Source organism: Arcobacter sp. F155 (genome assembly GCF_004116455.1).
Lineage (GTDB): Bacteria > Campylobacterota > Campylobacteria > Campylobacterales > Arcobacteraceae > Halarcobacter.
Genome location: NZ_PDJU01000012.1, coordinates 57672 through 102285 on the forward strand (window position 1 = coordinate 57672; position 44614 = coordinate 102285).

The window sequence follows — 44614 nt, forward strand, 5'->3', positions numbered from 1 at the left end:
TACTTTCTATTAAACCCATCAAGCGTCCTTTTTTATAAAATCAGTAAAAATTATAATATTCAAGCGTAGCATTAAAATAGCATTACCCTGGCTAAAGTGAAAAAGTTTTATACATATTTATTATGTGTGTATAAAAGTAGTACATATCTTTTACATAAGGATAAATTTTTGTGTATTTTTTAGTAGGTGGTTAGAAAGTGGTTAGTAAAAGCATTACGCTTTTACTAAGTTATATGTGTCTTGTGCGATTACTAATTCTTCATTTGTTGGAATAACGAAGATCTTAGTTTTTGATCTATCTTTATTGATTTCTTTAATATCACATGATGTTCTATCTTTGTTTTTATCAGTATCAACTTCAATACCCATAAACTCTAATCCAGAACATACTTTTTCACGGATTAAATCAGCATTTTCACCAATACCTGCTGTGAAGCAAATAGCATCAACACCTTCAAGCATTCCTGCATATGAACAGATATACTTTTTGATTCTATTACATTTCATATCAATAGTTGTTTTTGCTCTTTCATCACCATTTTCACAAGCTTCAATTACTTCTCTTAAATCAGAACTAATTCCAGATACTCCAAGAAGACCTGATTTTTTATTTAAGTAGTTTGTTACTTCTTCTGCTGACATATTTTTCTTTTCCATTAAGTATGCCATAACACCTGGGTCAATATCACCTGATCTTGTTCCCATCATTAAACCTTCTAAAGGAGTAAGCCCCATAGATGTATCAATTGATTTTCCATCTCTTACTGCACATACAGAAGAACCATTACCTAAGTGACATACAATGATTTTTGAGTCATCTTTATTTAAAGCCTCTTTTGCTTTATTTGAAACATAATAGTGAGAAGTTCCATGGAATCCATATTTTCTTACACCGTGGTCTTTGTAATCTTCATATGGAACAGCATACATATAGTTAGATGCAGGCATAGTTTGATGAAATGCCGTATCAAATACCGCTACATTTGGTTTTGTAGGTAAAATCTCTTTAGCAATCTCCATACCCATAATATTTGCAGGGTTATGTAATGGAGCTAAAGGAATTAACTCTTTTAATTTAGAGATAACATCATCATCAACAATAACAGAAGAGTTAAAATATTCTCCACCATGAACTACTCTATGACCGATAGCCTCAATTTCATCAATAGAGTCAATAACTTTTGTTTCCCCCGAAGTTAAAGTCTCTAATACAACTTCAATTGCCTCTTTATGAGTAGGCATATCTATCTCTTTTTTACTCTTTTTGCCTAAAGATTCATGTACAAGTTTTCCGTCTATTCCAATTCTTTCACATAGACCAGAAGCAAGCACTTCACCAGACTCAGGTTTCATAAGTTGATATTTAAGTGAAGAGCTACCTGCGTTTAATACAAGAACTAACATTAGCACACCTTTTTTTTGAATTTGGAGCATTATATCAAAAAGATGTGTCAATGATATGTAGTTACTTTACTTTCACTTTTGCTTGATTTTTTAGTTTTAGAAACATCATTGCTGTCATAATGGCGTCATTATAGGCATCATGCTTTCCTAAAGGAGGAATTTTTAGCTCTTTTAAAATAGTGTCAAATCTTAGGTCTATGTTACTTTGTGGAATAGCCTCAATCTTCCAGTCGTGATAAATAGCAGAAACTTCATAGGCTTTATTAGGAAGTTTTATTCCTAATTTTGGTTTTAGATACTTATTTATCATAGCAATATCAAATTCTAAGTAGTAACCCACAAGTTTTCTGCTTCCAATAAACTCTAAAAACTCTTCAATTACAGTATCAATATTTCCAGCTTCTAGTAAATCACACTCTCTTATATGATGTACTTTGATAGCTTCTACTTGAAGTTTTGTTTCTGGTTTTACAAATCTAACAAACTTTTTACTTGAAACAATAGTATTGTTTTTTATAATAACAGCTCCAATAGAAATGATATCATCTTCTAAAGGATTTAATCCCGTAGTTTCACAATCAAAACAGACAAACTCATCATCTACTGGTCTTTCAAAAAGGTATGAAAACTTTTCATCTTTTAGATTTTTTCTATTAAAATAGTTTTTTAGTTTATTAAACATAGTTCAACTTATAGTGATTTTCTAGTTTTTTCTTTAACTTGTTTACAATTTTAAAACTATCTTTTAATAAATCTTTTTCCATAGTAGTTAAAGTGTCAGGGTCTATGTAGTTATCAATTACTTGTCCTGAATCTAGTTTTTCAATATTTGATTTTAGTTTTAAAGTACATAGATAGTTAAAGGCTTCAGTTAACTCATCGGCAAACTCTTCAGTGAATACTTTTTTATCTGTTAACTCTTTTATTCTTTTAAGAGTATTTGCACGCATTAGTTTATTTTCTAAAGAAAGGGCTCTAACTCCTTGAACAACAATAAAGATACCACCTCTTTTTATATCAAGTTCATGTTCGTGCTCTTTATTTTTTGAATCAAAAACAAAGCCATCAAAGAAACCTAAAGGAACATCAAAGTCCATAACAATTTTGGCAAAATGCATATAGAAACTTTTTGAGTCAGAACAAACTTTAAACATATATTGTTTTAAATCATCTAAAAGTTTTCTATCTCCTGAAGCACAAATTGCATCATAAAAAATCGCTAAATTCATATAGCTATCTTGTTCTGGTTTATTAATCCAGTCATAGATTAAGTCTTTAAACTCTTGTTTTGTTCTACACCAATAAGGATTTGAAAGCATGATATTCCCTTCACATCTAGGAAAACCAAAGTCAACTAAAGTTTCAGTATATAAAGATGTAAATTTTTGTAACTCTTCTTTTGAGATTGTACACTCATCAGATACAATAAGTGCATTATCTTGGTCTGTTTTTAAAACCTGTTCCCCTCTACCTTCACTTCCCATTACTATTAATGAAGATTTTCCAATTAATTCTTCAGGTGCTAACATAATGAAAAGTTTATTCATTACTTTTCTATTTAGTTGATTGATTAATTTAGAAATAAATGAAACTTTTACACCTTTTGCATATAAAGATTTAATGATTTTTAGTAACGACTGACTAGCAACTTTTAATTCTTCAACTGTATTTGCCCTTGTAATTTCATTTGATACAGAGAAAGTGTGAGTTGCAAAGAAAGAAGATAAAGAGATTTGGTCTAAAATACCAACTATTTTATCACCATCATTTTTTACTACTAATCTTTTTAATCCATGTTTTGTCATTAGAAGTTGAGCATTAAATAAAAAGTCATTTTCATTTACATATCTTAAGCCAGAGTTAGAGATTTTTCCAACACTTTCATCAAAACTCATTCTATTTAAAATCACTTTTTCCCTAAAATCTGAGTCTGTAACAATGTGTATCTCTTTATTTTCATCTTCAAGTAATAAAGTAGGCACTTTTACTTCTTTTAGTTTTGTAACCGCATCAAAAATAGAAGTTTCAAAAGGTAAGATAAGTGCTTCATGTACTCTTGCATCTTTCACTTTTGCAATCATTAAGTTTGCAAGCTCTTTATTTTTTTCGTGGTGAACATTTCCATTTAGTTTTTGTGAAATAGATTGAAAGAAAAAACTTTCTAAAGTAGGGTTCTCGTGTAAGACTTTAATAAATATTTCCCTTGGTAGGGTATAACAAATAGTCTCTTCTTTTGTGACAAACTTATGTTTAGAAAAGTTTTCTATAAGTGAAACAGAATCAAAAAACTCTTGATTTGAATAAAAAGATAAAACCTCTTTCTCTTCATTTTTTTCTTGTACAATACCTTTTATAATAAAGTATAAAAACTCTGGCTCTTGTGAAACATTTTGAATGATTTCGTCTTTTTTTAAGTAGACAATATCAAGGTTGTCTGCGAAGTACTCTAATTGAGATTTTGTAAGTTTATCAAAAGGATGAATTGCTTTTAAAAAGTTTACTTGTTCTTGTATGCTCATATTTAAGTCTCTATTATTAATTTATTAATTCATTATATTGAAATTAATAATAAAAACCTTTAAAACCAAAGAGAAAATCTCTTTGATTTTAAGTATTAGTGGTCAACTGCTCCTGCTGCACCAATACCTGTATTTGCTCTAATGTTTTGAGCTCTAAATAATTCTTTTTCTGCTTTTCCTCTTTCTGAGCTATCTACTTTAGAGAAGAACCAGATTGAAATAAATGCAACTGTTACTGAGAATAATGCTGGGTGTTTATAAGGGAATAAAGCTTCTTCATTTCCTAAAATTTGTACCCATACAATTGGTCCAACAATTACTAAAGTAACCGCTGAAATAAGACCACATAAACCACCTAAGAATGCACCTCTAGTAGTTAATCCTCTCCAGTAAATTGATAAGAAAAGAATTGGGAAGTTTGCAGATGCTGCAATACCAAATGCTAATCCAACCATATATGCAATATTTTGTTGTTCAAATGCAATACCTAAGATTACACCAACAATACCAACAACAACAACTGTAACTTTTGAAATTTTAACAACTTGCTCATCTGTAGCATTTGGATTAATTACATTTGAGTAAAGGTCGTGTGAAATAGCCGATGCTCCTGATAATGTAAGTCCAGATACAACTGCTAAAATTGTAGCAAATGCAACTGCTGAAATAAATCCTAAGAATGCATTTCCACCTAACATATGTGATAAGTGAATAGATGCCATGTTATTTCCACCAAATAGTTTACCATCTACAAAATATTGTGCTCCTGCATCTGTATTTAAGAATGCAATTGCTCCAAATCCAACGATAGTAATAATAACCCAGAAGTAACCAACAAAACCAGTTGCATAAACAACAGATTTTCTAGCTTCTTTTGCATTACCAACAGTAAAGAATCTCATAAGTACGTGAGGAAGACCTGCAGTACCAAGCATTAAAGCCATACCTAAAGAAATAGCTGAAATTGGGTCAGAAATAAATCCACCTGGTGCAAGAATTGATTCACCATCTTTGTGGTTTTCAGTAGCTGCTACAGCTAAACTTTCAAAGTTGAAGTCAAACTGCCATAAAACCATGATTGCCATAAATGAAACACCAGAAAGAAGTAAACAAGCTTTGATAATTTGTACCCAAGTAGTTGCTAACATACCACCAAAAGTAACATAAATAATCATCATAACCCCAACTAAGATTACTGCAAATTCATACTCCATACCAAAAAGTACTTGAATAAGTTTTCCTGCACCAACCATTTGTGCAATAAGATATAAAACTACAACTGAAAGTGTCCCGAATGCAGCTAGTGTTCTAATCTCTTTTTGACTTAATCTATAAGCAGCGATATCAGCAAAAGTAAATTTACCTAGGTTTCTTAATTTTTCAGCCATAAAGAAAAGAATAATTGGCCAACCAACTAAGAATGATACTGCATAGATAACACCATCATAACCTTTTAAGTAAATAAGTCCAGATACACCAAGAAATGCAGCAGCAGACATATAGTCACCTGCAATTGCTAAACCATTTTGGAAACCAGTGATTCCCCCACCTGCAGTATAAAAGTCACTTGCAGATTTTGTTCTTCTTGCAGCCCATACAGTAAGACCTAAAGTACCAGCAATAAAAACAAAGAACATAATAATCGCTGGGATATTAAGATCTCTTTTTGTTGCTTCAAAACTTGCATCACCTGCAGCAAAAGCAGTTAATGCAAAAACAGAAATTAGTGCTAATATTTTAAACATTACATTAAATCCTTTACATCATCTTTAATATCGTTAGTTAAATCTTCAAACTCACCATTTGCTCTTTTCACATAAACAAGTGTAGTTAAGAAACTTATTACTAAGATAGCTAATGCAATAGGAAATGCAATTGTAGTCATTCCTTCACCAATTTTAGTAGCTAATACCTCTTTGTTAAATGCAATTGTTAAAATATATGCATAAAACATTACAAGTACAAAGATACCAAGTTTGATACCTAAACCAGTTCTTTTAGAAACTAGTTCTTGATATTTAGGATTGTTTTCAATCCTTTCAACTAATTCGTCCTTCATCTTTTCCCCTTCTATCAATCTACCCTTATTTACTAACAAATAAGATAAACTAATATTTATAATTTGTTTAGTAATAAGCTACGCTAATGGGTAGCATCAACATAGCATAACAAACAAATTAAATTATACATGGAAAAAAATTAATTTAAACAAAAATTGTACATTAAAAGTAAAAAAAATTAGAAGTTTGTAAAAAGGTAGCAAAGAAATAGCAGTGCAAAATGGCTAAGTATTGGGCTTTATGATAGTTTTTTGTTCAAAGAGAGTATTTAAACTCTCTTTGATGTACTAAAACTGTACAAAGTGTACTTTTAGTGATCAACTGCTCCTGCAGCTCCGAAACCAGTTTGAGCTCTAATATTTTGAGCTTCAAATGCTTTCTCTTCATCTTTTGCTCTTTGAGACTTATCAGTAATAGAGAAGAACCAAATTGCAATAAATGCTGCAGAAACAGAGAATAGTGCAGGGTGTTTATATGGGAATAAAGCTTCTTTATTTCCTAAAATGTCTACCCAAACAATTGGACCAACAACAACTAGAATAACAGCAGTTGCTAAACCAACAATACCACCGATAAATGCACCTCTAGTAGTTAACTTTCTCCAGTAAATTGATAAGAATAGAATTGGGAAGTTAGCAGATGCTGCAATAGCAAATGCAAGACCAACCATAAATGCAATATTTTGTTGTTCAAATGCAATACCTAATATAACACCAATGAATCCAATTACAATAACAGCAATTTTAGAAACTCTAATCTCTTGCTCTTCTGTAGCATTTGGATTAATAACAGAAGCATAAAGGTCATGTGAAATTGCAGATGCACCAGCAAGAGTAAGTCCTGCAACAACTGCTAAAATTGTAGCAAATGCAACAGCTGAAATAAATCCTAAGAATACATTACCACCAACAATGTGTGATAAGTGAATTGCAGCCATGTTGTTTCCACCAAATAGTTTACCATCAACAAAGTATGCAGCTCCAGCATCAGAGTTTAAGAATACAATTGCTCCAAGACCAATAATAGCAATTACTAAATAGAAGTAACCAATGAAACCAGTTGCGTAAACAACAGACTTTCTAGCTTCTTTAGCATTACCAACTGTAAAGAATCTCATAAGTACGTGAGGAAGTCCTGCAGTACCAAGCATTAAAGCAAGTCCAAGTGAAATAGCAGAAACAGGATCAGAAATAAATCCACCTGGAGCCATAATAGCTTGACCTTTTTCGTGTGATTCAACAGCTTTTGTAGCTAATGCTTCAAAAGAGAATCCAAAATGGCTTAATACCATGAATCCCATAAATGATACACCTGAAAGTAATAAAACAGCTTTAATAATCTGTACCCAAGTAGTTGCAAGCATACCACCAAAAGTTACATAAATAATCATCATAACACCAACTAAGATTACTGCATATTCATACTCTAATCCAAATAATACTTGGATAAGTTTCCCTGAACCAACCATTTGTGCAATAAGATATAGTGTAACAACTGCTAATGAACCAAATGCAGCTAATGTTCTAATCTCTTTTTGACCTAATCTAAATGCAGCGATATCTGTAAAAGTAAATTTACCTAAGTTTCTTAATCTTTCAGCTAATAAGAATAAAATTACAGGCCAACCAACTAAGAACCCAACTGCATAAATTAAACCATCATAACCACTTAAGTAAACAAGTCCAGAAATACCAAGGAATGATGCTGCAGACATATAATCACCTGCAATTGCCATACCATTTTGAAAACCAGAAATACCACCACCAGCAGTATAGAAGTCACTTGCAGATTTAGTTTTTTTAGCTGCCCAATAAGTAATTCCTAAAGTACCACCAACGAAAATAAAGAACATAATGATTGCTGGAATATTAAGTTCTCTCTGTGATGCTTCAAAGTTCGCATCACCTGCTGCAAATACTGCAACAGCAAAGATTGATAAAAGTGCTAATATTCTAAACATTATAACTCATCCTTTACATCTTGTCTTACTTGATCAATTAAGTCCTCAAACTCACCATTTGCTTTTTTTACATAAATTAATGTTGTAAAAAAACTAACTATAATAATAGCTGCCGCTACAGGAAATGCTATTGTCATTACACCTTCTCCAGTTTTAATTCCTAAAACAGATGGTTCAAATGCAATAGTTAAGATGAATGCATAAAAAATTGCAAGTACAAAGATTGCAAGTTTTAATGCTAAACTAGACCTTTTTTTAACTAAGTCTTGGTAACTTGGATTAGCTTTAATTTTAGCTACTAATTCGTCATTCATAGTCGTCCTTTCTAAGATAATATTTCTATGTATTATATTTTGATAATTTATAATCAAAATAATAATTCATAAAAAACATTTGAATATTATACATGAGAATGAAAATAGAATGAAATTTTAGTTGACTATTAAGTCAAGTTTAAGTGAAGAAAGCCCCTAAGTAACGATTTGTTACATCTAAAAATAGCATTAACGTAGCATGCTATTTTGATGCTATGTTAACGCTATTTTAATGCTATGATAAAGCTATTTTATCCAGTATAAAAAGTAGAATTTGCTGGAGATAAATCTCTTAATTTTAAGAAAATCATAGATGTCATAATTGCATCATTTAATGCATCATGTTTTCCAAGTTCTGGAATATCTAATTCCTTTAAAATTGTGTCAAATTTTAAGTCCACAAATTCGTAATCTGAACTCCTTTTTTTTGTTTTAAAATACATTGATGATACTTCAACTTGTCTATTTGGAAGAGATACTCCAATTAGTTCTTTTGTATATTTTGATATCATCGCAATATCAAATTTAATGTAATATCCTACAATAGGTCTATTTCCTATAAATTCTAAAAGTTCAAGGATTGCATCTTTTGGGTCTTGGCCATTTTCTAAATCAATAGGTCTAATTTGATGTATTTTAATTGACTCTTCTGTAATTTTCATTGATGGTTTAACAAAAATATTTAATGTTTTTCTCATTAATACTTTATTCTTTTTTATATGAACTGCCCCAATAGAAAGGATTTCATCTTTTCTAGGATTAAGTCCTGTTGTCTCACAGTCTAAACAAACATACTCATCTTTTGGTGGATCATCAAATAGATACTCATACTTCTTATTTAGAAGTTTTTTCTTTCGCCATGAATTAATAAAGTTCTTAAACATTATGAAATCTTATCAATTTTGAATGTGTAAGTTATAAACTTTTTAAAGTTATTAACAATCTTGAAACTATCTTTTAGTAAATCTCTTTCGATTTTACCTAAACTGTGTGTATCAACTTCATTATCAATCTCTCTTCCATCTTGAAGTTTTTGTAAATGAGCTTTTAGTCTTAAAGTATTTAAAACTTCAAAAGCTTCTAATAACTCACTAGCAGTTTCATCTTCTAAAACTTTCATTTCTCGCAAGATTTGAATTCTTTTAACAGTAGTTGTTTCTCTAATTCTTTCTCTAAGACTTAAACTTCTAATTCCTTGAACAATAGGGAATACACCTGTTTTTTTAACATCAATATTATAGGTTTTAGTCATGAAGTTTGCTACTGTACTTGGGGTATCAAAAGTTAAAGTTGCTTTTGCAAAGTATGCCATAAATACATCTTTATCATGCAGTTTATTAAATAAATCATCTTTTAGATTAATTAATAACTCTTTATCTCCTGCAACTGCAAATGAGTCAAAGAAGATTGCTAAATCCATATAGTTTTGCATATCAGGGGCTTCAATCCATCTTGCAGTCTCTTTTTTATACTCTTCAACTGTTTTACACCAAAATGGATTTGATACCATAATATTACCTTCACAAGGAGGGTATCCAAAGTCAATAAGTGTATCAGTTATCTCTTGCATATATGGTCTATATTGTTCTACATCAATTCCATTTTTAACTACCAATGCATTGTCTTGGTCAGTTTTTATAATTTGTTCATTTCTTCCTTCACTTCCCATAACTATAAGACAAGCATTTTTTTGAAGTTCTTCTGGAACAATAAATTTATAAATCTTTTTATAAACTTTTGTATTTAGTTGTCCAATTAAACTTGAAATATGATTTACTTTTACACCTTTTGCATTAAGTGTTTTTACTGTATCAACTAACTCTTCACTTGCTTCTTTTAAATCTTTTAATGTTTTAGCATTTTTGATTTTTGAATCAACAACATAAGTATGATTTGCAAAATGAGATAATACGTCAATTTGTTCTAAAATACCTAGTATTTCACCTTTTGAGTTTACAACTCCTACTCTTTTTATATTTTTTTTGATTAATAAAGTTAGAGCTTCAAAAAGGTAATCATCTAGATTTACACTTAAAATAGGGAAAATAGCAATCTCTTCAACAGGAATATTTAAATCTCTACCTTCTAATAAAACTTTTATTTTAAGTAAGGAGTCAGTAATAATTCCATGTTCATTGTTTTCACCTCTTACTATAATTGTTGAAGTATTTCTTTGCATTGATTCATCAATTGCATCAATAAGTTTTGTTCCTTTTTCAACAATACAAGGTGGATGTAAAATAGTATCTTCAACTTTTGCAATCATAAATGAAGATAGTTCTGAGGTATACTCTTTATCTTTTAGTGTTTGAAATTTATTAACTAAATTGTTTAAAAAGAAGTTTTTAAAGCCATCATTTTTTTCAATTAGTTCAAGGAATATATCTTTTTCAATTTCATAACAAATCAGGTCTTCATAGACTTTAAAAGAGTTTTTAGTTTTTCCATAGATTAGAGAGTTCGCATCAAATGAGTCTTGATAGTGAAAGTCCATAAGAACTTGGTCTTCATTATATTCATGAACAATACCTTTAATGATTACAAAAAAATGATTAGGTATTTTTTCAGGAGTAATAAGAACTTCACCTTTTGCATAGTATGCAATATCCATATGTCTAATACAATGGTCCATTTGTTCTTCTGTTAACAATTCAAAAGGGTGAATGTTTGAAAGAAAAGCTTTTTGATCTCTAAGACTCATATGAGAATCCTTTATAATATTTTTTTAGATTATTATATTGTATGACACAATCTCTTATAGTAATGTAAAAAAATATTTTATTTTTAAAGTAAAAAAAAAGCCAACCCGAAGGTTGACTTTTGAAGGCTTAGTGATCGTGTGCCTCACCAGCGTTATTTGGAAGTCTAATAGATTCTACTAGATCTTGAATATGCTGTGGTGGCTCAGGAGTCATTCTAGATACTACAAGAGCTACAATTAAGTGTAACACTGTACCAATTGTACCAATACCTGTTGGGTGAATTCCTAAGAAGTAATCTTCTGGATTTCCACCTAAGAATACAAAGTAAATAATGTATCCGAATGTGAAGATTAGACCAGTTAAAATACCAGCAATCGCACCTTCTTTGTTCATTCTCTTATCAAATACCCCAAGGATAATTGTTGGGAAGAATGCTGCTGCAGCTAGACCGAATGCAAATGCAACAACCTGTGCAACGAAACCTGGAGGGTTAATTCCTAAGTACCCTGCAATACAAATTGCAACTACTGCTGAAACTCTCGCCCACATTAATTCTGATTTCTCAGTTAATTTAGATTTTCCAGTTTCTGGATCTCTAAAGATTACTTGACCCATTAAGTCATGTGAAATTGCTGAAGCAATTACAAGTAATAGACCTGCTGCTGTAGATAATGCTGCTGCAAGACCACCAGCTGCGATGAATGCAATTACCCAGTTAGGTAAGTTAGCAATCTCAGGGTTAGCAAGTACCATGATATCTCTATCTACATAAAGCTCATTTTCAATTTTTCCAGTGTTAGCTGCTGGTTTACCGTTAGTAGTAACTCTTTCACCATGCTCACCAACTTTTTCACCATCAAATGAAGGTTTACCTTTTGCTCCATCAAATGCTGCACCTGGTGCATATTGGATTTTTCCATCACCATTTCTATCAGTCCAAGCAATTAATCCACCATTTTCCCAAGTTTTAAACCAGTTACCATTATTTGGAGTTCCATCAGCATGCTTTAATTCTCCGTTTACAAACGCTGAATACTCAACATTTTGAACGTTTTTGATTAAGTTTAATCTTGAGAACGCAGATACAGCTGAAATAGTTGTATACATAATAGCAATGAATACTAATGCCCAACCAGCAGAAATTCTAGCATCTTGTACAGTTGGAACTGTAAAGAATCTAACAATAACGTGTGGAAGACCAGCAGTACCAAGCATTAATGCAGTTGTTAACATGAACATGTTCCATAAGTTACCTGGCTCAGTATACGCTTTGAATCCTAAATCAGTAACAGCAGAATCAAGTGCATGTAACAGATAGGTTCCTTCAGGAATAGCTTTTACACCATCATGGAATTCAAATACAGTTGTTCCAAATACACCTAATTGTGGTAAGAATGTATCAGTTACTTGTAATGATAAGAAAATTGCAGGAATCATATATGCAAAAATCATAACAACATATTGTGCAACTTGTGTATAAGTAATACCTTTCATCCCACCAAGTACTGAGTAGAAGAATACAATTGCCATACCAATAACAACACCTGTATTTACATCAACTTGTAAGAATCTAGAGAATACAATACCAACACCTCTCATTTGTCCAGCAACATATGTGAACGAAACGAAAATAACCGCGATTACCGCAACAGTTCTAGCTACATTTGAATAGTATCTATCACCAACGAAATCAGGTACTGTAAATTTACCAAACTTTCTTAAATAAGGAGCTAGTAACATAGCAAGTAGAACGTATCCACCTGTCCAACCCATTAAATAAGCACCACCATCAGAACCTTTAAATGCAATGATACCTGCTAATGAAATGAATGAAGCAGCTGACATCCAGTCTGCAGCAGTTGCCATACCATTTGCTACTGGGTGAACACCTCCACCAGCTACATAGAAATCTTTAGTAGATCCTGCTTTTGCCCAAAGTGCAATACCAATATAAATTGCAAATGAAATACCTACAAATAGGTAAATTAATGATTGTAATTCCATCTTATAAATCTCCTATTCGTGTACGCCATATTTTTCGTCAATTGCACCCATTTTTGCTACATATACAAAAATTAGGACTACGAAAACATAGATAGACCCTTGTTGGGCAAACCAGAAACCTAATTTAACACCACTGATTTCAATAGTATTAAGTTCATTTATGAATAAAATTCCACAACCGAAAGAAACAACAAACCAAACAACTAATAGTTTAAGGATTGTAGAAATATTTTCTTTCCAATAAGCTTGAGCTTTTTCTGGACTCATAAGTACTCCTTTTTAAGTTTTACTAAAAAGTAAATCCTCTTCAGTAATTCAACATTGTAAGTATAATAACAGTTTGTAGCAAAAGGGTAGCAATTAAAAAAAAATCATAAAAAAATTTATATTTCGTAGGATTAACGTAGCATTTAGGCTCTTAAAGAGCCTAATTAAGGGATTTATTAAACAGAATAATATCTGTCAATTTTGTAGCCTAAACCTCGGATATTTTTGATAAAATCCTCTTTTAGTGCTTTTTTAAGTCTTGAAATTTCTGCTCTTATTGTAGGATTATCAATATTTTCCCCACCCCAGATATCAACTCTGAATCTCTCAAAGTCTACAATCATATTGATGTTAAGTGCCAAAATATGGATAATATCTAGCTGTTTTTTAGTAAGTGTTTGTGGTTCACCATTAAAATAAAGAGTTTTTTCATTCTTTGAATAAGAGTAGTTTTCTGAAAATCTTATATGAGTAGTATTGTTTTGGTCTTTTTTAAGAATTTGGTTTATTTTTATACCTAACTCTTCTAAATGAAAAGGTTTTTTAATGTACTCTCTACAACCTAAATCATATGCTCTTGTAATATCTTCAATATCTAATAAAGCTGATATGTATATTGTAGGAATGTAGATTTTTTTATCATTGAGTTCTTGTAGAATTTCAAAGCCATCTTTTTTGGGTACATTTATATCTAGTATAAGTAAATCATAACTAGTATCAACATTTTCGATAACATCTTCACCATTTGTGAAACTCTCAACCATGTGTCCGATATCTTTTAAATATTCAGATATCGCATTGTTTAACATTATTTCATCTTCAAGAAGTAGTATTTTCATTTATTCTAAACCTATACGTAAATTTTGTATCTTTATCGTTTGAATCAAGATTAATTATAACTAAATTTTTATCACATATTTCTTTTACAATTCTCAGCCCTAAACCAAAGCCACCACGAGAATTGTTCTCTCTATAGAAGTCACTAAATATCTTCTCTTTATTTTCAATCATCTCAGAGTTTGTCTTTACAGAGAACTCCACAATTTCATCATTAAAGTAAGATAGTCTTATATAAATAGGTGATTTCGGTTTTGAGTATTTAATAGAGTTTGAAATATTATTATCAACAATTCTTTGTAATTCTGTATGATTAAATTTTATATATATATCTTCTTCAATATTGTTAATAAAGTATAAATCATTTGCTTTTGCAATTGAATCAAAGAAATTAAGTCTTTCAATTAAATATTCTGAGAAGTTAATGTACTCTTTTGGATATTCAACTCTATCTTTTTTAATTAAGTATGATAAATCATCATAAATGTATTGTATTATTTTTGCTCCACTTTCAATATTTGCAATATATTTATTTGTTGGAGTATGTCTTTTAAGTAAATCAATATTTGTTCTAATAATAGATAAAGGGGTATTTACTTCATGAACTGAATTCTTTAAGAATCTTTTTTGTGACTCTAATAGGTCACTTAATGCTTTTGTTTGTTCATCAACTTTTTCTTCTAGGTGTTTATTTAAACCCTCAAGCATTTGGTTTTTATCTTTTATATTATGCATTGCATCATATGCATAGTTTGCAATAACTTTAAACTCTCCAAAGATAAGTCTGTTTTGACTTATTCTAGTATCTGACTTCTGTGTCTCTTTAAAATATCTTCCTATCTCTTTTACGTCATTTACAATTAAAATTGTGGCATTCTTATATATAAAGATTGAATAAAGAACTAACATAATAGTTAATGATAATATTTGAAGAATATAGTTTGAGATCTTTTCATCATGCTCTTTTTTCTTCTCTTTGATAAGTGCATCAATCTCATCTAGATAGATACCTTTTCCAATAGTCCAGTTCCAAGGTTTATATGATAAGGCATAAGAGATTTTAAGTGCTTCATCTTTTAATTCGGGTTTATACCATATATATTTTACAAAACCACCATTTTTCTTTTGAGAGATATCAACAAGTTCTTTGATTACTCTTTTTCCTGTTGGGTCTGTAAATTCATAAAGGTTTTTACCTATGTTGTTTCTTGAAATAGGGTAGTATACTGATGTTCCTTCAAAGTCATATATAAATACATAGTCATTTATATTTTCAACTTCTCTCATCATCTCTATTGCATGAAGAACATCATTTTTGATTTCTTGTTCTGTTTTAGTATCTTTGTATTTATTGTGATAGTAATCTATAAACTTAGTTGTTTTTCTTATATCAGCTTCTATTAAATCTTTTTGTTTTGAAAAATAGTCATTTTTCATTATTTGAATTTTTTCATTAAAATCATCAAAAGCATTGTCAATAATAATAAAAGTAAATGATGATGTTAAAAAGATAATAAAAATGATACTGTAAAGAATTAGGTGGTATAAAGATTTTGCACGGATCATTATTTAAGTATTCCTTGATTTTAATAACAAAAAAGGATATCTAAAAAATAATAAATAGTTTATAAAAAAATGTAGGAAATATCTAAATAAGAAGTGGCGCGGTTGAAGGGACTCGAACCCTCGACCTCCTGCGTGACAGGCAGGCATTCTAACCAACTAAACTACAACCGCACAACTTAAAAATGGTGGTCGATAGTGGACTCGAACCACTGACATCTACCTTGTAAGGGTAGCGCTCTACCAACTGAGCTAATCGACCAAATGTATGGTGACCCCTAGGAGACTCGAACTCCTGTGACATGGATGAAAACCATGGATCCTAACCGCTAGATGAAGGGGCCATACAAAATAAGATTTAAAATAACTGGTGACCCGTGAAGGATTCGAACCTTCGGCCACCTCCTTAAAAGGGAGATGCTCTACCAGCTGAGCTAACGGGTCAAATAAAATATGAAATGGCGCGGTTGAAGGGACTCGAACCCTCGACCTCCTGCGTGACAGGCAGGCATTCTAACCAACTAAACTACAACCGCAACATTTGATAATGGTGGTCGATAGTGGACTCGAACCACTGACATCTACCTTGTAAGGGTAGCGCTCTACCAACTGAGCTAATCGACCAAATGTATGGTGACCCCTAGGAGACTCGAACTCCTGTGACATGGATGAAAACCATGGATCCTAACCGCTAGATGAAGGGGCCATACAATATATAAAATTTAAAATAACTGGTGACCCGTGAAGGATTCGAACCTTCGGCCACCTCCTTAAAAGGGAGATGCTCTACCAGCTGAGCTAACGGGTCTTTAACCATTTTTGAAGTGCTTCTTCTTAAAATGGACTGGAATTATAATAGGTTTTTTTTTATTTGTCAAGGGTTTTTTGAAAAAATTTCGAAATTTTTTGCAAACTTTTTTCAGCAGCCTTATTTTGAACCTCATTTCTTGCCCCAGAAAAGTGACATATTTCAATATCTTTACCTTCTTGAAGCCCCATTATACCGATAACTACTGTTCCAACTGGCTTGTTTTTTGTTCCACCATCTGGTCCAGCAACTCCACTTACAGCAATTGCATAGTCTGCATTAAATTTTTTTATTGCACCTTCTAACATCTCTTCAACAACTTGAATACTAACAGCACCAAATTTTTCTAGAGTCTCTTTTTTTACATTTAATTCTTGTGATTTTATTTCATTAGAGTATGAAACAATTGCACCATTGAATATATTTGAAGATCCTGCGATTTCTGTGATTTTAGAAGCGATAAGACCACCTGTGCAACTTTCAGCTGTTGTAATAGTCTTTTTGTGAAGTTTAAGCAGGTTTTGTAGTTCCTGCATATCTTGTTGAGTAAACATTGTATTTATATACTATTATATATGTATATATTAAAGATAACTAATAGGAAAAATCCTATTAGTCTTCTTTTTCTGTTAATTCGTCTAAGAACTTATCTTGATCGAATGTTAAATTAAGATATTCTGCAACAATTTTAATATCTCTTTCTGCATTACCTAAACAAGATGTAGCACCTGGAGATGGAGTCATATTAAATAAGATTCCATCACCTGGATTAATAGAAGCTTCACCTAGCATAAGTTTTTGCTCTTTTTTATCAAGTACTTGTGGTCTAACTCCACCAAAGCCTTTTGCATACTCAATATCATCTGTACTTAATGAAGGAACAATTTTTTGTGCATCTTTAACAAAAAGACCTTTATTGATTCCTGGAACTTCAAATAAGAAGTTTCTAAATACATAATTTCTGATTTCTGAATCTTTTAATAAATCCCAGAAAATTTTGATAGTATCTCCACCAATGTTCATAGTTTTTAAACATTCGAAGAAAGATTTACCACCTTTATATCTTTCAAGTACTGCAAGTGCTAATGCAGTTGGTCCAAATCTAGTTTTTCCATCACAAAGAATATCTGGGTCTCCATGAAGGGCTGCAAATGGAAGTTTTGGATTTTGTACCATATAAACTTTACCATTTAGGTATGTATCATTAGTAATATAGAAAGATCCAGCCATAGAAAGTGATCCCATGTGTTTTCCATATCCCATTTTATGTGCAAGGTGTAATGAGTGAGCACCTGCATTTACAACTACGAAGTCAGCAGTATAAACTGAACCACTTGTTGTAGTAATTTTATATTTGTCACCTACTTTTTCAATTTCATCTACTCTAGCGTTGAAATAAACGTCAGTTTCAACACCTTCTTGTTCTTGTCCAGCTTTAACTAATTCTTTAGTCATCTCTCCAAAATCAACAGTAGTATACTCACTTTGAGTACCCATTGCTAAAATTGGTTCTGGTCTATCTTTTGTTCTTTCTTTATCTGCATATACTAATAAAGGTTCTTTTTCTCTTAGGTCTTCTTTATCCCATAACTCTAAGTAAGGGAATAACTCTTTGAACTCTTCATATCTATTTTTAATAAATTCAACTTCTTTTTCACCTACACCTAAAGCCATCTTTTGATGAGCAAACATGATTTTATCTTGAAGCCCATATTGTAAACAGAACTTTTCAATCATTTTTGCAGTTCTTTTTGTAATCTTAGCTTTATCTAAAGTATAGTTAGTTTCAATATCACCTACGTGAATAGTTTGAGAGTTACTAGTTCCTTTAGAGTTTAATGTTGCTAAATCTTCATATTTCTCTAAAATACATACACTTTTAGCATCTGTATATCTAGCGATTTCGTAGAAAAGTGCAGCACCAGAGATTCCACCACCTACAATTGCAACTTGATAATGTTTTGTACTCATATTAATTTATTCCTATCATAGTTTATTTTTGCAAAAAATTTTAACACATTTAACTTCATATTGTATTATAATTTTTAGCAAAGGGACTTTTCTTAAAGAAAATATGCGTAATAGTAACATTTTATTGATTTTTCTTCAATTTTTTCTATACTCAAAATGTGTACAAGTGAAATAAAATATATCTTTTTTGCTTAATAAATTTTTGATATGTACACTTTTTGTACAAAAAAATAACTTTATTATATTTATAAGCCTATGTTATAAGAAAAGTAAGACTTAGTGATTTTTCTAAAGTTTTTAACTTATTCAAAATTAAATATCCTTTAGATATAATCGGCGATTTATATAAAGATAATAGAAATTGAGTTAATAAGGTATTAAAATGGATTATAAAGAGAGTTTACTTTTACCAAAAACAAAGTTTCCTATGAGAGGGAACTTACCGCAAAATGAACCAAAAAAATATAAACTTTGGGATGAAGCTAAAGTTTATGACAGAATGAAGCAGAACAGAAAAGGTGCTCCTTCATTTACACTACATGATGGACCTCCATATGCAAATGGTCACATTCATATTGGACATGCATTAAACAAAGTTCTAAAAGATATTATCGTTAAGTATCACTACTTTGATGGAAAATCAGTTAGATATGTTCCAGGTTGGGATTGTCATGGTCTACCAATTGAGCAAAAAGTTGAAGAAAAAATTGGAAGTACTAAGAAAAAAGAGCTTCCTAAGTCTAAAATTAGAGAACTTTGTAGAGCACATGCTAGTAGATTTATTGATATTCAAAGAGATGAATTTAAAAAACTTGGTGTATTAGGTGATTGGGATAACCCATATTTAACTATGGACTTTAAATTTGAAGCAAATATCTATAGAGAACTTTGCGCAATTGCACAACAAGGTTTATTAGTTCAAAGATCTAAGCCAGTTTATTGGTCATGGGCAGCTCAAACTGCACTAGCAGAAGCAGAAGTTGAGTATGAAGATAAAACTTCACCATCTATTTATGTTGCATTTAAACATGAAAAACTTGATGCTTCAGTTATTATTTGGACAACTACACCATGGACACTTCCTGCAAATACAGGTATTGCATTAAATGGTGAAGAAGAGTATGTTTTAACAAGTGATAAATTTATTGTTGCTAAAAAATTATATAACTCTTTAATTGAAGAAGAAGTTATCAAAGGTGATATTGTAGATTCTATAAATCCAAAAGATTTAGAAAACTCTCATGCTATTAATCCATTAAATGGAAGAGAATCTAAAATTATCCTTGGTGAGCACGTTGAGATGGAAGCTGGTTCTGGTGCAGTTCATACAGCTCCTGGTCATGGTGAGGATGACTACAAAGTAGGTCTTAGATATGGACTTGATGTTATCATGCCAGTTGATGCTTATGGTAAATATGATGAAACAATTGTAAGAGAAAAATTATTCCATGATACAGATAAATATCTTGGACTTCATGTATTTAAAGCAAATGAACTAATTTTAGAAGAGTTAGGTGAGGCTTTACTTAAACATGTAGATATTAGACACTCTTATCCACATTGTTGGAGAACACATAAGCCTATTATCTTTAGAGCAACAAAACAGTGGTTTATTTCTATTGATGATGAATATGGTGAGAAAAATAAAACTCTTAGACAAAATGCACTTGATGTAGTTGAAAATCTTACTTTCTATCCAGAGTGGGGAAGAAATAGATTAAAATCAATGCTTGATGGAAGACCTGATTGGTGTATCTCTAGACAAAGAGATTGGGGTGTGCCTATTGCATTCTTTAGAAATAAAAAAACTGATGAAATCATCTTTGATGAAAAAGTTCTTAACTTCACAGCTATGGTATTTGAACAAAAAGGTTGTGATGCTTGGTATGACTTACCAATTGAAGAGTTATTATATCCTGGAAGTGGATTAAACCCAGAAGATTTAGAAAAAACTATGGATATCTTAGATGTATGGTTTGATTCTGGTTCTACTCAAAATGCAGTACTTAGAAGTAGAAACTATGATGCGGGAACATTCCCTGCTGATATGTATTTAGAAGGAAGTGACCAACATAGAGGTTGGTTCCAATCTTCACTTTTAACTACATTAGCTTCACAAGAAATAGCTCCTTATAAATCAATTTTAACTCACGGGTTTACAGTTGATGAAAAAGGTGAGAAAATGTCTAAATCAAAAGGAAACGTAGTTGCTCCTGATAAAGTTATGAAGCAATATGGTTCTGAGATACTTAGACTTTGGGTTGCAATGAGTGATTATCAAAGTGATTTAAAAATCTCTGATAATATCTTAAAACAAAATGCAGAGCTTTATAGAAAAATCAGAAATACTGCAAGATTCCTTTTAGCAAATGTTGATGATTTAGATGTGATTGTTGATGTTGAAAAAATGGGTAGCTTAGATACTTGGATTTTAGCAAAAGCTAAAAAAGTATTTGATGAGATCGAAGAGTCATTTGCAGTTTATGAGTTCTCAAAAGGTCTTAATAAACTAAATAACTTCTTAGTAGTAGATTTATCTGGTATCTATTTAGATGTATGTAAAGATAGACTATATTGTGATGACAAAAATGATATCCATAGAAGAAGTTCTCAAAGTGCTATGGCAATTATTGCTAAAAAATTAATCTCAACTCTTTCTTGTATCTTAACTTATACAATGGATGAGTTATTAGAGTTTGCACCAGAAGTAATCAAAGGTGAAACTAAAGATATTTTTGACTTTGAAAAGTTAGTATTACCAACAGTTGAAAGTAAACTTAATGAAGAAGTTTTATTAAAAGCAAAAGAAAAGTTTTCTGAAGCAATTGATACACTTAAGAAAGATAAGATTATTAAATCAACACTAGAACTTCAAATAGTTACTTCTTGTGAAGATGTACTATCTTTAGGACAAACAGAAGCAAGTGATTGGTTCTTAGTAAGTTCTGTTTCGAATGAATCTTCTTCAACAGAAGAGTTAGCAAGTTTTGAAATAGATGATATTAAATTTACAGTTTCAAAAGCAGCACAAGAAAAATGTCCAAGATGTTGGAAGTTTACATCTGTAGATGAAGAAACACTTTGTTCTAGATGTGAAAGTGTGTTGAATTAATGTTTGAATCTGAAGTAACATTAAACTTTATATTTTCTACGATAGCAGTAATCTTAGCGATTTCTGCTATTGCAGTTGTTTATGTTAACAAAAAGAGTAAAAAAGGTAAATAGATTATGATGCCATTTTCAGATGAAGATTTAAGACCACCAGTTAGCAATATTATCGAAACAAAAGTTTCTCCAATGTTAGCACGTGATGGTGGGGCAATAGAATTATTAGATATTATTGATGGAAGAGTATTTGTACAACTACAAGGTGCTTGTGTAGGATGTAGTGCAAGTTCTAGTACTCTAAAGTTTATTGTAGAAAAAGAGTTAAAAGCTGCAATACATCCAGAACTACAAATAGTAAATGTACCACAAGGTATGGAAAACAATCTACAGGAGCTTTAATGATAAATGAGAATAGATTATTTAATGAAGCTAATAGACATTTTTTAGATAAAAATTTTGAAAAAGCTTTATTTATATATTCACAACTATCATCAAATTTTCCAACAAATAAAGAGTATCCTATTTATGCTCTTTTTTGCGATATTGCTAGTGAAGATGAACAAAAAGCAATGTCTCTTTATGACTACTTCTCAGTAGCAAAAGATGAAAACATAGAAGAAGCAATAGCATATGTAGAAGATGTAGTAAATGCATATGATGGTGATATGGATAAGATGATGGATATTCTACAAGAGTTAAGTTCATCAACTATAGATTCACTTGATGCTATTAAATATGAAGACTTTAAAAGACTTATTGATTCAAGGGGTTCATTTAGAGTAGCTTTTGAAGATATTATGTTTTCTACTAAAGTTGCAATTGAATCAAAAGAAGACTTCTTTGACTTTGTAGATAAATTAATTGAAAACGATTTTAACAGTACAGCTTATTCATACTTAGATGGATTTAATGACTATTTTTCATATGATTCAAAAATAGAAGAGCTATATAAGAAACTAGAAGAGAAAAAACTTGCAACTAATCATAAATAATAAAATATATACTGACAACTCAAAAGAGGCAGTTTCTGGAACAGTTTTTGTTCAATCAAAACAAAATGAAAAATTTGTAGATGATGCGATAGCTAATGGTTGTGAAAAAGTAATCAAAGCAAATGAGCTTAAAGAGCATTTTGATATGAGTTCTATAAAAGTAATTGGTATTACTGGAACAAATGGAAAGACAACAACTGCAGGAGCTATTTATTCTATTCTTTTAGATTTAGGAATAAAAGCAGCATTACAAGGTACAAGAGGATTTTTTATAAATGATGAGAGGGTTGAAGAGTATACTTTAACCACTCCTGTACAACTTGGAAACTTTGCTCATATTCAAAAAGCAATTGAAAATGAGTGTGAGTTCTTTGTGATGGAAGTAAGTTCTCATGCAATTGAGCAAAAAAGAATTGAAGGTTTAGAGTTTGAACTTAAAATTCATACAAATATTACAAGAGACCATTTAGATTATCATAAAACTATAGAAGAGTACATCAATATTAAAAACTCTTTCTTTGATGATGATAGTAAAAAGCTAATAAACAAAGATGATAAGGTAGTTAAATTCAATCCTACTAATGCATTAACTTACTCTTTAGAAAATCCATCAACTTATAAAGTTAACGCATACTCTTTCAAAAATGGAACTAATGTAATGTTCTCTAAAATAGAAGAGATGTACTCTTATTCATCTTCTTTAATGGGAATATTTAATATCTACAATTTAACCGCAGCAATTGCAGCAGCTGATATGGTTACAGAAAAAAGCTTAGATGAGATTTGTGCTGTAGTTGAAAACTTTGCAGGGGTTAGTGGAAGAATGGAAACAATTAGTACAGACCCTTTTGTTATAGTAGACTTTGCTCATACTCCTGATGGAATGAAAGAGGTTTTTGAAAGCTTTAATCATAAAAACATTATTGCAGTATTTGGTGCAGGTGGAAATAGAGATAAAGATAAAAGAGCAATAATGGGACAAATGGCAGCAAATTTTGCTAAAACTATTATTGTAACTAGCGATAACCCAAGATTTGAAAACCCTGATTTAATCATTGAAGATATCTGCAAGGGAATTCAAAATAAAAATAATCTTTATATTGAAGTTAATAGAAAAGAGGCTATCAAAAAAGGTGTTGAACTTGCACGTAAAGATAAAGACTCAGTACTTTTAATCTTAGGAAAAGGTGATGAACCTTATCAAATCATCTATGACCAAAAAATGCCTTTAAGTGATAAAGAAGAGGTATTAAAACATTTAAACTAGAAGTAGAAATTATCTACTTTTAGTTTGAAGTTCATTTATTAGTTTATTTGTATTTCTTATACTAATAAAAATAGTTGCAAAAAGAAGAATGAATGCAACTACAATAGAAATAGTTACTGCTTTACTACTTGAAAGTTGCGCACTCATTTTTGAAGATTTATTCTTTTTTTTAACTTCTTTATTCTCTTCTTTTATAAAGCCACCTTTTGGAGGAATTCCTTCTTTTATAACAGTATGTCCTGGTCCACCATCAAGTAAAACTTGATATTTTACTTTTGGTATATTTATTGTAAGTTCATTTGAATCAGGTAATCTTTTTTGAAAAAGTATTTCACCTGAGTTTAGAGCTCGCAGTTTTACAAAAGCTCCAGCTGCACTCTCTCCTGTATTAAACATTCCTTCTACTGTAATTGTTCCATCTTGATTATCATAAATATTCAATAATAGTGAATGTGAATATAAAGTAGCTGGAAGTAAAAATAGTAAAATTAATTTAAAAATTTTATTCATGATTTTGCCTTTATTTTCCAAAATTGTTTTGCTTCTATTCTTTCTTTAGGAAGCTTGTTTGCTATATATATTAATAAAGCTCCAAATAAAAATAGCCCAATATTTACCCCTAAAATATTTCCCATTTCTTTAGTATATAAATCAATAGGAGTAAAATTAGAGTTTATACTATGAATAAAAGTAGAAAGTATAAATAAGCTACCACCTACAAATAGAAACTCTTTTGAAGCTTTATATGAGTTTATTCTATAAAATGACCAAAACAGAGTTAAGAGCCAAGTATTATAAAAGATTCCTTTTTGCCATAAAACTCTATCTTCTAAATCAAAAGGCATAGCCCACTGAAATACAAATAAAGAAGCAGTTGCTGGAATTATTCCTATCATACTAGCTAAACACAATTTTCCAAGCCAATGATAAAAAGGGATTTTTCCATCATATTTTTTAGCCTTTTTTTCTAAATAAAGCATAACACCAAAACCAATTGCAATAGCACAAAGTGACATTATAATTGCAATAGCAAGTCTTGAAAAAATATCAATTCCAAATAGAAAATGTAAAAAGAAGATTCCTTCTGCTACAAAAACAGACCAAACTTTATCCATAACTTTTTTTTCTTTTATTAGTTTACCAGTTACGGCACTAAGTGTGATACTAGGTTTATTAAATATTCCACCATTTAAAAAAGGTTTATAGGGGTTGTATCCAATAATCTCAACTTGTGCTGTTTTATCATGCCAGTTGATTAGTCTAACTTGTTTTAAATCTAATTGAGGATTAATCTCTTTGGCTTGTAGTAATAACTGCTTTATAGGAAGCATACTTTCTTTTTCTTCCACTTTTTTGATGGGTTTACTTTGAGGAAATAGAACAGTTCCGACAACTGCATCTATTGAGTTTGCTTCTCCTTTTGTTAAAACCTTTGACATAGGAGCTGCACTAATTAATCCCACATTCATAATAGCACCACTAAGGGTTATAAGGAAAAAAGGAATGAAAGCCCATGTAAAAACTTTTATATGAATTTTTGAAAAGACTGCTTGTTGAGTTTTACCTTGGTTTTTAAATTTCATTATAGTAATAAGTATAAGACCAGTTATAATTAAAACCATAGTTCCAACTGCTACTAAACCAAATGAGATTCTTCCTATTATTTTTAAGGGTTGTCCATAATGAAGTTCATTTAAAAACTCAGCTAAGTGAGTTTGTTTTTTTGTTTCATTATTTAGTTTTTCTTTTGTTATAGGATTAAAAGCAAGAGGTTTTGCAAACCTATGTGTGATAACAACAGCGGGGTCTCCCATATTTCCAGGTAGATTGATTAACAGGTTGTTTTTAGGATAGTTAGGGGTTTTTAAAGCTTCATCAATCATATAGTTATAATCAATTTTTGTAATATCTACTTTTTCAATATGACGTGAAGGTTTTTCCCAAGTTTTAATATATGGTAGTAAAATTGCAAAAACTCCGAAAAAGATTGCAATATACATAAGTATAGAAAAAGTTACTCCTGCAGCTACGTGAATTCTAAATAGTCGCTGTTTAAATAGTTTTGATTTTGATTCTTCCATTTTGATACCTTAATATAAAATAATTAGTGTTATAGAGAAAACAGATGTAGGTAGAATGAATCTATATAAAGCTTGAAGTTTTGAAATAGAAAGAGCAATCCACGTAGTTGCACATGCCCAAATAAAAGTATTAAACATAATAGATATAATAGCTGCTTCTCTTATTTTCATTGGTGCTAATAAGGCAAATAGAGTCATAGCTAAATAAGCAAGAATAAGACCTCCAAATATTGAACAAAGCACTCTAAAAAGTCCTATTTTTTTGCCATCATTTTCTGGGGTTTTTAAATAGTGATATATATTTTTTAACATTTTTTACCTTTTATTCTCAAAGAGTTTCCTCTTTGAGAAATCTAATTAAAATTTGTAGCTAATAGTTGCCATAATTGTTCTTGGAGTACCTGCATATACTCTATTAGCTAGCATTGCACCTTCTACATACTCTTCATCTGTTAGGTTTTGTACATTTAAACTTGCTTTCCAGTTGCCCTTTTTATATCCAACTGTCGCATTATAAATAATCTCAGAATCAAGTTTTAGATCATTTGTATCAGTTGTATATCTACTTCCTAAAAATCTTGCTCCTCCACCTATATATGTATTTGGTAAGTTAAATGAACTTAAGTGATAAGTTGTAAAAATATTTGCAGTATGAGTTGGAATATTTTTTAATCTATTATTATCATTATTTAAATCTTTAGTTTTTGTATAACCATATGAAGCAACAATTGCTAAGTTAGGCGTTATTTGACCTGTTAAATCAAACTCAATACCCTGAGACTGTTGTTTTCCACTAGCTTTGTAGTATGTGTTTGGAGCAAGACCTTGAACTAGAGGAACATTCTCTTTTTCAATTTTAAAAATTGCAGCAGTAAGATTTAGTTTATCATCTAAGAATTTTTGCTTAATTCCTAACTCATAGCCTTTCCCTTCTTCTGGGTCAAGAATATTGTCATTTTCATCTAAGTTAGTATTTGGTGTAAATGATTCTGAATAGTTTGTATAAATAGATGTACTAGGAGTAACTTTATAAACTAAACCTAATGAAGGAGTTAAAGCATCACTTTTTTGTCCATCTTTTGGTTTTGACTCACTATATCTTAGTCCAGCGTTGAAGATTAGATTTTCAGTTAAATGAATACTATCTTGTAAAAATATACCCCAAGATTTATTATATGTTTTTTCTCCAGTCATATCCATAGCACCTGGGTGGTCTGACAGTGAAGTAAACTCTTCATAATCTGGATTAGCTAAATCAAGGTTATATGCATTAAAAGGGTCAAAGTGCATAAATGTTTGACTATATGCTTTATTATAATCAGCACCTAAACTAATGTTGTTTTTTATATTAAAGATATTTAATTCTTTATTTAAAGTATATTGTAGGGCATGCTCTGAAAACTCTTGGCTTTGATATGCATAAACTCTTCTTACTGTGTCAGTTGCTTCATTATATGCTTGAGGCATGTGAACATCACCATTTGTTCCTACATAATCAATATATCTGTATTTGAAGTTTGAATTCCAAGTATCAAAGTCACTATTTAAATCAAAGCCTACTATTTTTTGAGTCTTTTTAAACTCTTCATCAGGGTGCGAACTCATATTCTCAATAGGAGCGATAAGATTACCTTTGCTATTTATATATGTACCAAAAGAAGAGGGTGTTTTCTCTTTTAGATATTCTGCCATAATAGAAAAAGTATGGTTATTATTAATATCATATGCAATAGTTGGTGCAATAAATAGTCTATTTATATCTGTGTTAGAGTTCGTATAATCTTCTCCATGTTTAAAACTAGTAACTAATCTATATCTTAGAGAATCATCACTATTTATACCTCCACCAAAATCTGCATTAGTTGTATATGCAGTATGTTCATCAGCTTTAAATTGAATCTCACCATGGTCTTGTTTTTGTGGTTTCTTTTTTACAATATTAACTAAGCCACCAGGACTTGATTGTCCATATTGTAATGAATCTGGACCTTTTAGTACTTCAATTGCTTGTAGATTATATATTTCTTGATTTGCAGTACTATTCGTAATCTTCATACTATCAATTAAAATTGGTACATTTGAAAAACCTCTCATTCCAATTTCAATACTTCTTCCATGATTATTACCTTGGTATGTAGTATTTGAAGACATTTTAATTATGTCATCTAAAGTCTGTGGTTGATAATCTTCTATAAAATTATCGTTAAAGATTTGGATTGATTTTGCACTATTCTCAATATCAATATTTGTTCTATTTATTGAAGGTTCATCAAAACTTGCATAGTTTGAAGCTTCAGAACTAACAACAGTCACTGTGTCTAATTTTTTTATTTCTTTTTTTTCTGTGTCATTTGCGAATAATGACGAACTAGCAATTAGTAAACTAGAAAGGTAGATTGATAGATTTCTTTTAGAAAAATAAAATCTCATTAATAGGCTCCTTGAATAAATTATTGGAATATTACTATTAATGATTATGATTATCAATATGATAAAGTCAAGAAAGGGAAAAATTTATCTGTTAAAGGGAAAATTAATTGAATTGCTTTTTATATTTACTTGGTGAGATATTAAAATGTTCTTGAAATAGTTTACTAAAGTTTCCAACATGTTTATATCCTACTTTTGAACAAACTTCTTTTACACTAAACTCTTCTTGTAAAAGTTCTTTTGCTACATGGAGTCTTCTTTTTTGAATCATTTCATAAACTGTCATTCCGAAATACCGCTTAAAGTCTTTCTTTAAATAGCATTCATTTATCGCGGACTTGTATGCAATCTCTTTGATTGTAAGGTTTTCATAATAAGAACTATTGATAATTTGCTTTGCCTTTTCAAGGGAGTTAATAATAGTTTTATCTATTTTATATGTTGCATTTATATTTGAAACAATTTTTTTTATAGTATATTCAATAAGGCTCATTGTTTTTGATTCAAGATTTAAATCTGTAAGTAAGTATTCTTTTTTCTCTTTTTTAGTAAAGGCAGATAAAATCTCCTTTTGTTCGGGATCAATTTGACTTCCTTTTATAATTGCATAGTTTTTCTTTTTTGCTTCTTGCATTTTTTCATTTAGATTTTTTAAATTATGAGCAAGTTTTAAAAATAGTTCTTCTTTAATTCCAATGGTTAACATATTGTATTCAGCACCTTTTTTTATGCTAACATCAACAAGAAATTTATCTGAGCAGAAACCTAAAAAATAAGAGTTTTTTTTAAGTTCAAATTTTGAGTTATCTTCAAAAGTAAAAGAGTAATTATCTCCAAGGTTAAAAATTAAAACTGCACCTGCAACATTTGATCTTTCAATTAGGATTTTGTCTTGATTTAATAAAAAGTTGCTAAGAAAAAAAGCAATTCCACTTCCTGAATCATATCCAATATAATTACCTAAACCATATTCAGGTTTAACATTACATATAAAGTTTTCTCTTGAAAAAGGGTTTTTGATTGTTTTTATTTCTTCAAAGATATCTAAGTATTCAGTTTTTTTAATTTTGTCCATAAACTGGATTGTACAGTTATTTCTTTAAAAAAACAAATCTACATTTAATAGTTATTATCAAGACTTTTGATGAGGTTATTATTTACCTTCAGTAGTATAAAAACCTTTTATTATAATACCTTTATTATCTTTTGCAGATTTTACATAATAGTTTGTAGGAGTAACAACTGCATAGTCATTTAGGTTTTCTCTAATAAAAGATGCTGTTTCAATAACTCTTTGTCTTGAGAAACCTCTAATTAAATACTCTTTTACTCTATTTTGAGTACTTTTAGGTTGCTTACTAATATCATCTTTGATTTTATTAAATACAACATTATCTGCATCTGCAACTACTGCAATAATCTCAACTCTAGTTAGGTTTTTTGTATTTTTAACAAAATCAGTAATTTTTTCTTGACAACTTGCGGTTAATAAAGAACTATTAGCTTTAAAGTCATAACACTTAACAACTTTTGATTTTTGAGTGTAATAAAATTTTCTAAAGTTTTTATTGTCTAAGTCAACAATTTTAGTCTCTACTTTTGTTACAACTTTCTCTTTTATTACTTCTACTTCTTTAGGTTCAATAACCTTTTTTATAACAACTTCTTTTTGTATCTCTGGTTTAATAGGAGTTTGTTGTTTGTTTTCTTCTTTTTCAAGAAGTAGATATATTATTGTTGAAAGGGTTACTATTATGATTAGACATAATGAGTAGATTAAATAGTTTACAAATCTCATGTCATTTGTATTTTTAATTTTTGGTTTTGCTTGGGGTGTAACTTTTGGAATTGAAAGTTCAGGGTTTATGCTCTTAGCTTTTTTAGAACTAGAATTACTTTTTGGTTTTGGCTTATTCTCATTAGATTTAGTTTTAGTATTCTCTTTTAGTTTCTTTTCAATATTCTCTTGAGATATAGTTTGACTTAATACTTCTTTTAATTTTTCTGTATTGTTTTTTTCCAAAAAGTGCCCTTACTCTTTATTTTTCAAATAAATCAGTATAATTAACGACATAATAGCTAAAAATAGTGGATAGAAAAATAAATAGTTTTTTAATGTTATCTTATTATTTTCTATTTTACTTGTTTCTAGCTTATTAATCTCTTCATAGATTTCATTTAGCTTCTCTTTCGAGTTTGCAGAAAATGATTTTCCCTTTGTTTGAGTAGCAATTTGATTTAAAATGATTTTGTTTGAATTTGCAATACTAATAGTATAAACCTTAATCTCATATTTATTTAAAAGTTTTAATGCAATTTCTAAAGGAATAGTACTAGAGTTATCTGCACCATCACTTAAAAGAATAATCACTTTTGATTTTGCCTTTGAAGATTTTAATATATTTGTTGATGAAACAAGGGAATCAATAAGAGCTGTTTTATCTCCAACAATACCTACATCCAAATAATCAATTATTTCTAACTGAGCATCTTTATCAAAGCTAAGTGGTGTAGCCATCATAACAGATGTTCCAAAAACTACAATAGAGATATTGTCATTTACTCTTTTTGGAATAAACTCTTTTACAATATCTTTTACAACAGTAAATCTACTTTCCATTGGATTTAAAGGATTAAAACCAAGCTCTTTCATAGAACCACTTGTATCTAAACTTAATACTATATCAATCCCATCATTTTTAATAAGTTGGGTGTTTAGCTTAGTATGAGGTGAGGCTAGGGCAATTACTGCTCCTATAATGGATATATATTTTAGTAAACCTTGAAAAACATTTGTGCTAGCTTGGTTTTTAGTAAAGATATTTAAATGAGGAACAATATATGTTGGGATTTTTGCTTTACAAAAGAGTGAGCAAAAAATAAATAGTAAAATAACTAATAAAAGATATGGGTATTCAAACCTTATTGAAAGTAAATAATCAAACATCTACACTATCCATAAATCTTGAAAATAGTATTTTAATATCTTCATCTATCTCTTTTACATCTTTTTTGTATTTGTATTGTTCAAGCTCATCTATTAACTCTTCTGCTAGCTTTTTTTCTCTTTGAGAAACTGCTAATAGTCTTGTATATTTTGTAATCGTATATGCACACTGTTTAGCGTCTTGAAAATCTATCTCTTCTAAGATTTTATAATACTCTTTTCTAAAATCTTTTTTTCTATTTTTGATTATTTTATATATTAAAAAAAGCAGTAAAAGCACTAAAGAAACAGCAACACTTATAAGTAAAATATAGATATAAATAGAAAAATCAGGTATCTCTACTAAGGATTTAATACCATGAATTTTAATATTTTCCATCATTGCATTAGCCTTAATAGTTTTGCTAAAGGTTCTTCATGAGTGTATATTTTGATAGACTTTATAGCACATTTTTGAAGATGCTCAAAAAATAAGTGGTCATTCTGTTTTACCTCTTGTTCATATTTTTTGATTAGTGAACTGTTTAAGTTTCCATCAAAGTTATAGTTAGTTGTTGGGTCAACAAGATTTACATTTCCTAAGGCTTCTGGTTTCTCTTCAAATCTATCCCTTACAATTATTATAACTATCTCATGTTTCTTACTAAGAACTTTTAAATCTAAGTTCTTGATATCAAAAAAGTCTCCTATTAAAAAGATTGTAGATTTCTTTTTGATTTTTAATAATAACTCTTCAGTAATCTTTTTAAAGTCTTGTTGTTTACCAACACTGTTGTAGTTGTAAATCTCTTCTGCCATTTTATTTACAGCAAAGTGTCTTTTTGATTTTTTTGTACAAAGGTTTACATTTTCATTTGCAATAAAAGAAGTAAATGGATCATTTTGTTTGATACAAGAGTATCCTAAAATAGAGCATATTTCTGTAATAAGCTCTTGTTTAAACTTCTTTGTTCCAAAGTGAACTGAACCAGTTAAAATTGGAACTATTGAGATATTTAATTCCCTTTGAGCATGAAAGACTTTTACATAAGGCTTTTTAAACTTAGCACTAATTACCCAGTCTATGTTTTTGATATCTTCTCCATACTCATACTCTTTTAATTCTAAGAAATCATAACCTTCACCTTTTAAAAGGGAAGAGTTGTTTCCAATATTCTCTGAAAAGATTTGTCTTCTTGTTTTTATTAATATTTTTTTTAAAGAGTTATTCATTTATGGGATTTGTATTTTTTCCATGATTTTTTGAATTAGTTCATCTGTTGAAATTTGCATTGCTTCTGCTTCATAAGATAAAATAATTCTATGTCTTAAAATATTTTTAACTACAAGAGCTATATCAATAGGACTAACAAAATCATTGCCCCTTAAAAATGCCATTGCCTTTACTGCTTTAAACATATCAATAGTTGCCCTTGGACTTGCTCCAAACTGAATATAGTCAGCTATATCTTCTAAGCCATAATCTTTAGGTTCCCTTGTTGCACAAACTATATCTACAATATATTTTTCTAGTTCTTCATCTATATGAATATTTGATACTTCTTTTTTAATCTCTTCAAGAGTCTCTTTATCTAATATCTTATTTAGCTCAATATTTTCACCTGAAGTTACTTTTTTTGCTATTTCAAACTCTTCTTGTTTTGTGTTGTATCCAACTACAATTTTAAACATAAATCTATCTAATTGTGCTTCTGGAAGTGTATATGCACCTTCTTGTTCAATTGGATTTTGTGTTGCTAGAACTAAAAATGGTGAGTCAATTTTAAAACTATCTTCTGCAATTGTTACTTGTCTTTCTTGCATAACTTCTAGTAGGGCTGATTGCACTTTTGCAGGGGCTCTATTTATTTCATCGGCAAGTAAAAGATTTGTAAAAATTGGTCCTTTTTTTATCTTAAATTCACTTGTTTTCATATCATAAATTTGGGCACCAATAATATCACTAGGTAGTAAATCAGGGGTAAACTGAACTCTTTTAAAGTTTAAACTAATAATATCAGCTAGAGTTTTAACTGTTGTTGTTTTTGCTAATCCTGGAACACCTTCTAAAAGAATATGTCCATTTGTAAAAAGACCTATTAATAAGGCATCAACCATTTCACTTTGACCTACAATAACTTTTGAAAGCTCTTCTTTTACACTTAATACTTTATTTTGTAACATTAGTCCTCAATTTATAAATAAATTTTTATGTATTTTATCAAATGAAATATACTAAAAGCTTAAATGCACAGCTTAAAGAAAAATTAAACTTACATTAGATAAAATCACGACTCTATTTTAAATAGAAACCTCACATGTGTCAATCCTGGTATGGGTTGTGACAAGTTAATTGTACTTGCCATTAAGGGGCACAGAGGCAAAACCCTAAAAAATTAAAACAAGGAACAAAACATGGTTACAATGAAAGACCTATTAGAGTGTGGTGTACACTTTGGACACCAAACAAGAAGATGGAATCCAAAAATGAAAAAATTCATTTTCGGTGTTAGAAAGAATATTTATATTATTGACTTACAAAAAACGTTAAGATATTTCAGATATACATACAATGTAGTTAGAGATGCAGCAGCTGAAGGTCAAACAATGATTTTCGTTGGTACTAAAAAACAAGCTTCTGAAGCTGTTAAAAGAGCTGCAGAAAATTGTGGTATGCCATACGTTAACCACAGATGGTTAGGTGGTATGTTAACAAACTACGGAACAATTAAAAAATCTATTAGAAAATTAGAAGTTATTAAAAAGATGAGAGAAGAAGGACAATTAGACCTTCTAACTAAAAAAGAAGCATTAATGCTTACAAGAAAAGAAGAGAAGTTAGAATTATACCTTGGTGGTATCAAAGAAATGAACAAACTTCCTGATTTAATGTTTGTACTTGATGCAGTAAAAGAAAAAATTGCTATTAAAGAAGCTAGAAGACTTGGAATCAAAGTTGTAGCTCCATTAGATACTAACTGTGATCCTGATTTAGTTGATTTCCCAATTCCAGGAAACGATGATGCAATCAGATCTATTCAATTATTCTGCAACGAAATGGCAGAAGCAATTAATGAAGGTAAAGCTGCATTAGCTGACGAAGCTGGTGAAGAAGAAGCACCTGTATCTTCTGAAGAAGCTGCAGAAGTTGTTGCAGAAGCTGTTGCTGAGGGTGAAACTGAAGCAGTTGAAACTGAAGAAACTAAGGAAGCATAATTATGGCAGGAGCAACTCCAAAATTAATTAAAGAATTAAGAGAAAAATCTGGTGCAGGAATGCTTGATTGTAAAAAAGCATTAAATGAGTGTAATGGTGACATTGAAGAAGCACAAACATGGTTAAGAGAGCAAGGTCTTGCAAAAGCTGCTAAAAAATCATCAAATGTTGCTGCTGAAGGTTTAGTATCTATCTTAATCAATGAAGATAACACTAAAGCTACAATGACTGAACTTAACTCTCAAACTGACTTCGTTGCTAAAAACGACCAGTTTATTGCGTTAACTAAGCAAATTACAACTCACGTACAAGCAAACAACTTAAATGATGCAGAAGCATTAGCTTCTTCTTCAATTGACGGTCAAGAGTTTACTACATTCTTAAATGAAAAAATTGCAGTTATCGGTGAAAACTTAGTTGCAAGAAAAGTTATCAATGTTGAAGGACCAGTTGTTAATGGTTATGTTCACATGGGTAAAGTAGGTGTTATCTTAGCTGCAAAATGTGATGATGCTGCAAAAGAAAAAACTGCTGATTTATTAAAGAAAGTTGCAATGCACGCAGCTTCTATGAAACCAACTGTTATTTCTTACGAAGATTTATCAGCTGAGTTCATCGAGTCTGAAAATAAAGCAATTATTGCTGATATTGAAAAAGAGAACGAAGAGTTAGTTAGACTTGGTAAACCTCTTAAAAATATCCCTCAGTTTGTTTCTAAACAACAATTAACTGAAGATGCAGTTGAAGCTGCAAAAAATGAAATGAAAGAAGAGTTAATCGCTCAAGGTAAACCTGAAAAAATTATCGACAACATCGTTGCTGGTAAAATTAACAGATGGATTGAAGATAACTCTCAATTAGATAAAACACATGCATTATTATCTCAAACTTACGTTATGGATGATTCAATGACTGTTGAAGAAGCTATTAAAGCTGTTGACGCATCAATTGAAATCGTTGAGTATGTAAGATTCGAGCTTGGTGAAGGTATCGAAAAGAAAGAAGAAGATTTCGCTGCTGAAGTAGCTGCTCAAATGGGTAACTAATTAGTATCTTACTAAATAATAATGAAGATGAAGTAATGGGTGAACAATTAGATAATAACTCACCCATTGCTGAACAAAAACCTAACTTGCTTGACGCAAAAAATATTTCCCACGAATTTGATTATAAACTTTTTGAAAATATAACTTTCTCAATACAACCAAAAGAGTCAATCTCAATTATTGGTATGAGTGGAAGTGGAAAATCAACTTTACTTAATATTTTATCCTCTTTATTAATCCCTAAATCAGGTGAAATTATTTACAATAATAAGAATCTATACGGATTAAAGAAAAAAGAGCTTTTAAATATAAGAAGAGAAGATTTTGGTATAATATTTCAAGCTCATTATTTATTTCGTGGTTTTTCTGCAAGTGATAATTTAAAAATTGCTACACTATTAAGTGGAAATGATGTAGACCAAGAGCTTTTAAAAAAGCTTAATATAGAGTTTGTATTGAACCAAAGTGTAGGAGAGTTAAGTGGTGGACAACAACAAAGACTCTCAATTGCAAGGGTATTAACAAAAAAACCTAAAATTATATTTGCAGATGAACCAACAGGTAATTTAGATAAAGATACAGCACAAGTAGTTATGGATACACTATTTAACTACATAAAAGAGAATGACGCAGCACTAGTTTTAGTTACTCATGAAAATGATTTAGCTGAGCAATGTGACAAAGTATATAAACTAGAAAATCTTCAATTAAAGGAGTTGAAATAAAATGGATTTGGTACTAATTACAAAAACTCCTATAATTGAAAAGATATTTAGATTAGTATGTAAAAAGTTAGATTTAACAATAAATGTTAAACAAGACTTATCCTTTGAAAGAGAAGATATTGTAGATATTATAGTCGTTGATGAAGAGTATATTAACGATGATTTTAATAACTTAAAAAGAAATACTAAAAAACTTGCAGCAATAACTAGTGAAGAACTTCCTTTTGAAAAATCAAGAGACTTTATAATAACTAGACCTTTTTTACCAACTACATTAGAAGAGATGTTATCTGAACAAGTTGAGTATATCAAAGAAGATGAAACTACAAAAGAAGACATCAGAAATGCAGCTAACGAAGAAGAGATAGTTTCAAACTATGTTGAGTCTTTAGCTGATGATGTAGCTTATAATATTGAAGAAGACAATGATGAATCTATAGTAAGTATTGCTTCTTTAAGAGATGGTGGAATACTAGATAATAGTGAATTAAGTAAAATCACTGATATTCTACATGATGAAGAGATAGAAAAAGAAGTTTTAGTTACAGAAAATGACTGGAAAGATATTAATGAAATTATTGATGATGCTTTAAGTGAAGTAAGTGAGTATGAGTTTGATTTAGATGAGCATGAAGCTAAAGATGCAAATACTCCTATAAAAGTATTATTAAATAATTACTCTATAGAAGAGTTAAAACCATTTTTACAAAAGTTTAATCAAAATGTAATTGATAGACTTTCAAATGGTGAAGATATAGATGTTAGATTAAGTTTAAAGGTAGATAATTAATATGGATAAAAAAGGTGCTATTTTAATACTTTCAGGTCCAAGTGGATGTGGTAAATCAACTCTTTTAAAAAAAGTATATGAAGAGATAGAAGACTATTACTTCTCAATCTCAACAACAACAAGAGACCCAAGAGAGGGCGAAAGAAATGGTGTTGATTACCTTTTTGTAAAAAAAGAAGAGTTTGAAGAAGATATTAAAAATGGACAATTCCTTGAGTGGGCAGAAGTTCATGGAAACTATTATGGAACTTCATTAAAGCCTATTAAAAAAGCTTTAGAAGAGGGTAAGCTTGTTATCTTTGATATTGATGTTCAAGGACATGAGATAGTAAGAAAAAAACTTGATAAAGTAGTTACTTCTGTATTTATTACAACACCTTCTTTAGATGAATTAGAAGCAAGACTGAAAAATAGAGATACTGACTCAAGTACTGTTATTGCAAGAAGAATTGAGAATGCAAAACATGAAATTAAATCTTTCCAAAAATATGATTATTTTGTAGAAAATGATGATTTAGAAAAAGCAAGTTCTGAGTTAATTTCTATTGCTAAAATAGCAAGAATTAAATCAAAACTTTTTGAGAAAGAAGAGTTAATTAAGAACTGGTTAGGTTACTAGTCTTAATTAATCTCATCAAAGCTTAAAGGGGCATCGAAGTAATACCCTTGGCAATAATCTACACCAAGCTCTTTTATTTGTTTATAAATCTCTTCACTAGAAACAAACTCTGCAACTGTTGCAAAACCAAATCTTTTAGCAAACTCTGTAATAGTTTTTACAATGATTTTTTGATTTTCAGAAGAATCAATATTTTTGATTAAACTTCCATCAATTTTCACATAAGAGATTTTTAGGTTAACTAGCATATTAAAGTTTGAGTATCCTGCACCAAAGTCATCAACCCCAACATTACAACCATAAGATTTAACATTTTCAATAAATTTAAATACTTCTGAGAAATCAGAGATCTCTTCTGATTCTAAAATTTCAAACTCTAAAAGGTGAGCATGATTTTTATGCTCTTCTATCACTGAATAGATATAAGACATAGTATTTTCACTGGCAATATCTTCAAAAGAGATATTAACAGCAACTCTTTTACCTTTTTTGATAATTAGGTTAAAGGCTTCATTAATCATGATTTTGATGATATTTGGATAAAGCTTAGCTTTTTTTGCAATATCTAAAAAGAAGTATGGAGAAACAACAGTTCCATCTTCTTCTATGTATCTAACTAGCGCTTCATACTTATATACTTCTTTTGTCTGAGTATTTACGATTGGCTGGAAATACCCTTTAAAGTTGTCATTTTTAACACCATTTTTGATTTTTTTAATCCATTTGATATTTTCTTCAAATGATTCTTGGATATTAAATGAGTCATCATAGATTAAGATAGGTTCAAATTTTCTTCTTGCATAAGAAACAACTCTTTGTGCATATTTATAAGCATTTGAGTTTTCACTTTTTGCAATACCAATAGTGATATTTAAGTCAATTTCATGTTCATCAATGTAAACAGGGTCTTCTTCAATATAGTTTTCAAACTCTTTACATAGTTGATATAATTCTTGAATATCTCTATTAAAATCATTTGAAACAATTAAGAACTTATCTGCTTCAATTCTATAAATTCTAAAGTCTTCTTTTCTAAAGAACTTCTTTAAAGAGTCTGCAAATTCAATAAGAACTTTGTCTCCATTGGTTTCTCCAAATAGGTCATTGATAGTTGAAAATTTATCAATATTTACCATTGCCATTAAACCTTGTTGTGATGTCTCAAGGTCTTTTTTTAGTCTATTTCTATTTGGAAGGTGAGTTAAGTTATCAACATATAAGTCTTTTAATTCATGATAAAGTAAAGACTGACTCATAAGTTGAAGAAGTTTTTTCATGTCAATTGGTTTTAAAACATATTTGTCAACACCTATATCAATAGCTTCTAATAAGTATTCAGTATTTGAAAAAGCAGTTGCTACAATAATAGGAATATTTGAGTTGATTTTTTTGATTTCTCTAATCATTTCTAGCCCATTCATAATAGGCATATTAACGTCAGTAATAATAATATCTATTTCTGATTCATGTTCTTTAAATAGTTCTAAACCTTGAGCTCCATTTTCAGCTACAAGTTGTTTTTTTGTAAAGCCTTTTAAGATATTAAGTGTTATTTCTCTAAGTGCAGCTTCATCTTCTGCATAAAGAATTGTGATATTTTTTAAAATTGAGACATTTTCTATCATTAAGACTTACTCCATATATATTACGATATAATATTATACTATATATTAGATGAACATTATATGTAAGCAATATACAATATTATTTTAGGAATTTTAGTGTCTAAAACAAGATGTGATCACTGCCATTTAGAATTTGATGATAGTGTTATGATAAAAGAGAGTAATTTAAATTTTTGTTGCAAAGGTTGCCAAGGAGTTTACCATCTTTTAAAGGATGATAGACTGGATTCTTTTTATGATAAGCTTGGAAATAAAACTATTAATCCTCCTATTGAAGTTGATGATGATATTAATAGATTTGATACTAAAAGTTTTGAAGAAATGTTTATTTCTACAAACGAAGATGGCTTTAAACAAATTGACTTGATAATTGAAGGAATTCATTGTGCTGCTTGTGTTTGGCTAAATGAAAAAGTACTTTATGATACTGATGGAATAGTAAGTGCTGATATTAATTTTACAAATAATAAAGCAAAGATAGTTTGGGATGATACAAGTGTTAAACTATCAGACATAATTAAAAAAATAAGAAGTATTGGTTACAACGCTTATGCTTATGATGCAAGTACTGCTGATGAACAAGCTGTAAAATCAAAAAGAGACTACTTTATTCGTATGATGGTTGCAGTTTTTGCAAGTATGAATATTATGATGCTTTCTGTTGCAAAATATACTGGCTTTTTCACAGGAATGGATGAAGAAGTAAGAGGTTTTGTTCATTTAGGTGAATTTATTCTTGCAACTCCTGTATTATTCTATTCTGGATGGATATTCTTCCGTGGTGCATATTATGGTTTAAGAAATCGTATTTTAAATATGGACTTCTTGGTTAGTTCAGGAGCAACGCTAACTTATATTTATTCACTATTTATTCTTTTTGGGGCAAAAGGTGAAAGCTATTTTGACTCCGTTGCTATGATTATTACCTTTGTATTAGTTGGAAAGTATTTAGAAGTAATTGGTAAAAAAAGTGCTGTAGATACTTTAGATAAAATCAAAGGAACACTTCCTTTAGAAGCAACTGTAGTAAAAGATGGAGTTAAAAAATCAATTCCACTAAATAGTATCAAAGTAGGTGATATTATTGAGTTAAGGTCTGGCGAAAAAGTTTGTATTGATGGTTTTATTACTAGTGGAGAAGGTAATTTTGATGAATCAAGCTTAACGGGTGAGTCTTTACCTATTTATAAAAAGAAAGGTCAAAAAGTATTTAGTGGAACAATAAACAGTGATAGTGTTATTAGATATGAAGCTAGTAAAACATATAAAGATTCAACTTTAAACTCTATTGTAACTCTACTAGAAGATTCTCTTAGTTCAAAACCAAAAATTGAGCATAAAGCAAATGAAGTATCAAAAGGTTTTACTCTCACTATTCTTTCTTTATCTTTACTTACTTTCTTGGTTTGGTATTTCTTAGGGATAGATTTAGGTTTTGATTATGAGGGAACTAATCATTTTGAGAAATCATTTATTGTAGCTATTTCTGTTATTGTTATTGCTTGTCCTTGTGCCTTAGCTCTTGCTACACCAATTGCAAGTTTGGTTGGTATTTCAGAACTTGCTAAAAAAGGTCTACTTTTTAAAGAAGCAAAATATATTGAATCAATGGCTAAAGCAGATACTTTAGTGATGGATAAAACAGGAACTATTACAAAGGGTGAATTAAAAGTTAAAAAAATGAGGCTTTTAGATGATAATATTCATAAGTTAAATCTTTTATATTCTGTATTGGAAGCTTCAACTCACCCAGTTTCTGTTTCAGTTAAGAAACATCTTGAAAAAGAGTTATCTTTAGAGATAAAAGATATATTTGATGTAAAACAAGTTGAAGCAAAGGGAATAAAAGCAAAATATAAAAATGTAGATGGAAAACTGTTTCATCTTATGGGTGGAAATATTGAGCTTCTAAAAGACAGTGGTATTAACTATAAATTTGATTCAAATAATACAGTATATATTTTTGCAATTAATAGAAGAGTAATAGCAACGTTTGAATTAGTAGATGAGATAAAAGAAGGTGCTAAAGAGCTTATTGATGATGCTTACTCAAATGGTTTAGATGTAGTGATGTTAACTGGTGATAATGAAAGTGTAGCTTCTAAAGTTGCATCTCAAGTTGGAATTAAAACTTTTGTAGCAGGAATTAATCCTATAAAAAAAGCAGAATATATAAAAAGTTTAAAAGAGTCAGGAAAAACAGTTATTATGGCTGGTGATGGTATTAATGATTCTATTGCTTTAGCTAAATCAGATGTTGCCATAGCTATGGGTAACTCTTCAGATGTAACAATTTCTGTATCTGATGTTGTTTTATTAAATAATTCATTAGAAAGTCTTTTAAAAGCATTTACGATATCAAGAAGAACCTATAAGTTTATAAAACAGAATCTTACTTTATCTTTAGTGTATAATGCAATAACTATACCTTTAGCAATGGCAGGACTTGTAATACCTTTAGTGGCAGCTTTATCTATGAGTTTAAGTTCACTACTAGTAGTTGCAAACTCTATGAGAATTAAACAAAAATAAATAGGATAAAAAAATGATAAATGATACTTTATTGATGATGTTAATTGTAGGACTTGTTGTCTCTTTTGCAATTCTAGCAGTATTTATCTGGGGTGCAAAAGGCGGCCAGTTTGATGATAGTAGAAAAATGATGGATGGATTATTATTTGATGGAACTGATGATTTAAATGATGCTGTTAAAAAAGAGGAAAAAGTAAAAAAAGCGAAAGAGCATAAAAAAAGTGAACCACCTAAGAAGTGATTCACTTTTTATTATATGAAAAGCTAATTAGAATGCAGCGATTTGCTTAGCTAAATCTTCAATATCAGCATCAGAAAGTCTTGCAACTTGACCTTTCATAACACCTTTCATAGCACCACCGTAAGAACCATCTTTGTAACCTTTTAATGCAGCAACAGTTTTTTCAACTGGCCAACCTTTAATTACAGCAGACTTTCCTAGTGCAGGTTTCTCTGCAGCAGCCCCATGACATCCAGCACATGGTGCCCAGTTTGCAGCCATTAATGAAGCAGCAGCAATCATTGTTCCTAAAACAATCTTTTTCATTTAATCTCCTTGTTTATATAAAACTAAATTTTATCACTTTTTTCTTTTATTTAACTTATGAATTTCTTCAAATTAAGGATAAAATTATAACCTAGTGTAATATTTCTACTAATTTATCTTTTAGTTTTAAGAAAATTACATTTATTTTACTCTTATTTTTTTGAATATTTTGATAGAAGAGTTTTTAATTCTGGTAGTTTGATAGGTTTACTTAGGTAATCATTCATTCCTAGGTCAATAAATCTCTCTTTATCTCCTTTTATTGCATTCGCAGTTAATGCTACTATAGGAGTACTATTTAAGCTTTTCTTTTTCTCAAAAGCTCTTATCTCTTTATATGCTTCTATGCCATTTATTTCAGGCATATTTATATCCATAAGAATAATGTCATAAAGATTTGGATTATGTATATATTTTTCTATTACATCAAATCCATTTGTTGCTATAGTAAGATTTAGTTTTAACTCTTCAAATACTAGTTTCATAAGCTCTTGATTAGCACTATTATCTTCTGCTAAAAGGACATTTATATTATAGTTTTCTTCTTCTACATATTCATCAAGCTCTTCTTCTAATTCAGAAGATATATTACACTCTAAATAGAAACTAAATTTACTACCTTTATTCTCTTCACTTTCTATTTCTATTTTTGAATCAAGCAGTTTTAAAATATTATTACAAATACTTAATCCTAACCCTGTACCTACATGTTGTTTATTTGTGACATTTTCTAGTTGAATAAAAGGAGTTAAAATAGCTTCAATTTTCTCTTTTGGGATACCAAGACCATTATCAATTATTTCAAATAAAAGTAGGGCAAGATTATCATTTTTTTCTATTAGTTTTACATTAAAAGTAATACTTCCTTCTTCTTGTGTAAACTTAATAGCATTTGATAATAAATTCGAGATAACTTGTTTTAATCTTACTTCATCTGTAACTATACTTTTAGGTATATTCTCATCAAAATTAAAATTGAAATCTATATATTTTTCTCCCATCTTTTGAGAGAATAGTTCTACGACATTTTTACATAGTTTGTAAGTTTCGCATTTATTTTTAAATATTTCAAAATTTCCATTTTCTATTTTTGAGAAGTCTAAAATATCATTGATTATTGATAGTAAAGATACGGCACTAGTTTCAATAATAGATGCGTATTTACTATCTTTTGTATCTAATTTTTCTGATTTCGATAAGTATTGTGCAAAACCAATGATTGCATTAAGAGGTGTTCTAATTTCATGGCTCATATTAGCTAGAAAATCAGATTTAGCTTTGTGTGCTTTATTTGCTTCAATTAAAGCACTTTCAAGGTCTTTTGTTCGTTTTTCAACCTCTTTTTCTAAGTCTTGATTTATTTGCCATAATTCAATACTTTTTTCTTCTAATAAAGCTTCACTCTCTTTTCTTGCATTTCGTTCTCTTTCAAAACGTTTTTTCCAAGGGTTTTGCTCTTCAATCATTTTAAACTCTTGTAATTGTAAATCTTACTTGATGTGGAGTTTCATTTATTATTTCATCATTAACATTTAATGGTTCATTAAAAAACTTTCCACATGCAGTAATTAAGCCTTTAGCAAAAGACTCTAACTTTTTATTAGACTCATAGACAAGTACTAAATGATTTTCATCTTTTTCTTCTGTAGTAAACTTTGGTAAGTCAGCATCTGGATATAGTTTTTTTACTTCAACATGCACATACTCTTCAACACTATCTATAAAATCAAGTGCAGAACCAGCATTTTTGATATCTTTTCCGTAAAGTTTTACTAAAATTGAGAATAGATGCTCTCCAAAAATAAATAGAAGTTCATGGGGTGGCTTTCCTGTGATTTCTGAAAGTGCAGTTAGCATCTTAACCATTTGATCAAAAGGATAATTACCTCCTTGAGAGAAGGCTCCTCCATTATCTAAATGAGCTTTTTCAATCATCTTGTCAGCAACTTCATATCCTAAAGCCTCTTCTACAAATTCAATCATCTCTGTAAAAATAACACCTCTCATTGAAACTCCTTTTTTATAATATTTCTTTTATCTTACTTTTTATTTCATTAAAAAGTTTATTACTATCAATCTTTTCAATATCAACTTTTTCCAACTTTTGCAATAACTCACAAATATCATCTAAAGCGACATTTAAACAAGAGTTTTTGATGTAATGAGCCTTTTGGGCTATTGCTTCTTTCTCTTGATTTTCAATTAAACTCTCTAAATCTTCTAAATCTTTTGTTATATCTTTTTTAAATTTATTTACTATCATATTTGCTATATTTTCTGAGATACCTAATTTATCTACTA

42 protein-coding genes and 8 tRNA genes (1 of these 50 running past the window's edge) are annotated in these 44614 nt (G+C 29.8%); 11 read left to right on the top strand and 39 right to left on the bottom strand.

Annotated elements, in window-relative coordinates:
• From pta to CRV03_RS12225, 24 genes are all read right to left on the bottom strand, one after another.
• Window positions 1-19, bottom strand: the start of a protein-coding gene (gene pta / locus CRV03_RS12110) for a phosphate acetyltransferase (protein WP_129085411.1). 974 nt of this gene lie to the left of the window's left edge; the window shows 19 of its 993 coding nt (coding positions 1-19); its start codon is at window positions 17-19; its stop codon lies beyond the left edge, outside the window.
• Between the two features lie 194 nt (window positions 20-213).
• On the bottom strand, window positions 214-1404 hold the full coding sequence (locus CRV03_RS12115) for an acetate/propionate family kinase (RefSeq protein WP_129085412.1): 1191 nt from the start codon (window positions 1402-1404) through the stop codon (window positions 214-216).
• A gap of 61 nt (window positions 1405-1465) precedes the next feature.
• Entirely contained in the window at window positions 1466-2086 is a 621-nt protein-coding gene (locus CRV03_RS12120; protein ID WP_129085413.1) for a 3'-5' exonuclease, read from the bottom strand.
• Window positions 2079-3923 carry a putative nucleotidyltransferase substrate binding domain-containing protein gene (locus CRV03_RS12125; RefSeq protein ID WP_129085414.1) on the bottom strand — a complete coding sequence of 615 codons (1845 nt, stop codon included), beginning with the start codon at window positions 3921-3923 and terminating at the stop codon, window positions 2079-2081. Before CRV03_RS12125 ends, CRV03_RS12120 begins: the two co-directional genes overlap by 8 nt.
• 95 nt (window positions 3924-4018) lie before the next feature.
• Window positions 4019-5668, bottom strand: a complete 1650-nt coding sequence (locus tag CRV03_RS12130) for a cation acetate symporter (RefSeq protein WP_129085415.1) — start codon at window positions 5666-5668, stop codon at window positions 4019-4021.
• Window positions 5668-5982 carry a DUF485 domain-containing protein gene (locus CRV03_RS12135; RefSeq protein WP_129085416.1) on the bottom strand — a complete coding sequence of 105 codons (315 nt, stop codon included), beginning with the start codon at window positions 5980-5982 and terminating at the stop codon, window positions 5668-5670. The genes CRV03_RS12130 and CRV03_RS12135 overlap by 1 nt, the downstream gene beginning before the upstream one ends.
• A gap of 311 nt (window positions 5983-6293) precedes the next feature.
• Window positions 6294-7943, bottom strand: coding sequence for a cation acetate symporter (locus CRV03_RS12140; RefSeq protein ID WP_129085417.1), 1650 nt, complete (start codon window positions 7941-7943; stop codon window positions 6294-6296).
• Entirely contained in the window at window positions 7943-8257 is a 315-nt protein-coding gene (locus tag CRV03_RS12145) for a DUF485 domain-containing protein (protein ID WP_129085418.1), read from the bottom strand. The genes CRV03_RS12140 and CRV03_RS12145 overlap by 1 nt, the downstream gene beginning before the upstream one ends.
• A 251-nt stretch (window positions 8258-8508) precedes the next feature.
• A complete protein-coding gene (locus tag CRV03_RS12150; RefSeq protein ID WP_129085419.1) occupies window positions 8509-9141 on the bottom strand; it encodes a 3'-5' exonuclease in 633 nt (210 codons plus the stop codon).
• Complete coding sequence (locus tag CRV03_RS12155) at window positions 9141-10958, bottom strand: DUF294 nucleotidyltransferase-like domain-containing protein (RefSeq protein WP_129085420.1); 1818 nt, start codon at window positions 10956-10958, stop codon at window positions 9141-9143. Before CRV03_RS12155 ends, CRV03_RS12150 begins: the two co-directional genes overlap by 1 nt.
• Before the next feature lie 127 nt (window positions 10959-11085).
• Window positions 11086-12963 carry a sodium:solute symporter family protein gene (locus CRV03_RS12160; RefSeq protein ID WP_129085421.1) on the bottom strand — a complete coding sequence of 626 codons (1878 nt, stop codon included), beginning with the start codon at window positions 12961-12963 and terminating at the stop codon, window positions 11086-11088.
• A 12-nt stretch (window positions 12964-12975) separates the two neighbouring features.
• Window positions 12976-13230, bottom strand: a complete 255-nt coding sequence (locus CRV03_RS12165) for a DUF4212 domain-containing protein (RefSeq protein WP_129085422.1) — start codon at window positions 13228-13230, stop codon at window positions 12976-12978.
• Window positions 13231-13406: 176 nt separating this feature from the next.
• Entirely contained in the window at window positions 13407-14069 is a 663-nt protein-coding gene (locus tag CRV03_RS12170; protein WP_129085423.1) for a response regulator transcription factor, read from the bottom strand.
• Window positions 14050-15633, bottom strand: a complete 1584-nt coding sequence (locus CRV03_RS12175; RefSeq protein ID WP_129085424.1) for a cache domain-containing protein — start codon at window positions 15631-15633, stop codon at window positions 14050-14052. Before CRV03_RS12175 ends, CRV03_RS12170 begins: the two co-directional genes overlap by 20 nt.
• A gap of 94 nt (window positions 15634-15727) precedes the next feature.
• A tRNA-Asp gene (locus tag CRV03_RS12180) sits at window positions 15728-15804 on the bottom strand.
• 12 nt (window positions 15805-15816) lie between these two features.
• Window positions 15817-15892 (bottom strand) — tRNA-Val (locus tag CRV03_RS12185).
• Between the two features lie 7 nt (window positions 15893-15899).
• Window positions 15900-15974: transfer RNA gene (locus tag CRV03_RS12190), tRNA-Glu, on the bottom strand.
• Window positions 15975-15998: 24 nt separating this feature from the next.
• Window positions 15999-16074: transfer RNA gene (locus CRV03_RS12195), tRNA-Lys, on the bottom strand.
• Between the two features lie 15 nt (window positions 16075-16089).
• Window positions 16090-16166, bottom strand: a tRNA-Asp gene (locus CRV03_RS12200).
• Window positions 16167-16178: 12 nt separating this feature from the next.
• Window positions 16179-16254, bottom strand: a tRNA-Val gene (locus CRV03_RS12205).
• Window positions 16255-16261: 7 nt separating this feature from the next.
• Window positions 16262-16336: transfer RNA gene (locus CRV03_RS12210), tRNA-Glu, on the bottom strand.
• Between the two features lie 26 nt (window positions 16337-16362).
• Window positions 16363-16438 (bottom strand) — tRNA-Lys (locus CRV03_RS12215).
• A 59-nt stretch (window positions 16439-16497) separates the two neighbouring features.
• Window positions 16498-16992 carry a CinA family protein gene (locus tag CRV03_RS12220; RefSeq protein ID WP_129085425.1) on the bottom strand — a complete coding sequence of 165 codons (495 nt, stop codon included), beginning with the start codon at window positions 16990-16992 and terminating at the stop codon, window positions 16498-16500.
• Between the two features lie 58 nt (window positions 16993-17050).
• On the bottom strand, window positions 17051-18409 hold the full coding sequence (locus tag CRV03_RS12225) for an FAD-dependent oxidoreductase (RefSeq protein ID WP_129085426.1): 1359 nt from the start codon (window positions 18407-18409) through the stop codon (window positions 17051-17053).
• 382 nt (window positions 18410-18791) lie between these two features.
• Here CRV03_RS12225 and ileS point away from each other — a divergent pair, with 382 nt between their 5' ends.
• From ileS to CRV03_RS12245, 4 genes are all read left to right on the top strand, one after another.
• Window positions 18792-21521, top strand: coding sequence for an isoleucine--tRNA ligase (gene ileS / locus CRV03_RS12230; protein WP_129085427.1), 2730 nt, complete (start codon window positions 18792-18794; stop codon window positions 21519-21521).
• A 116-nt stretch (window positions 21522-21637) separates the two neighbouring features.
• Window positions 21638-21916, top strand: coding sequence for a NifU family protein (locus CRV03_RS12235; RefSeq protein ID WP_129006955.1), 279 nt, complete (start codon window positions 21638-21640; stop codon window positions 21914-21916).
• Window positions 21916-22509 (top strand): hypothetical protein, encoded by a 594-nt coding sequence (locus tag CRV03_RS12240; RefSeq protein ID WP_129085428.1) that lies wholly within the window; start codon window positions 21916-21918, stop codon window positions 22507-22509. Before CRV03_RS12235 ends, CRV03_RS12240 begins: the two co-directional genes overlap by 1 nt.
• On the top strand, window positions 22490-23776 hold the full coding sequence (locus CRV03_RS12245) for a UDP-N-acetylmuramoyl-L-alanyl-D-glutamate--2,6-diaminopimelate ligase (RefSeq protein WP_129085429.1): 1287 nt from the start codon (window positions 22490-22492) through the stop codon (window positions 23774-23776). Before CRV03_RS12240 ends, CRV03_RS12245 begins: the two co-directional genes overlap by 20 nt.
• A gap of 9 nt (window positions 23777-23785) precedes the next feature.
• On the opposite strand, the gene CRV03_RS12250 is transcribed toward CRV03_RS12245, so the two are convergent.
• The 10 genes from CRV03_RS12250 to CRV03_RS12295 form a co-directional block, all read right to left on the bottom strand.
• On the bottom strand, window positions 23786-24286 hold the full coding sequence (locus tag CRV03_RS12250) for a hypothetical protein (RefSeq protein ID WP_129085430.1): 501 nt from the start codon (window positions 24284-24286) through the stop codon (window positions 23786-23788).
• Window positions 24283-25857: a PepSY-associated TM helix domain-containing protein gene (locus CRV03_RS12255; protein WP_129085431.1), complete on the bottom strand. Its 1575-nt coding sequence runs from the start codon at window positions 25855-25857 to the stop codon at window positions 24283-24285. Before CRV03_RS12255 ends, CRV03_RS12250 begins: the two co-directional genes overlap by 4 nt.
• Before the next feature lie 9 nt (window positions 25858-25866).
• Window positions 25867-26169: a hypothetical protein gene (locus CRV03_RS12260; RefSeq protein WP_129085432.1), complete on the bottom strand. Its 303-nt coding sequence runs from the start codon at window positions 26167-26169 to the stop codon at window positions 25867-25869.
• A gap of 45 nt (window positions 26170-26214) precedes the next feature.
• On the bottom strand, window positions 26215-28287 hold the full coding sequence (locus CRV03_RS12265; RefSeq protein WP_129085433.1) for a TonB-dependent siderophore receptor: 2073 nt from the start codon (window positions 28285-28287) through the stop codon (window positions 26215-26217).
• 103 nt (window positions 28288-28390) lie between these two features.
• Window positions 28391-29362 (bottom strand): AraC family transcriptional regulator, encoded by a 972-nt coding sequence (locus CRV03_RS12270; protein ID WP_129085434.1) that lies wholly within the window; start codon window positions 29360-29362, stop codon window positions 28391-28393.
• A 78-nt stretch (window positions 29363-29440) separates the two neighbouring features.
• The gene (locus CRV03_RS12275) at window positions 29441-30310 is read right to left on the bottom strand and encodes a hypothetical protein (protein ID WP_129085435.1); all 870 of its coding nucleotides are present in this window, start codon (window positions 30308-30310) and stop codon (window positions 29441-29443) included.
• A 9-nt stretch (window positions 30311-30319) separates the two neighbouring features.
• Window positions 30320-31234 (bottom strand): VWA domain-containing protein, encoded by a 915-nt coding sequence (locus CRV03_RS12280; RefSeq protein WP_129085436.1) that lies wholly within the window; start codon window positions 31232-31234, stop codon window positions 30320-30322.
• Entirely contained in the window at window positions 31227-31616 is a 390-nt protein-coding gene (locus CRV03_RS12285; protein ID WP_129085437.1) for a hypothetical protein, read from the bottom strand. Before CRV03_RS12285 ends, CRV03_RS12280 begins: the two co-directional genes overlap by 8 nt.
• Window positions 31613-32446 carry a DUF58 domain-containing protein gene (locus CRV03_RS12290; protein ID WP_129085438.1) on the bottom strand — a complete coding sequence of 278 codons (834 nt, stop codon included), beginning with the start codon at window positions 32444-32446 and terminating at the stop codon, window positions 31613-31615. The genes CRV03_RS12285 and CRV03_RS12290 overlap by 4 nt, the downstream gene beginning before the upstream one ends.
• Window positions 32447-33397 carry a MoxR family ATPase gene (locus CRV03_RS12295; protein WP_129085439.1) on the bottom strand — a complete coding sequence of 317 codons (951 nt, stop codon included), beginning with the start codon at window positions 33395-33397 and terminating at the stop codon, window positions 32447-32449.
• 231 nt (window positions 33398-33628) lie between these two features.
• On the opposite strand from CRV03_RS12295, the gene rpsB reads away from it, so the two are divergent.
• Genes rpsB through gmk form a run of 5 tightly spaced genes read left to right on the top strand, consistent with a single transcriptional unit; the run spans window position 33629 to window position 37609 of the window.
• Window positions 33629-34429, top strand: a complete 801-nt coding sequence (gene rpsB, locus CRV03_RS12300; protein WP_129006970.1) for a 30S ribosomal protein S2 — start codon at window positions 33629-33631, stop codon at window positions 34427-34429.
• A 2-nt stretch (window positions 34430-34431) separates the two neighbouring features.
• Window positions 34432-35475, top strand: coding sequence for a translation elongation factor Ts (gene tsf / locus CRV03_RS12305; RefSeq protein ID WP_129085440.1), 1044 nt, complete (start codon window positions 34432-34434; stop codon window positions 35473-35475).
• Window positions 35476-35510: 35 nt separating this feature from the next.
• Window positions 35511-36200, top strand: a complete 690-nt coding sequence (locus tag CRV03_RS12310; RefSeq protein ID WP_129085441.1) for an ATP-binding cassette domain-containing protein — start codon at window positions 35511-35513, stop codon at window positions 36198-36200.
• A 1-nt stretch (window position 36201) separates the two neighbouring features.
• On the top strand, window positions 36202-36990 hold the full coding sequence (locus CRV03_RS12315) for a hypothetical protein (protein ID WP_129085442.1): 789 nt from the start codon (window positions 36202-36204) through the stop codon (window positions 36988-36990).
• A gap of 1 nt (window position 36991) precedes the next feature.
• Window positions 36992-37609: a guanylate kinase gene (gene gmk / locus CRV03_RS12320; protein ID WP_129085443.1), complete on the top strand. Its 618-nt coding sequence runs from the start codon at window positions 36992-36994 to the stop codon at window positions 37607-37609.
• Between the two features lie 2 nt (window positions 37610-37611).
• Here gmk and CRV03_RS12325 read toward each other — a convergent pair whose 3' ends face one another.
• Complete coding sequence (locus tag CRV03_RS12325; RefSeq protein ID WP_129085444.1) at window positions 37612-39234, bottom strand: EAL domain-containing protein; 1623 nt, start codon at window positions 39232-39234, stop codon at window positions 37612-37614.
• A 96-nt stretch (window positions 39235-39330) separates the two neighbouring features.
• Between CRV03_RS12325 and CRV03_RS12330 the strand changes: the two genes are divergently transcribed.
• Both CRV03_RS12330 and ccoS read left to right on the top strand, forming a co-directional pair.
• The gene (locus CRV03_RS12330) at window positions 39331-41766 is read left to right on the top strand and encodes a heavy metal translocating P-type ATPase (RefSeq protein WP_129085445.1); all 2436 of its coding nucleotides are present in this window, start codon (window positions 39331-39333) and stop codon (window positions 41764-41766) included.
• A 13-nt stretch (window positions 41767-41779) separates the two neighbouring features.
• Window positions 41780-42007, top strand: a complete 228-nt coding sequence (gene ccoS, locus CRV03_RS12335) for a cbb3-type cytochrome oxidase assembly protein CcoS (protein ID WP_129085446.1) — start codon at window positions 41780-41782, stop codon at window positions 42005-42007.
• A 27-nt stretch (window positions 42008-42034) separates the two neighbouring features.
• Here ccoS and CRV03_RS12340 read toward each other — a convergent pair whose 3' ends face one another.
• From CRV03_RS12340 to CRV03_RS12355, 4 genes are all read right to left on the bottom strand, one after another.
• Window positions 42035-42313 carry a c-type cytochrome gene (locus tag CRV03_RS12340; RefSeq protein WP_129085447.1) on the bottom strand — a complete coding sequence of 93 codons (279 nt, stop codon included), beginning with the start codon at window positions 42311-42313 and terminating at the stop codon, window positions 42035-42037.
• A gap of 152 nt (window positions 42314-42465) precedes the next feature.
• Complete coding sequence (locus tag CRV03_RS12345) at window positions 42466-43779, bottom strand: ATP-binding protein (RefSeq protein ID WP_129085448.1); 1314 nt, start codon at window positions 43777-43779, stop codon at window positions 42466-42468.
• A gap of 1 nt (window position 43780) precedes the next feature.
• The gene (locus tag CRV03_RS12350; RefSeq protein WP_129085449.1) at window positions 43781-44320 is read right to left on the bottom strand and encodes a heme NO-binding domain-containing protein; all 540 of its coding nucleotides are present in this window, start codon (window positions 44318-44320) and stop codon (window positions 43781-43783) included.
• Window positions 44321-44333: 13 nt separating this feature from the next.
• Window positions 44334-44614: Hpt domain-containing protein (locus CRV03_RS12355; RefSeq protein WP_164968662.1), on the bottom strand; the 281-nt coding region annotated here is incomplete at its 5' end.

Bases quoted from the DNA above. Each gene is read 5' to 3' on its own strand.
- CRV03_RS12120 (WP_129085413.1), bottom strand. From the start codon at position 2,086: ATGTTTAATAAACTAAAAAACTATTTTAATAGAAAAAATCTAAAAGAT.
- CRV03_RS12220 (WP_129085425.1), bottom strand. From the start codon at position 16,992: ATGTTTACTCAACAAGATATGCAGGAACTACAAAACCTGCTTAAACTT.
- CRV03_RS12150 (WP_129085419.1), bottom strand. From the start codon at position 9,141: ATGTTTAAGAACTTTATTAATTCATGGCGAAAGAAAAAACTTCTAAAT.
- CRV03_RS12295 (WP_129085439.1), bottom strand. From the start codon at position 33,397: ATGTTACAAAATAAAGTATTAAGTGTAAAAGAAGAGCTTTCAAAAGTT.
- rpsB (WP_129006970.1), top strand. From the start codon at position 33,629: ATGGTTACAATGAAAGACCTATTAGAGTGTGGTGTACACTTTGGACAC.
- CRV03_RS12350 (WP_129085449.1), bottom strand. From the start codon at position 44,320: ATGAGAGGTGTTATTTTTACAGAGATGATTGAATTTGTAGAAGAGGCT.
- CRV03_RS12280 (WP_129085436.1), bottom strand. From the start codon at position 31,234: ATGTTTGATTATTTACTTTCAATAAGGTTTGAATACCCATATCTTTTA.
- CRV03_RS12265 (WP_129085433.1), bottom strand. From the start codon at position 28,287: ATGAGATTTTATTTTTCTAAAAGAAATCTATCAATCTACCTTTCTAGT.
- CRV03_RS12235 (WP_129006955.1), top strand. From the start codon at position 21,638: ATGATGCCATTTTCAGATGAAGATTTAAGACCACCAGTTAGCAATATT.
- CRV03_RS12115 (WP_129085412.1), bottom strand. From the start codon at position 1,404: ATGTTAGTTCTTGTATTAAACGCAGGTAGCTCTTCACTTAAATATCAA.
- CRV03_RS12345 (WP_129085448.1), bottom strand. From the start codon at position 43,779: ATGATTGAAGAGCAAAACCCTTGGAAAAAACGTTTTGAAAGAGAACGA.
- gmk (WP_129085443.1), top strand. From the start codon at position 36,992: ATGGATAAAAAAGGTGCTATTTTAATACTTTCAGGTCCAAGTGGATGT.
- CRV03_RS12260 (WP_129085432.1), bottom strand. From the start codon at position 26,169: ATGTTAAAAAATATATATCACTATTTAAAAACCCCAGAAAATGATGGC.
- CRV03_RS12225 (WP_129085426.1), bottom strand. From the start codon at position 18,409: ATGAGTACAAAACATTATCAAGTTGCAATTGTAGGTGGTGGAATCTCT.
- CRV03_RS12165 (WP_129085422.1), bottom strand. From the start codon at position 13,230: ATGAGTCCAGAAAAAGCTCAAGCTTATTGGAAAGAAAATATTTCTACA.
- ileS (WP_129085427.1), top strand. From the start codon at position 18,792: ATGGATTATAAAGAGAGTTTACTTTTACCAAAAACAAAGTTTCCTATG.
- CRV03_RS12135 (WP_129085416.1), bottom strand. From the start codon at position 5,982: ATGAAGGACGAATTAGTTGAAAGGATTGAAAACAATCCTAAATATCAA.
- tsf (WP_129085440.1), top strand. From the start codon at position 34,432: ATGGCAGGAGCAACTCCAAAATTAATTAAAGAATTAAGAGAAAAATCT.
- CRV03_RS12285 (WP_129085437.1), bottom strand. From the start codon at position 31,616: ATGATGGAAAATATTAAAATTCATGGTATTAAATCCTTAGTAGAGATA.
- CRV03_RS12160 (WP_129085421.1), bottom strand. From the start codon at position 12,963: ATGGAATTACAATCATTAATTTACCTATTTGTAGGTATTTCATTTGCA.
- CRV03_RS12325 (WP_129085444.1), bottom strand. From the start codon at position 39,234: ATGATAGAAAATGTCTCAATTTTAAAAAATATCACAATTCTTTATGCA.
- CRV03_RS12255 (WP_129085431.1), bottom strand. From the start codon at position 25,857: ATGGAAGAATCAAAATCAAAACTATTTAAACAGCGACTATTTAGAATT.
- CRV03_RS12140 (WP_129085417.1), bottom strand. From the start codon at position 7,943: ATGTTTAGAATATTAGCACTTTTATCAATCTTTGCTGTTGCAGTATTT.
- CRV03_RS12175 (WP_129085424.1), bottom strand. From the start codon at position 15,633: ATGATCCGTGCAAAATCTTTATACCACCTAATTCTTTACAGTATCATT.
- CRV03_RS12145 (WP_129085418.1), bottom strand. From the start codon at position 8,257: ATGAATGACGAATTAGTAGCTAAAATTAAAGCTAATCCAAGTTACCAA.
- CRV03_RS12170 (WP_129085423.1), bottom strand. From the start codon at position 14,069: ATGAAAATACTACTTCTTGAAGATGAAATAATGTTAAACAATGCGATA.
- CRV03_RS12310 (WP_129085441.1), top strand. From the start codon at position 35,511: ATGGGTGAACAATTAGATAATAACTCACCCATTGCTGAACAAAAACCT.
- CRV03_RS12155 (WP_129085420.1), bottom strand. From the start codon at position 10,958: ATGAGTCTTAGAGATCAAAAAGCTTTTCTTTCAAACATTCACCCTTTT.
- CRV03_RS12250 (WP_129085430.1), bottom strand. From the start codon at position 24,286: ATGAATAAAATTTTTAAATTAATTTTACTATTTTTACTTCCAGCTACT.
- ccoS (WP_129085446.1), top strand. From the start codon at position 41,780: ATGATAAATGATACTTTATTGATGATGTTAATTGTAGGACTTGTTGTC.
- CRV03_RS12125 (WP_129085414.1), bottom strand. From the start codon at position 3,923: ATGAGCATACAAGAACAAGTAAACTTTTTAAAAGCAATTCATCCTTTT.
- CRV03_RS12315 (WP_129085442.1), top strand. From the start codon at position 36,202: ATGGATTTGGTACTAATTACAAAAACTCCTATAATTGAAAAGATATTT.
- CRV03_RS12240 (WP_129085428.1), top strand. From the start codon at position 21,916: ATGATAAATGAGAATAGATTATTTAATGAAGCTAATAGACATTTTTTA.
- CRV03_RS12130 (WP_129085415.1), bottom strand. From the start codon at position 5,668: ATGTTTAAAATATTAGCACTAATTTCTGTTTTTGCATTAACTGCTTTT.
- CRV03_RS12290 (WP_129085438.1), bottom strand. From the start codon at position 32,446: ATGAATAACTCTTTAAAAAAAATATTAATAAAAACAAGAAGACAAATC.
- CRV03_RS12270 (WP_129085434.1), bottom strand. From the start codon at position 29,362: ATGGACAAAATTAAAAAAACTGAATACTTAGATATCTTTGAAGAAATA.
- CRV03_RS12340 (WP_129085447.1), bottom strand. From the start codon at position 42,313: ATGAAAAAGATTGTTTTAGGAACAATGATTGCTGCTGCTTCATTAATG.